Here is a 57,671-nt window from a genome sequence, read left to right as displayed (position 1 = left end):
CTACGCCGTCCGCGACTTTTCGACCTAGCACTCCGATACCGTGAAGAGCTTGAAAAAGTGGGCGAGTTCACGCCAGCTCGCTTGTATTGGGAGGACTGGAAAGACCGCCTGGCACGAAACCGTGACATCCTTGCGGAACCCGATTTCAAGGAAGCACTCCGGCAAGTTGCAAAGGCAATCGATAAGGCATCGCCGAATCCTTCGCGAATAGCGACGGCCGACCTACATCACGCCGTCCGGAACGCAAACCCTTTTGCGGACAATCCAGAGCGCGTCTTGCAAACACTTACGGAACTGGTTGACGGCGGGCTTGCCGAACGGTCCGGGGAAGATACCCGTCTAACATTGTCATTCGCGGCATTTGCACTTGGCTGGGATCTCTGGCGCCGAGCGCTAGAACTTCCTGCGGATTGGACGATTGGACAGATTGTCAGTGAAGTTCGAAGCTGGATAGAGCCGTGGGGCGGGGCCTCATTCGATTGTGAAGTGCTTCGAGTTGCCAGTTGGGCCGCCGCATTAGCGGACGGTAGGAGAGCAGCCCAAGCCGCGATATTCGCCCTTTGGCTCGATAGGCCAAACCTTTCCGACGAACACGAAGACGACATTCTTGCTATTTCACGGCGCATAAACACAGCTCTTGTGGATGTCGCCGAATACGTCTGGTTCGCAGGCGACGCAGAGGCGTCCGAACGCCTTGCTTATATTATTAGACCCCTCACTGGTGCGAGCGAATTGAGGGTAGCACTGATTGAACGTGCTCGTCATTGGGCCGGCTTGATCGGTCTAATGGAGTGGCCATTCTTGGGGCAAACAGACGACCGGTCTGCTTTGCGTGAAAAGCGACTTGAGCGACTGCGCAAACGCCTCGGCGATCGCTTGGTTTTGAATAAACCGTTCAAGGAGGCCGATGAAACTCTCACCATAGCAGATGGCGAAGAGCCTGATGGATCGCACGCCTTTGGCTACGCCGTTAGCGTTCTTGCTTTTCACAGTCGTGATGACCTGATGCCTTTGATAAGGGTTTGGTCCATAGCCGGGTCTGTTCGGTACGGAGACCATGACGATAAATATATCGCAGCGCTGCTGCGCGGTGCCGAACCCTCCGAGATCGCCCTAGTCGATCAAGCGTTGTCACAAGCGCAATCTTTCACCTTGGGCAATGACATTCTGATCGCGCATGCCGCAGGTTCACTTGGATGGGCAATTGGGACGCCTCAGGCCATGACCGTCGTTGCAGACGCCTTTGACAAATCTGGGCTTAGAGACGAACGACAAGAGTTAATCAAAACAATTTCAGTATGGGAAAGACCTGCAACCGTCGAGGAAGCCATTCAGAAGGTCGCCGACCAAACCGAAAAACCTCATGTTCGCTTGTCATATGCGCGGGACTGGCTACTCCATCCTAAGATGAGACTACCGGAAAGCCTTGTTCGCGAGGCCACGGATTTTGCAAGAAATCTCGACGTTACGGCAATCTATCAATCAAGGGGCCACACTTCCGAATCCCTTGCATTAGAGCATTGGATGCCCGTTTTGGCCCGGGCAGCGCGCGATGATAGAGCAGCCATTACGCGCCGACTTTCGGGTCACGTCGCGGCCGGCCAAGTGTCGCCGGAAAGAGCCATGTTTGTTATCATCATGGAAATGTCGGTACTTGATGCAGCCGACCTTGTGCCGCTTATGTCGATACCTGGAGACGATCCGGATAGCGCGAATCTGCGGATGGCGGCCCAATTTTTGTTGGCAAAGGACGGCGACGAGCAGATTAGCCTGCTCCTGAGCTTGGAACCGTCGCAAGTTATCTATCGTGATTTGGCGCTGACGTTCAGCATTCCGAGTGCCACTGGGCTCGATGCATTGGCGAAAGCTATTCATGGCGGCCTCGAACGAAATCGATTGCGAAGTGCGCTCTTTTTGGTGGCTGCCACGGGTGTGGATTTGACCAATGCCCTGCGCACTGCATTGCTGGAGCGCCTGAGACAATCATCTCCGCATTGCCGAGCGCCCGAACTGGAGATTTTGGCTAAATCCGATGCGCCTGCGGCGGCTGCCGAGTTGATCGCCTTGGATTGGACTGTCGGGAATGCCCGAGACGATGATGAAGCCTTCTGGGGAAGTTTGGTTCTCGCAAAGGCGTCGCTTTCCCTCAATGAGGTGGTTCGGCGTCTTCATCCTCGCCATCTTGTGCGCGCCGCCGAGAATACAAAGGATGGGCCAGCGGTGATCAGTGCCATTTTGATCGCCAAACTGCGGTCAGTCTTGGACGCAGAGAAGCGACCATTGCCGGCGACGTCCATTTCCAATTTTGCAACCGATGACACTCAACTGGAAACTCGGAGTGTCACGCTTCAGCACGGTCTCAATAAATCGGCTCTCACGCTGGCCGAACGATTTCGATTGGGGTTCGATGCCGATGCGCGCCAAGAAATCATTGACCAAGCAATTGAGGCTGTTCAGCGTTCGGATCAATCGACCCTTGCAAGCGGCAGGCGGCGTCCCGACTGGACCATTCCGAGCGCTGGCCTTGAAACGCTCTGGACCGCAGAGCCGACCGCCTTTGAGGCTATTGCGGATTTCCTCTCGATTCAGTCTGCTGACAATCTGAATCAACTCGCTGTCCATGAGCCTGGTCTCCTATATCCGATGGTCTCCGTTGGACTCAAATGCGACCCAATTCGTTTTGCCTCGATATGGCGTAACCTCCTGTCTACGAGACATCATACTGTATATCGAACGAACCTCGGCTCGGACTGGCTTCTCACCATGCCTTTCGCGTGCACGAGCCCCAAGGGGTGGGCACTTCAGATTGAAGCGTTTGACTTCTGTGAAAACGACCGCGAGCTACTCGATTGCACCTTGCACGCAGAGACTCCAGACCTCCAGCAGCGATTGATCGGTTGGACTATTTCTGAAGCCCAATCACCCTCCATCTGGAGACGGGGGCGGGCTATGATTGTTCGGGGCTATCTGGGCCTTTCGTCGCCGCGTGTCGAAGACCTAGAGCGCCTGGACATACAGGCGTCTTGGCTCGGAAATGTCTGGCGCTATGCCGAAGGATGGAGGGAGCGCCGCCGCTCAATTGTTCATTGGCTGGAGCAGTTCAGGTCAGCCGACAATGGCATATCCGCGTCAGCGGATTTCGAACTCCTCAAGAGCAGTGCTGACCGTCGCGTCTGGCGGATGCTTGATGGATGTAAACTGAACCATCATTCTCAGATCATATTCGAGCGACAGCGCTCTGAACTTAAGCGAGCGATAGAGAAACGCGAAAAGGATATGGGGGAGAAATTCCTCGACCAAAAGCTTGTCGACGGCCTCTGGCCTCGCAATATGAAGCTGAATTGAAGCATCCGAACGCGGTTCAGATGAACCAAACGAACTCCGTTCGCGCGTTTCGCAAAATGTGTGCGGGTGTACTACGCTTTTTCCGCACCTTCTTGGCAAGGGGGTCGCTGCGCACCCCCGTTGCATCCCCCGAGCCGCAAGGTCTTCGCGAAAGATCCAGTATGACCACGTCGATGACCCGGCGTAGATCGACCGGCATCTGTTCAATAATAGCGTCCTTTAGCTGTGCCGTCGTCGTTATGGATAAGTCTTTACGCCCCGCGATTTTCTCACCTGCCCCGAACCATAGAACGAGATAGATGCCTTGATCCGCCGCATCAGGGTGCACGCTATAGCGGTCGTGAAGCTGCGCCGAGGCGGCTGAAAAGAGCTTTGAATGCCACTGCCCTTTGACCTCGATGACGAGCAGCCGCCGTCGACCGTCAATAATCACTGATGCTGTGATGTCGCATCGGTTCGCATGCGCCATGTGATGTTCGATTGTGACCGAGAGGTTCAAGGCCGACATTTTCACCTGTAGCCGGTCAACGATCCGATCGCGCGAACTATTTTCATCGAGGTGCTCGCCGCCCGGATAGAACATGTTGAGCGGGTCGGTCTCGGCGCCCTGAACCCATCGCTGGTATTCCACCAGTTCTTCAACCAACAATGCACGCAAATCCTCCACGGTGGCGATCTTGCTATGGTCGAGAAAATTGACGATGTCCTTTGCAGAGGGCGTTCGAAAATCCTGTAGCGCCTGTTTCCGGTGCGCCGCAGCTTTCATGCTGCGGGCATCCCTGTGGAAATCAGCAAAGCGATCATCGGACAAAAGCTTGTCCAGGACCGGGAGGCTCTGATCAGGAGAATCGCGTCCTATTAGGTGAACCACATCGCTCAGAAAGCGATAGGCCGTTTCGCCGGGCGGGTCGCCCGTACCCCACGAGCTGGGTAGAAAGACCTTCGGCCATACATCGACGTATGCGTCTAAGATTGCAAATACCTTCTTGGCCGAGAGCACAGGCCACCCCACCGCGTCATCCCGATAAAACCGGCCCGCTCGATGCTCCAAACGGGTTATCGTCTGCGGATCAGCCTTTAGCGCTTCCCAAACAGCTCCCGGCGGATCTTCTAGGAAGAATAGTGCCCGCAGAAACCAGAATTTTTGGTCGGACTTTTCGTCGTCGGTCGTAGCTTCACGCCCGGTCCACGCCGCACATTGTTGTTCGATTAAGTGCCGTAGTCTTGAGCGATCAGCATGCTCCGCACAGATGTCAAAGAGCGTATCTCTGGCCCCCTTGGGCATTTCCGGAAACCGCTCCAGCCATTCCAACGCCAGTGTTTTTTGAAGAGGTTTGAATGCCTGTTTGTGACGAAGCCAGCCGACATCGGTAGGTGGGTCGCCCGGTTGAGTTAGCTGGGGTTCGATAAATTCTCGCGCATAGGCTTCGACATCCGAAAGATCCCCAAACAGCAGTCGATCGATCTCGGCTTCCAAAGCCTTGCCTTCTCCTTCCCCATATCCACCATACCCCCCCAAATCAGTCTTCACGGCGGCAAGGACTTTACGATCGATCCGCTCAAGAGTTCCTGACCCGCGAAAATATGCGAGACATGCGGCGTGCAGCACCCGCGTGACCGCCTTCCGTTGTTGAGAAAGAGCTGATAGAGTCGGAACATGCTCGTCGAGCAAGGGGAAGCTGTTCAGAAGCGCTCTGTCAGCGCTGCGAACGTCATCGAATATCTCACCCATCTTTTCGGGTTGGAGAAGGTAGTAGTCGGCAATCAGTCGGAGTGCACCCCAGTGCGCACCGGCCTCGATTCTTGCCAAATTTTCTCGAAAAAAGGCTAGCCTCGCTAGTTTGGTTTGATCTTCCTTGCGTTGCCATCTACGGTTTGATCTCGGCCAGCGATACCGATCCTTGTCTATCAATGAACGGGTTTCACGCTCACGCTTGGACCAGATTCTGAGCAGCTCTGATCGTTCGCGTCCTTGCCTGCGCATCAAGGCCCGGAAATCGTCTGGACCTTTCTTTTCCGAATAAATGTTATGCATGGAATAAAATCCGCCCCACAATGCGGCATTGCCCGTTTCAAAGGCATGGTCGAGCAGGGCACGATAATCACGTAGGTTCATCTGCAACCCCGAATGACGCTGGCTCATCGAGAGGCGCATCCGAACGTCCCATACGTCCTTGTCGTCGGCACAACCTGCGAAAGCGAGCCGATGTATCGCCTGCCGTAATTCGTCGTTCTCGGTCAGTGCCTGCACTGCGATGCTCTGATCTGACGATTTGGTGCGATCAAACGTCAGAGATTTCGTCCATCCCCAAATTTTGTCTGGCGCATGTGTTTTGGTCGACAGCTTGAAATATTGGTCAAGCAGTGAGCCGGCGATCTTGCTGACCTCGATACGACAATTGCATCGATGTTCGCGTGTTGCACCGCATGTGCAGGTGAGGCCACGGGTAAGCTCGTCGAGAAGCCATTCTGTGCCGGGCAGGTCGAACGTGCTGATAAACTGCCTCACGTAAAAACGAAGCTCCGGCGCCGCTTGATCGCGTCGTTTCCTGACCTTCCCTGTTGCTGCAATTCTTTGGAGCAAGGCGAGTACCTGCTCCCTTCCGATCACCTTCATACCCAATTCGGTGATATCAGTCGCGATACGCAACGAGGCTGTATCGCCCATCGCAATCAGGGTTGTGACATCCGGCCCGCGGTCGCGGTCCGGCAATTCCGTGAGAAGGTGCTGCGCACGCATACGAGACGACAACTGGTTGTCAGCGTCGAGCATGATGCAGCAAAGCTCTTCTTCGAGGTGCGGGATAGCGTCGGATGCTTGAAGAAGTTCGAGAAGAAGATCGCGCAACTCGGGCGCGACTTTGTCGCCAGTCAGCTGCTCTTTCAGGTCATCGACCATATCGACGCTGAAGAGGCCAGCCACGCTAAATCGCCGCCAGGAGTCGCTGCGGCGGAAATACGGATCGATTTTTGAGAGCTCGCGCAGTCGTGTCATGAGAAGATGCTTGGATGACGACGTAAGTTGCGACGGGTCGCCGTTGGCCAGCACCGCATAAGGGTCGACGTCGATACAAGCCCGTTGGATATGGGGACTTCCTACAGCCGCCATCCATCCGAGCATGCCCCGAAGCTCGTCGCGCACTACGCTGTTGGGCGCGATTACCGCGAGACACCGGCCAAGGGAAAGCGGATCGGTAGCATCGTCAATGCGTGTCGCAAGATAGCGTGCGGCACAATATTCTGAAACGATGCGATGCACCGGCTCGTGCCTCGCGGGTGTGGCTGATGGTTTGAAGAGCCGCGTGTCGAGCGTGGATTGCAACAATGACAGGTCAGCGGTGCTGACCGCCCGCAGATACGGGAAATCCATATCGCCTGGCTGCTCTACAGAAGATAAGCCTGTTGATCCCGATAACAGCAGTTTTGCAAAGAGCTCTTCTCCGACGCGGATAATTGCATCAGAGGGCGGCCGTCCGCGCTGTTTTGGCGATGCGCTTCGCTCCGAGGTCAGCCTCTCGACCGCGTCAACGAAAATCCTGCTTTTTGTCACGAACTTCCGACCGCTCTGCACATAGGCGTCAGAGAAGAGCTTGAGAAATTGTGGATTACCTAAAAGCGGCACGAGCTCGAAGCGAGCAGCTTCATTGAGGAACGCTGTGAAATCCTCTCCCGGAAGATAGGCTTCAAAAAGCAGCTTCTGTTCCGCTTCGGAAAACGGCAAAAGCCGTACCACGGCCGGCTCAGAGCCGAAGCACTGTTGCAAAAGCCGGGTTCGTGCCGGGTCCCATTCACTGGAGCGACAGGCCAGCACGACGATACCCGCCTGCGACTCCTTTGCCTTGACGATGATCTGATCAATTGCAGATTGGTCTATACGGGCCACTTCATCGAGAGCATCGATGACCAATGACGGAACCTCGGCTATCACCGAGCGGTGACGGAAGCTGGTTGCTGTGCAGAATTCACCGCCTAAATGGGCGGCCATGCTCGTCAGAAGATCGCTCTTGCCAGCACCTGGTTCTGCTAGCACAACAATGAGTGCCTCTTCGGCGAGCAAAGCCGCCTCTGAAATGATCCTGTCCCCGTGATAGAGCGATCGTGGAATATAATTTTGGTCCATTCATGCAGCATAAGCGCCGCCAATGTCTCACCCAAGCTGCAATTTAAGATTGGTGGAACGCACGTGACTGGCGTGTGCCTGGATTCGTTCAGTAGTTCCCGTCAACGTCGTGCTGACGCGCGGCGCCTATCGGACGAACACGAAAGAACCCGCTGAGCCTCGCGTATTGAGTAGAGTGCTTGTTTGCAAATATTTAAATTTGCGGCGATCATCGCCGCATTTTTGAAAGATTGTAAATTCACTTTAAAAGTGATAGTTTATGAGAGTCGCAAAATACGGCGATGATCGCCGCATCGAAAGTGTTTTTTAAACCTATGCCAACGAACACCGACCGAAGACAATTGCTGCGAAACCTGGTGCCTGAGGGGCTACCGGTGACGAAGCGTTGGCTGTCCGAGCAGAATCCGGACTTCGATCGCCACGCGCTCGATAATCTGGTCAAAAGCAGGCAGCTCACGCTGGTCGCGTCCGGTGTCTATATACGCCCCAGTACACACCTTACCTGGCAGGGCATCGTCACCGCACTGCAGACCATCTTCCGCACGGATCTAAGTGTCGGCGGATTGACAGCGCTCGAATTGCAAGGATTTGCGCACTACCTGCCATTGTCGAGGCAACGCGCGGTCCATCTTTACGGCAAAGACGTTTTGCCGGCCTGGCTAGGGAGTGCGCTGCCTTCAGTCCAGTTCGTTCGCCACAATCGTCTCTCCTCGCTAGGCGGTTCCGGCCTCGTCAACCGCGAGTACGACACAAACGAGCGAACGCTCGTGGATAGCAGCATACCGGGTCAGCGGACAGGCGCTTGGCCGTTCACCATGTCATCGCCCGAGCGGGCTTACCTTGAAGTCCTGATGGACGTGCCGGGCGCCATATCCTTCGAGCACGCCGACCAGCTTCTCCAGGGCATGACCACGCTCTCACCAAGGCGCATGGAGCAACTCTTGCGCAAGTGCACGAGCGTCAAATTGCGCAGGCTGTTCTACTGGATGGCCGAGCGTCATTCCTACGCCTGGCTGAAGAAGCTTCCCAAACCCGAAGCGCTTGATGAGCTTGGCCTTGGTAGCGGTAACAGAATGCTGGTCAGAGGCGGCAGACTCGATCCAAAATACCGCATAACGGTTCCGGAGGAGATGTGGACACAACCAGCCCTTATTACAGACAAGTCCGACTCCTGACGCGTGTCTTGCCGCTGGTCGCGGCGGAGACGTGTTTCGCCCTCAAAGGCGGCACCGCCATCAATCTCTTTGTTCGCGATCTGCCGCGGCTCTCCGTCGACATCGATCTCGTCTATCTGCCCATGGACGAGCGTGACGAAGCGCTTAAGAAGATTGCTGAAGCGCTCTCGCGCATTGCTGATGCGATCTCAAAGGCGATGCCCGATACGGAGATCATCAGATCGTACGAAGATCAGCGGGATGCCTTGCGTCTTTTCGTGACCCAAGGCGGCGATCGGATCAAGATCGAACTCTCCCCTGTGCTGCGCGGCTCAGTATTCCCCGAGGAGCTACGGGAGGTGTCGCCCGCAGTCGAAGAGCAATTCGGTTACGTCGAGATGCAGCTTCTTTCGATCCCCGATCTATATGCCGGAAAAATCTGCGCGGCGCTTGACCGCCAACATCCGCGTGATCTCTTCGATATCAAATTGCTGCTCGAGAATGAAGGGCTGACCGAAGATTTGGTGAAGACTTTTCTCGTCTACCTCATCAGTCACAACCGAACGATGGCTGAACTCCTACAACCAACCCGCAAGGACATTGCCGGCATCTACGAAGGAGAATTTCTGCGCATGTCGCAGATCGAGGTGAGCCTCGATGAATTGCTCGACGTTCGCGAGCGGCTGATCACCGGGCTAAATCAGGCATTGACCGACGATCAGCGAAAATTCCTGCTCTCCTTCAAAGCCCGTCGCCCGCAATGGGATCTGCTCGGCATTGAAGGGGCGGACAAGCTGCCCGCCGTTCGCTGGAAGCTGCACAATCTGGATCGCATGCCAGAAGAACGGCATCGCGGGGTGTATGAGAACTTGGAGCGGGTGTTCGGCCAGAAACGCAAATAAGCGACGCCGCGCAAGAATCAGGTCGATCCCGTCTCACCGACACGACATCAGGATGTCTTCAAGACGTGGAGGGGACTGCTCCATCTGGTGTGTCATCTCCCGCAGATTCCCGTGTCAGTTCGAGACGCGTGATTGTCAGTGTTCCGTCTTTTGCCAGATAGACCGGAAGGATAACGGTGTTATCACTTTCGGTCACCACGTCTTCGATTACTCGGACATACTTGTCCTGCTCGCCGGGAAGGGAATTGGCCTCTCGGTCCCAAGCTGCGATGGCTCCTGCTAGCCAGTCTGCTGCCCGGATATAATGGTCGAACCACATTACTTCCTTGCCGGTGCTGCTATCCGGAATAGCGACTCCAGGTATGATGCCCGATGCATCTATGTCCAGAAGTCCAGCCAACCCAACAAAGTTATTGATTGCGTAGTCCCAAACGAGGCTATCGCAGTAATTGATCATGCTGTCACGGTCGCAGAACCAACTAATCATTTCCGGTTTGCGGTCGCGACACAATATCAACGAGATGATGGCAAGGTACAGGGCTAGCAGAGTGAGATCGGTGAAGAGCCCCACATTGAATGAATTGGCCTTCGTTTTTTGGATCGCAGCCTTGAATCTCCGGATCTGTTCGTCGCCTCGTTCCGCCGAGATGAGCGCCGCCACTGTCAGCGCCAAGCTCTCTTGGATGACGTCTCTCGGCTTCATGTCCCCATTACTATAGAAGGCCCGATCCTGCCTCATCGGTATCAGGATGTGAAAATGGCGCGAGTCCCGCAGCCAAGCCGCTGCATTGGCGCCAAGTGTCTTGCTGTCCTTTAAGTCTCTCGGGAGGTTCTGCCGAACCTCTTCGGCAAAGTCTGCGGGAAACAAATCGTACGGGATGATGCTGAAGGCGAAGCAGTCGCCTGGGCGGCTCTTGTCGCGGAGCGCGAAGTCCCCTGCAATGATCCACTTGGTAGTAGCTGGCTTCTTGGCAAGCCAACTACGGAATATCTTTAGGGCACTCTTGTCGAAAGTTTCGATGAAGCAGCTGGCAAACTCTGAGGGCTCGATCATGAGCGCTATGTAGCGAACGCCCGATGTTCAAGCTAGCTCTGTTTGCCAAGGCTGATCGGCCCGATGGTCGGTCCGTTCGGTGTCGAGGCTTGTCGCAAGAGTGGCCGGTGACCTTCAAGAACGTTCATCTAGTGGCCAGATTTAACTCTTGCTCAATCATTTCCCTCGTTACCACGCGCGCACGATCTCGCTCCCGGTATGCCTTGGCAAATTCCTCGTCGCTCAGGCTCCCATCGCCATGCGCGCCAGGATGTACGTTTGCACAAAGGGTACAGTCCCAAAGGATTTCTTGACGAACTGAGCTCCAGGTGTATCGGCAATGAACCACGGTTGCCGGCCAAAATAGCCGAACTGCTTGGAAATGATCGCGCTAAATAATTGCAGTGACGAAAGAGCGTCTTCGCGCGGCGCCGCATAGGTATCCGCGTTGAAATGGATTGACCGGTTTCGCAGCTTAGCTAACTCCAGGAAATAATCGCCGACACCATCCGCAAAAACACCCCACTCGGAAAGCACGTTGACGGCAAATGGCCAGTCATCGAACGAGATATACGTTTTTGTAGTGAGGCGAGCTCTTGAAACTGCCCCGCAAGTCCAGAACCAAGTGATCGAGGATGCGCACACCCAACGCGCAAGCCGCAACGAGAGCCGGATAGTAGGCACCTACAACGAACGCCTGGCGAGCCTGATGATAGAAGCGATGATGGTACGCAACCAGGGACATTGGCTTTGCGCCGGGATCGACAATGTTTTGAACGATTGCGTCCTGATTCCACGTGCCGTATTCGTCCTTTATGCGCGATATTGTCTTCTCGCGGTTCTCAGCATGCAGCGTCTTTGCTTCATCGTCCCACGTCTCGCCGGGCTCATCGAGGAGCATTGGAGTCGAGTCAAAATCGAATGAGTACGGGTGATACCGGCGCATCGCCGGATCGGCGACTCCCGCGTGATGGGTGTGACTATATACGCCTTGCGCCAAGTCTATGATTGTGATGCGGGTTTGAGGGTGATCTCCCACGGTGCTTCCCGAAATATAGATCATAACATACGCGCGTGGTGGGTAGGTGCGAAAGCACTCTTCAGGATTGCGTAGCAGCGGCCTCAAGCAGCCTTTTCGTCTACGGCGAACATTTCGGCGCTGACTTCATCCGGGTGACGGTGTGTGAACATATGCTCGACGACGTTACGCCAGTTGAGAATGTTCTGAACCTCACCCTTTCCAGGTACCGCATAATACTGGCAGTCGGGCTCAGAGTTCCGATTGTCCAGATGCAGAACGCGAGTCGGACTGAGCGGAAATATGACGCTCGTCTCCGCATCCTTGAGGCCGCGGAAACGCATGCTCGGATGCAGAACCGTCACCGGGCTGTCTGATGTGATGAAAACCGGTCTCTCCGAAGTTATGATGGACCACCTCATATTTAACAGCAACTCGGCCAGCGATGAGGCTTGGGTCAATTATCCAGCCACATGCGCTTTACATCATCTTCGCCTGCGTCCCGATACGCGGGCCATGATGCCTTATCCACGTCGTACTTTCGTCCGCCGATTTCCACCCTGTCAGGCGGTTCGCCGGCTGCCATGTAGAAGGATCGAAGATGCTGATAAATTTCAGCGGTCCGATTGAAGAAGGATGGATTGCGCAGGTACATAAGCGCCGTCAGAAGAGCGATGCCCTCGCGCGTAACCTTGTTACTGAGATCGATATACCCCGTGCTGATTTCTGACCAGAACGGCATGCCAAAAAGCTGCTCAAGATTGCTGAGCTTCTGTTCGAGTTGGTAATTGCGCTGGCCGTTTTCGACGGGGGCATAAAGGTAAAATTTCACGGCGACCTTTGAGATAGATCGCTTGAGGGGATCGCCGCCTGACTTCCCGAAAGTCCAAATTTTTCTCACAGCTACTATCGCAGGCGAACGCCCGCAAGTATGCCTTAGGGACCCAGTGATTGCGTTTATATTTTTGTTGGCTCATGACTTTAGGCTATCGATTCCTAGCCCTTTTATAGCACATCCTGAATGGCTGAATTGGGCTGAATTTGGGGACGGCATCACACATGCCAAAAATCTCGAAGCTAGTTCAGAGAATCCATTTTGAGGATTTCGGCGGACCCGAATTCGAACGATTGGTCTTTGCCTACCATGTCAGGGCCGGATGGACCGATGTCGCATGGTATGGGCAAGCCGGAGGCGATCATGGACGCGATATTGTCGGAGTTGAACGGCTGGACGATGGCCCGCCACGCCGGAGCGTTATCCAGTGCGTCAATCGCAGCAGTCTCACTCAGGCCAAGGCCGAGCATGACATTCAAAGGCTGCTGTCCTCTCCAACGAAATTCGAAGCTCTCAAATTTGTGACGCGGGGCGCCGTATCCGCTAGCCGCCGCGATGCCGTTCAGAAATTTGCCAAGGCGAACGGTATCGATAATTTGTCAATCTGGGGCGGCGCGGAGCTGGAGGAGCATTTGCGCTTGATCGGCGAAGACCTGCTGAAGCGATTTTGCGAGGGAGAGGAATTTCCTGACAAGGCTGCCGAACTGACGCGGTTTGCTGAGGACTTTGCGGGTCTGTCGGATATGGATGCTCTTGCTCAGATGGCCATCGTGTTTGATCGCCCGGCATTTCGCACGCCATTTCAGCAAGAGTGTTCGCTACACGCGTTTAGGCAGGCCATTGACGATACCATCTCCGCGCTGAATACGGGCATTTGGCGAACGCGCGAGGGCGACGAGATAAGGCGTATCCCCTCCCTCCATCATCTGCGGGATCGGCATAAAAAGACGAGCGTGAGTCGTTCCGTGCAACTGGTAGATCAATTGCGACGCGCTTTTGCGTCCGGTCTGCGTGACAAGACCATCAGGCCTTGCGGGTGCGGGAATCCGGATTGCCCCGTATTCACTGTCGACTCAGATGTCGCGGTCAGGTTGAACCAGATCCGATCCGGTGCCCTCGCGGCATTCAGGGATGCCTATCCGAAGTTTCACGTCGAAGTCGGATAAGGGGCGTCCGGTCGGCGCCCCTCTCTTCCGACCATTCAGGCTGCGAGTGCTTGCCCTCGCGTAGGCTCGTAGAGCATAGCGAAGAATTCATCAGCAAGATCGCAAGCTTAATTCCGGCAGTAGTGGATCCACAGAACCCACGAAGCTCGAGCCAGAGAATAACGACTTTCCCGGTATGCGGCGGGCGATTCCTTGATACGTTTTGAACATAGCTTTTGTCAGGGCGCTTCCGCTCTCGCCCATCACGTGGGCCTCGCTACGGCCGTCCAGAGATATGCAATCCCAGTTCAATTTGACGTACTTGGTGCGCTTGGAAATACGCAAGTTGGGAATGTCGCGGTTCCGGCATTCCCGGAACCAGTAATTTTGGCATTGACATTACCGTTGCGGAATTCCACCCATATGTGCTCGGGCATTGAGGGCGACCTGAGGGTAGTCCCTGTGGAAACGACACCAAACATGTTGTTCCCAAGCGCGGCTAGTCGTGCGGCAATCTTTTCATCGTCAACCTTCGCCAGAATAGGACGATGCCGGGTGGAGGTCTTGATCGCCCCCAGCAGAGCTGCGTGCGTGTCATATCCAACGCCAAATGCAAGCGCTTCGGTGAGGTGCGCAGAATTCCCCCCCCGGCATTGCCTTGCGCAACTCGGATTTCACAAAATCGATATTGTCGAGGGTTAGCAGAATAGAGGCCATGTGACCGTTCCTTTTTCATGATCGTCTGTCGCCAATTACGAGACGACCCAAAGGATCGATTCACGTTTGCAGGTAGTCCATGTCCACTTTGACCTGGCGACAGGTCTGGCAGGAATCGCCGCATGAAGGTTATCCATGTCGATCGGATCGCGCAATCTGAAATGGATTAACCGTTCGCACGCCCACCGGCCGATCTGAAGGGACGAACAGCCTCCACTAGCCCAAATACGTTCAGGGTCCGGACGTTTACACAGGCAACGGGACGATTGCGGCCCGTAATCGGCAGGTCGCTCCTTCATCTTTCACGTCCGCATCGCGCTTCTCGCCGGCTTGCTAAAAAATCTCCTGTGAAACAACACAGGAGGCAGCTGATGGAATTCTTTGTGGGCTGGACGTGTTGATGGACGAGACGGCGGTGTGCGTCGTGGACGGGGAGGGCGCGGTGCATCTGCAGGCGGTGGTGACCGATCCCGAGGCGATCCTCGAGATCCTCAAACCGTACCTGGGGCGCCTGCGCCGCGTCGGCCAAGAGGCAGGATCGCTGTCGCCCTGGCTGCATCCCGAGCTCAAGAAACTCGGCCTGCCGGCGATCTGCCTGGAGACGGTGCATGTGCGCGCCGCGATGGCGGCGCAGGGCAACAAAACCGACAAGGCCGATGCGCTGGGGCATCGCCCATCTGATGCGCACCGGCTGGTTCCGCCAGGCCTACATCAAGTCGCAAAGCTGCTACCGGACGAAGCTTCTCTTGACCCACCGGCGCAACCTGAAGGCCAAGTTCCTCGACCTGGAAAACGCCATCCGGCACTCACTGAAGGCGTTCGGCATCCGCCTGAGCAAGGTCGGATGCGGCGCTTTCGAGCAGGCGGTGCGCGCCGCCGTTGCGGACGATCCGCTGTCGGCCGAACTGATCGACGCCATGCTGACGGCGCTCCGCGCTGTGGAAACAGTACTGTCGGCTGCACGATCTCGTCGTCAGGATGGTCGCGAAGAGCGAGCCATGCAGGCGCTTCATGGCGATCCCCGGCGTCGGCCCGGTGATGGCGCTCTCGTTCATGACGGCAATCGACGACCCGTCGCGCTTCCGCCGCTCGCGCGACGTCGCCGCCTACTTCGGGCTGACGTCGCGACGCTGGCAATCCGGCTCAACGATCGACATTCAGGGGCGCATCTCGAAAGTCGGCGATGCGGACGTACGGCGCGCGCTCTACGAGGCGGCGTCAGGCCTGATGACGCGCTTCAAGGGCTCCGACAAGGTCAAGAGCTGGGGCCAGGCGATCGCCAAACGCTGCTACCGCAAGGCCTGCGTCGCGGTGGCGCGCAAGCTGGCGGTGATCATGCACGCGATCTAGACCGACGGGACCTTCTATATCGGCGATCCGGCCGCGGGCAGGCCGACGCCGTAGCGCCCGAATTTCCGCGGGGATGGGTGAACGGAGGCGATCCATTTGCGATTTCCAGTGCGTCGGGCCGCACCCCCACAATCGCTCAACAAGTTGAACACGTCCTGACCCGACTGGGACTTCAAGTTCGGACGTGAAACCTGGCCGGGTACTGCTGGATGGCAGGGTCCGTCAAGCGGGCGGAAGGATGAGGAAATGAAAGAGCTGCAGATCAAAACATAATCGAGCGATGAATATCGCCGGCGCGATCATCCGGACCAGATCTGATTGAAACATCGTCCGGCCCCGAGATCGATGCTCCAATCTTGTATAGCTTCCATGCGACGTTCTCTTGGAGTGTTGCGGGATTGGTCCGCTCAACCGGAGCTCAACCCTTTCATCGCGTTAGAATGAGCGTTCGAAACGCAGGATTCCGCCGACACTGCTCTTCTTGTTGGCGTTGGTCCAGTTCACGTTGGAAGCGTCCACCTTGCCGACGGCGAAGTTGCCGTAGCGGCCATAGTCGAGTTCCGCCGTAACTGTGAAATCTGGAAGAAACGCATAGGCGACGTTTGCAGCGACACCATGGTTCTTGAGCTGATCACCGGAGAGCTGAAGCTTGAACGAAGTTGTCTCGTTGAGCTCGTAAGCGGCGCCAGCCCAGAAAGCCCAGTTCCCGCCCCAAATCTTATAGAAGCCGCGACCATGAGCGTCGATCGCGTTCGTGGAGTCGTCGATGAGCTTGCCATTGGAACCGTAGCCGAACATTCCGAACAGCAACAGTTCGTTGGTGACATTGATGTCGACACGGACCTTGGCGGCCACCGATTCGTAGTTGCTATCATAAGCGGCAACGCCGGTGATCGCGCCCCAGCCATGTGTGTATTTCAAGCCGCCGACTACGTGCGGAGCGTAGCTGTCGATTGTGCCGACCACGCCTGAGCCTTCTTCGAGCGAAACCACGGCCGAAAAGCCGTTCCCGGCGTCGAAGTAGTACTGAACCACGTTGGTATCGAAAGCGCCGTACGGAACCGGCGTCTGGTTGAGTACGTCACCCGCGCCGCCAATAAACATGTCGAAGGCCGACCAGTCCTTACCAACTCGGAGGCCACCAAGCTGAATCCAGGCGAAAGTCAAGGTGCTGTCTCCGTTGAAGGCATGGGACCGAGAACTGTCCGAAACCGAAGTGTGGCGGTTGCCGAAGTTCATGCGGGTTTCGGTGTAGGTCTTCAACGTGCCGAGTTCGGTCTCCTGGCCGGTCCAAGTTTTCAATGTGAAGCGCGTGTTGTTTTGCCATGTGCCCTGATGCTCACCAGTCCTCACATCCGAGGTTCTTGCGTGATCAACCAATCCGACATGGCCCAAGCCGACGTCGTAACGGACATAGCCGCCGATGCGCACGCAGGTCTCAGTGCCTGAAATGTAGACGTAGCCCGAGCCGTAGACGTCGCAGACTTTAACGTACTCAGTCGGGTCAGGCTCGGCAACGGCGGTCACGGCGCGAGCGTCGGAAACGGCAATCAGTGCCGCAGTTGAGCCGAGGAGGAGGCTCCTAATGTTCATTGTTGATCTCCGTTCAAAGAGTAAAAGGAATGGACGTCAGTGATGAACTCTTGCTAAGGAAACAGTCGATGCGCATTGAGTTGAATTTGAGCAGTTTGATGCGCTCGTCACGCCAGATATTCATCAGAAATTGAGAATATGATTGGGCGTTATTGTTACAAATATGCGATTGTTATTACAAATATAATAATCGCCGAAACGACGCCATCCAACATTTCTGTACAAATCATCCCCGTCATCTCCGCTAGTTGTGGGCGGGCCGTCACAAAGGCTTCTACTGCAAATGACGTGCCATCCTGACGACGCAGCTGCGGCTTGAAGCTCAAGTGTGCCGGCGGACCTTGGTTCGCTCTTCCTTCCTTTTTGCCTTGCGGATCAACCCAAGCACGAACGGCAAACGTTTCGGCTACGGTTCGTCTGTTCGCTTCGCGACAGTTTCGTTCAATGGCGACAGCTTTGTTTGCTGTGAGCCCCGACGTCGAGACATCATGCGGGGGCACCGCTCGGTACGACGCCGTCATTTTGGCGAGCGCGATGATCGGTAATCACGCGCTGACGCGCAGCCTTGCCTCCACCACGGAGTCAGTAGGCGCGCCGGCCTTGGCATTGCGGCCGACCTGACGGTCGCGTCGAGCAGCCTCTCGTCCTGATAGACGGCGCGCCACAGCTAATGCTTCTTGCCAGCAATTCACACAACGAGCTCATCGAGATGCCAGAGATCACTATGGGGCTGCGCTAGCTGGCGAGCAAAGTCTGGTCCCAACGCCCTGTTATCTCGTTGGATGCGGCAGCCGCGCTCAGCAGAATGTACTCGACCAGGCGCAGGCTGAAGGGAAGGGATGGTGGAACCAAACGGTGCGCGTGAGGGTCGCGGCGGGAACAGCCATGGCCAGTCGCTGACCGTCCAGCCAAGACTGAACGGCCGCTATTGCTGAGAAATACAAGTTTCGAGCCCAAAGCGGAACGGACTGACATAGCGCAAAGACACAGGCGAGCGCAGCGGTAAGGTTGGCGGTTATCAGCATGGGACGGTAACTGTTGCAGACCACAAAATATCGCGAGGCCGGCCTGCCTTGGTACACTATCTATCCGACTGTGTCAGAGTTCTCTGGGGCGGTCGGCGCCGAGGCTTATGAGGAATGGCTCAGGAACCTGCCGGCTGACGATCCGGTGTCGCTCTATTTCCACGTTCCGTTCTGCCGATCAGCTTGCTGGTATTGTGGCTTCCCCACCACCATCACCCGCCATGATGCGCCGATCCTCAACTATCTGGCGGCCCTGCGTGACGAGATCCGTTTGGTCTCGGAGCGAGCGCCGCAGACGCTGCCCGTGAGCGACATGCATTTCGGCGGCGGAACGCCGTCTCTCATAGGACCAGCCGAGTTCCTGGCTCTGATGGAGTTCCTGCGACGCCGCTTCGCTCTCACGAAAACAGCTACGGTTGCCGTCGAGATTGATCCGCGCACGTTCACGGCCGAGATGGCCGAGGCCTTAGGAGCAGCCGGCGTGAACCGTGTGAGTCTCGGCGTGCAGAGCTTCGATCCCATTGTTCAAAAAGCAATCAACCGGGTTCAGAGTGAGGCGCAGACGTCGGCTGCCGTGGAAATGCTGCGCCGGCATGGAGTAAGCCGCATCAACTTCGACCTCATCTTCGGTCTCCCGCATCAAACGGTGCAGTCCTGCGTCGAGACCGCGAGGGCGGCGGTCGCAATGCGCCCCGACCGGCTTGCGGTGTTCGGCTATGCGCACATCCCGTCGCTTGTAAAGAATCAGCGCCTCATCGAGGAGGCAGTTCTTCCGGGCAGCGCTGCCCGCGCCGAACAGTATGCGGCCGTGGCCGCGACGCTGATTGCCGCCGGCTACCGCGAGATCGGGCTCGACCATTTCGCCTTGCCGGACGACGAGCTCGCGCTGGCACAGAAAACGGGTCGCCTGCGGCGTAACTCGCTGGGCTACTCGGCCACCACCTGCAGAAGCCTGATCGGTTTCGGCGCGTCGGCTATCGGCCGCGTCGGCGAGGGGTACGTCCAAAACGAAGTTACACGGGATTCCTACATCCAGCACATCGCAGCTGGCCGTCTGGCGACGTCAAAGGGCTATCGCCTCACCGACGACGACCGCGTGCGAGCCGCAATTATCGAGCGACTAATGTGCGATCTCGAGGCCGATGTGCAGGCAATCTGTGCCGCCCACGGATCTGATCCGATCCGTCTTCTCGATTCAGCTGAACGCTTGGCGATGCTGGCCGAGGACGGGATAGTGGACTTCGAAAACGGTTTTGTCCGCGTACGGCGGGAGCATCGCTTTGTAATTCGCGCTGTCGCTGCCGCGTTCGATGCTTTTCTCGATCGGGATGGCCGTAAGCATAGCCACAGGTGAGGGCAAGCATCCAACCGGAAGCTAAACTCGACGCCCTTGGCCGAGGCCTGTCATGAAGCGCGCGTCAAGGATGCGAAAAGCAGAGCTGATCCGCCTATTTCATCTCATCTTCAATGACATCGACCTCGTGGCTGCCACCGAGGCGTTTCCATATTGATCGTGGTAGGTGCGGGACATCTGGGTGTTTCGCCGTCAGCGCATGAATATCCCCGCCATGTGATGGGTCAGGAAATCGCGGTGGCTGCAATCAGCCCGTCCATCGATGACAGACCGCGGCCACGCCGCTTCGCGAGGCCCGTCAGGTCGCCCCAGGCCAGGGCAACCAGTTCGTCCACGGGCCGGACTCTCGGCTCGAAGCGCTGCGGCAGGTCCCGGGCGAGCCATCCGGCCAGTGCGTCACGTTTCCGACCTTTGTCTATGAGGGCAGCGCCGCGCCGGATCTCGGCGATTGACACAACCTGATAAATGAGCGGTCTTCATCGAGCCCGTCATCCATTCCAGCACGCGCGCGTCAGGGCTCGGCCTCGTCACCTCGGAGAGGCCATTAGTGTCGAGCAAGAGCCTCACAATGGCAGACCATGCGGTTCATCGCGTAGCCGCTCGATGTCCAGTTCGGCGTTGCGCAGCGGCGATGCGCAGCGAGTGCCCAGAAAACCGCAGCCAGCTCCCCTTCCGGAAGATCGGAGCGGACGCCACGCAAAAAGCGCCAAATCCTTGGCGCCGGCGGTCTGTGTGTTTGCGCGCTGGCGGCTTTGGTGTACTCCTGTGCCGTTTCGACGAGGCTTCCAGCCGGACCGGCAGGGGAGGAGGCTTTGGCGGCGCGGCCGGCACACGGCCCACCTCGAGGACGAGATCGACGATGTCGGGCAGATCCTCGGTCGCCTCACAAATCGGTGAGGTCGTCGGGGCACCGTCTTCCACTTTTGTTGATCAGCCGCCTTCCTGGCCATGTTCCGAGACAATAAGGCGCCCGTGCGCCGCCGCCTCGATTAACCCAAGACGCGCAAGGATCTTTTGCCGGAGACAACGAGGTCACCATCCTGCGGTGCCGCGTTGCGTCACAGTCGGCATGAGATGTGCAAAGTGGACCGTCGTCAAACGTCAAACAGAGGCGTTGGTGACTGGACTGAACGACCAGAACGGGCTGCTTGCGCCCTTTCGGACTTCACAAAGTTCGAAAATGGCGTCGTTTCAGGGCATAATCGCCGCTTGTCAAAATGTTTGCGACAAGTCCGGTGAAAGCCTACCGAGTATCTTGTGCTTGAGGGGCGGTTAGTTCCGATAAACTAAGCGGCATACACATGCTAATCTATTTGATTTACGGGCCGACCTGCAGCGGCAAAACAGACGCGGCAATCCAAATTGCACGAGAGACCGGATGGCCGGTCATTGCGCTGGATCGTGTACAATGCTGTCCTCAAATCGCCACCGGCAGCGGGCGTCCCTCGGATTCCGAACTGCAATCTACCCAGCGGATCTACTTGGATTCGCGCCCGCTAACCGCGGGCATCATCGACGCCGAGACCGCCCATCGTAAGCTGATAATGCAAGTGGATGAGCGTAGTTCCCAGCCGGGGCTCATCCTCGAAGGCGGTTCGATCTCCCTTCTCAATTTAATGGCGCGAAGTCAGCATTGGGATGGCGCTTTTCGGTGGCATGTGAGGCGGTTGCGGCTCGGCAACTCGGACGCCTTTCTGGAGAGAGCCAAGCGTCGGGTCACAGACATGTTTGTCACAAGAGAAGGACAATCTTCATTGCTGCAGGAACTTGCGGATCAGTGGAAGGAAGATGCAGTCCGTCCCACTTTGGAAGAGGTTGACGGATATCGTTGCGCCATTCGTTTTGCGAGAGAGCACAGCTTGGCAATCAGCGAAATGCCGTGCCTTCGCAAAGAGCTCCAACAAGATCTTGTAGAGGCGATTGCGAGAGAATATCTCGAATATGCGCGTTGGCAAGAACGCGACTTTCCAGAATGGCAAACTGAGTGAGCAAGCCTCCCCGGACCTCGCCTGCGGTGCGGGCACGGTAGCTCCTGAGAATTGCGCTAAGTGGTTTGCTGAAGCAAGCTAGTGCCAGGCGACATTAGGTCCGTGTGGCAGCGGAAGGATTGCTTTCGCCACGGTGACTGCGGAGGAGGCGACATGGCTGCACTGCTCATTTCAGGCATGGGACGGAATGTACCGATGACAAAGTGCTGCGCGCTTCGTAGCGACCGCTACCGTGGCTGACTCGCGAACTACTATCCGCCAGCCCAGTCTGTGGCGTCGTCTCGGCTTTCATCGCCACCGCCTTCGCCCAGGAAACCCCGAGGCCGCAAGCGTCGCCGTGGCAGTGCGGCACCCGGCAAGATGGGTGGTCATCGGCCCTATCTGATCGACGGGGAGCACCGTGCTTTCGTCCTGGGCGAGGTTGAGCGAGATGCCAACATGACGCTTCATCAATTGACGGCGGCACTGGCTGAACGTGGTCTCCTGCGAGCGTCGGTCGCTTCCTGCACCGCGAGGGCAAGAGCTTCAAAAAACCGTTCTGCCGGCCGAGCAGCTCAAGCCAAAGCTGATGCGCGGGCGTGCGCAATGGATGCGCTATCAGACCCGCATTGACCCTACGCGCCTGGTCTCCCTGGATGAAACATGGGTCAAGACCAACATGGCGCTGTTGCGCGGCTGGGGTGTGCGCGGCAACCGGCTGATGGCCCACGCATCATATGGCCATTGGAAGACGATAACCTTCATCACCGCGCTGCGGCATGATCGGGTGGAGGCGCCTTGGGTCATTGACGGACCCATCAATACGCAGGCCTTTCGCGTCTATGTCGAAACCGAACTCAATAAAACACTGAAGCCGGGCGACATCGTCATTCTCGACAATCCCGGTTCTCACAAGGGCCAAGCCGTCCGCGACATCGTCAGGGCTGCTGGCGCAAGGCGGGTCAAGCCCGCGAGAGCGGCAATTTTGTTCCGGCTATCACCCTCTCGTCGAGAACGGCGTGACGGAAGCGATAAAGTTGCGCCGGCCGGCCGCCGGTTTCCGCGGTTGTCTCACCGGTCTGCTCGACCAGCTCCTGCTGCTCGATCAGCCGGCGAAAGTTCGGCTTACGCACGAGCCTGCCGGCAAGCGCCTCCACGGTGCGCTGCAGCTGAAAAAGCGTGAAGACCGGCGGCATCAGTTCGAATACGACCGGCCGATATTTGATCTTGGAGCGCAGCCGCGCAATGCCGGTCGCCAGGATGCGACGATGATCGGCGATCATCGATCTGCCCGAGACCCAGGTGGGCGCAGCGGAATGTCCGGCGCGTATTGCTTCCTCCACCAGGGCGGCTTCGTAGAGCAGCTCATAACGTTGAAGCGCGAGTTCCTCGTTCCAATGGCGGTCGTCAAAGCCGAAGGCGATCGCCGCCCGCCGTCGTCGGTCGAGGCGTGTCGTACTGTCGTCAGTGCCATCCGCCCATTCCATCAGGCGCGGCCGCAATTCGTCCAACACGACCGCCGGTGTGCCGGAGCGGTGATCCTCCCACGGGAAATAGTCGTACCAGCTTCCCCAGTGTCGCCCGGCCGGGTCGCCAGCTTCGTCTTGGTGGGTGAGCGCCAGATAGCTGATAGAGACCACGCGGTCGTCAGCGCCAACCCTGTCGCGATCGGCGAAGGTGTAGAGCTGTTCGATATAGCCGAGCGGCTGGCCGGTCTGTTGTTCCACCCATCCCCTGAGGCCCGACTGCAGCGAACGGTGAGCAAGCTCGAACGGGCCCGAGGGCAGGGCGTTTGCCTGCGGGATGGTCAGAACGCAGGGGGCGCTGCTGTCCATGGCGACCACAACGGCGATTAAGTCCGCATTGACGTCGTTGGCCTTGCCTCCAGCTCCGCCTTTCCTAATCCCTTTTGCGCGTTCGTCCATGGTCCCCGAGGTTGTTGAGCAGAGCCCTGCCGCGTAGGCCGCTGAACCGATTGAATTCCGTTTTTGTCTGATAATTGTCGGCGCGTCAACACCACCCGTCGTGGCGATTTTAGCTCTTCGCAGCTGCATAAAAAGTGCCAACGCGACATCCGTGCTTGGGGAAGGAGGCCCATTGAGTGCGCCGATTCAAAGCTCGTCGATCGACATTGCGACGTTGTTCTCGTCGGCGACAGCGCGGCATAGTTCTCCACGGCTTGGCGTCGACGCTGGGCGTGACGCTGGAGATGATGATCATGCACGGTCAGACCTGCGCCGTAGCCTGGAGCCGGCGCAAATGGTCGTCGACCCGCCATTCGGTTCCTTTTGAAGAAACCCGGAGCAGGCTTTCCGGAATGCCTGATAAAGCCCTTCCAGTGCGCCCGCGCCAGCATCATCGCACTCTCGCTCCAACACAACCTATGCGAGTCAGTAAATCGACTCGCCGGCACTATTGTTTCAGTGGAAATGAATCTAGTCTCAAAGGGTTCGGCCGATAGGCCGGGCACAGCTGCGGTCTTCACGGCCTTTTTGACATAAACGCGTCGCCCGATTGAGATTATCTTGACGGTACCGCAGTGCGCCATCCATGCCAGTCGAGATGATCATGGGCAAATATCGAGACCATCGCGAGCCACGCCGGCATCGCTATGACGATGACCCCGTTTCCTTTTCGGAACGGACTTCCGAGCCAAGCTATTTTCAGCGCCCGCCGACCGTGACGGCAGATCCTGTCGATGCGGAGGTATTGTGGTTCACAGTCAGCAAGGGTTTTGGCTTCGTCAAACTGTCGGACGGCACGGAGGCCTATCTGCACGTGCGAGTGTTAGAGGCGGCCGGAAGCCGGGATGTTGCCGCGGGAACGCCTCTCAAGATCACGGTCGAAAAAAGTCCAAAAGGTCATCAAGTCGCGCAGGTGCTGGAGATCGGCGATCAGCGCGCGAAAACTCCGTCACATACGCGCGTCGCTGGAGGGACCTTCGTTGAAACCGGTGCGCAGCTGGAGAGCGGGGGCACGGTCAAGTGGTACAAACCCGAAAAGGGCTTCGGCTTCATTGCTCCTGACAACGGTGAGAAGGACGTCTTCGTTCATGCCAGCGCCCTGACGCGCTCAGGGCTCAGCGTGCTGGTGGCGGGACAGAAGGTGTTTGTCGAATGCGGGCAAGGCAAGAAAGGCTGGGAAGTCCGGAGCATTCGCCTTGCCTAGACGGCGATGCATTGCTCGCCTCGAAGGAGATGCCGGAGAGCGTCGGGCGGCCGCCCGAGCCCGCGTAGCAGAAACCGACATTGTCGAAGCGCAGCACGCCGTCGGTGACGACGAGATCCCTGGCGCCCGCCGCGTCCTCGATGTCAAGTTCGGCGTCGAGCAGCTCGAACAGCCGCGTGCCGCAGGTCGAGGCGCGCGCGAACGAGTTGACCATTAATCCGAGCTAGCGCACCGGCATCTGTAGAATGGTCATGAAGGTGAGCAACAGGGCCAGCGTGCCGACGCTGATTTGACCTGCGATCACTTTCTGGCCACCGAACCAGAGCACCAGGCCCATGGCGGTCAGGAACGAGAAATTCATGGCGCTGGTGTTGCCGACACGGATGTCAACGCGCTCATTGGCGAGATCAAGGCGCGTCCTGCTTGGCGCGGTCGAACTTTTCCAGCTCGTGCGGCTGAGCGGCGAAGGCACGCACGACACGGATGCCGCCGAGATTCTCATCCATCACCCGGATCTTTAACGATCGCTGATGCCCAGATATGGGAAGGTCAGGCTTCAATGACGGGGAAGGTGAAGGATTGACTGGTCGGGTTTCCGGGCCGAGCTTGTCGGCCGCTCAATCGAAAGCGTCATTTGAGGCGCTTTCTCTCCCGCGTGTAACTGGAAGACACGCTCGTCCAGTTCCTTGTCTACTTCCGTGAGACGATGATTGAGGCGAAGGTAGTCGGTCCAGGTCGGCGTTCGGAACGTTTCTGTCCACTGCATAGGCTTCTGAAGGTTGCGCTGGAGCGTCCAGTTCCGAGCACCGACGCGGCTGTGTACATGACGCCGCTGCCGCATGAGGTCGAGGAAGGCCTCGACATTTCTCTCGGCTATCAGATATTCGATCTTGACCACGATCGGGCCGCTTCTCGGCTTCAAACTGAGAGCGACAGCTGGGGCGTCGAATTCCTCCAAAGGATCGGGCTCGGACTCGCGGCGCTCGCGAAGAGGAAACAGAACGCCGGCTGCAGCAACGAGCAGCAGGGCCGCAGCGGAACCCTCTAGCGCCCAGGTCAGCGAATGGTTCTGGGAAACGGTGCCCCACACCCAGCTGCCGGCCGCTATGCCGCCGTCTATCAATGCATAGTAGATGGAGATCGTGCGCCCCACGACCCAGCGCGGGCTTGCCAGCTGCACGCTCACGCCAACCCCGGACCAGGCAGTGACCCAGCCTGCGCCGCCCAAAGCAAGTGCAATTGCCGCCACGCCGATCGAAGAGGTAAGCGCTAGGGAGAGGGAGCACGCCGCGCAGGCGACGCAGGAGAGCCTCATCAGCTTTTCTTGCGACAAGCTCCGTCTGAACAGGCTGTTGGAGAGGCCGGCGAAGACCGCGCCTGTTCCGAAACCTGCCATGAGCGTGCCATAGGCGAGCGGGCCTCCTCCCAACTGGTCGCGGACAATCAGCGGCAGCAGCGCGAGTATGGCGATGCTCGCCAGGCCAAAGAGGGTTCCGCGTGCGATCGCCGCTTTGATTTCCGATGACATCGCCGTGAAGCGCAGCCCGTCATAGATGGCCCTCCTCATCGACTCGCGCGGAAGAGGCGACGAGCGGACCTTCCACTTGCAGCGCCATATGGTGGCCAAGGGTACCAAATAGGTGAGGGTGGTCACGGTAAGAGCGGCCAAAAGCCCGAAGGAGGCAACCACGATGCCGCCGAGCGCCGGGCCCACGGTCCGTACGGTGTTGAAGCCAACGGAAAGCAGGGTAACGGCAGCGGGAACATCGCGCCGGTCCACCATATCGCCAACCGACGCCTGCCAGGCGGGATCGTTGAGAGCGCCGCCGCATGCGATTAAAAAGCTGAAGCCGAGAATCATCCATGGGTCGAGAAAGCCTAGCGCTACAACAGCGGTCAGCATCGCAGATGCTATCACCATAAGGCAGCGGCCCGCGAACATAACCCTGCGACGGCTGAAATTGTCAGCGAGAACCCCGGCGAACACGGACAAAATGAAAGCGGGCAGGTTCGATGAAGCCTGCACCAGCGCAACCATCAGATCGGAAGTCGAGATGGTAGCCATCAGCCAACTGATGGCAACAGTCTGCATTAACCAGCCGAGGCTCGAGACTTGCGTGGCGAGCCAGATCGAACGAAAGGTGGGCTGCAAAAGTGGCGCAAAGGTCGTTGGTACAGCCAAATCATCATTTGATCCAGCCACCCTACTCATTTTGCCAACCTTTGCTTTGCGTTATTGCCGTTTCCCATGTAATCTAGGCTGAACCGTGGCGGCTAGAAGAATAGAGAACTGTTTGCCTTGCGGCACAGGCCCTCGTGATTAAGGGTTGCGGCCGAGACGCATGCCCGAGCCGGCTCACCCCGCCTTCGAAGACATCACGGGGTGGAGCCCGGATTCTTGCTTGTCGTTTGACGCAGCATGCTTCATCAACCGGCACTTTGCCGAGCGATGCCTTTTCGCGAAACGCGACGATGTTCTTTCGTCGGAAACTCTCTCCAACGGCGTTCGATGCGCTGAGTCTGGCTTGGGGCGAGGTGAGGGCTTGCAGATCTTAGACAGGATTGATTGCTGATATACGCAGACGGTTGCCGGGCCGCGATCGAAGAGGCGCGCGCCTTGCTGCTTCAGCTTGAACAAAAGTCTGACGCGCTCACACATGCCATCGACGACTTTCTGCTCGATCTGATGAGGCTGGCTTTCATTGTTGAATGTTATGGACGCGGCTTTGAACTTTTGGCGCGAACGCTTGCCCGTAGAAGACTGGCAAAGGTCAGGCTTTTGTCGGGGGCGGTGGACTCCGCCAGGGGAGAAATGACACCCAAAGCCGGATGGCTGACGCGACGGTCGCCCCGCGTTCCGCACAGTGACGAAGGTAACGGTACGGCTCTTCGGCAGATGGCGCATCCGCATGGTAGCGTCTGGCCGTTCCCTCTGATGCTTCGGCCTCCCACACCTATCCGAACAGGCCCGATCCTGGAGGGTCCTCGAAGTGGGCATGAGGGCGATAGGCCGCGTGGTTCGGGTACCAAGCGTAGGCGCGGTATTGGGCTGGAAATTGGCGACGCGCGACGAAGAAGTCCGAGATCAACTCGTGCAATGGCAATTCCTAACACCGTGGACGTGTTGGAGCAGCCTCATCCTCCTAGTCAGGAACGTCATCAAGGTTATAGGATGCGCGGCGAACCCTCGGAACTCAGGATCATGTTGACATCGCTGTTCGACAGAGCCGACTTCGCGCAAGGAAGCCACATCGTTTCGGAATTGCTTATCTCAGGGTCTATCGTTGGCCCTAGTCAAACCCTTGGCGCGGCGAGGAAGCGGCGGTCGTCGGCGTGATGCATGACGGGAGTCGGCCGCGCCTCACCAGAGGCGAAATGCAGGAACCAAAGGAAAGGACCACCTGCATGGAATTGCGAACCGCGTCCTCGACGTCTGAGCCGCAACCCTTGCCAACGATCACTCAACCCGCGACGTAGAGCTTCAACCCAGCCTTGGACATGCGAACCGCGCTACCATCGTTGCAGAGGAGCCGTCCACCAGATGGTTCCACTTGTAGTCCGCGCCTTTGGTCGACATAGCGGACTGGCTCTGGCCACCGGCAAGGTTGAAGAGTGTTCCGTTGTTGCAGTCGTACTTGGCCTACGTGAACCAGATGCCTGAGCACGCGGTCGCGTTTCAGGGTTGATCTACTCGTAAAAAGGAATTGTCTTAGGCGGAAGGCCGCACTTAATACCACTATCCTATTGGCGCCCCATCGGGTTCCCGGATTGAGCAAGTCCGGATCACTATTTTATGCCGCTGCCAGCGTTGTGTCCGCCATGTGCACGCGCGCTGCCGCTGCCAGCAGGTCGGTCTGGGTGATCAGCCCAATAATGCGTCGCTCGGCATCGACGATGACCACGGCATGGCTGCGGCCGTCGGTGAGCACCGGCAGCAGGCTCATCGCCGGCGTATCGGGAGAGGCGGTGCCAGCGTTCGACATCACAGCCCTCACCGCGTCGGTCGCCTTCGTCAGCTCGCGCAGGCCAACTACACCGACCAGCCCGCCGTCGGCGTCGGTCACCGGCAGCGTCCGGATGTTGTGATCGAGCAGCAAATGACGCGCCTGGTCGGCAGGCGCATGTTCATCGACCGAAATCACATCGCGCGACATGATGTCCTCGCACAGCAGGGTCCGGTGGGAGCGCACCATCGCCTGCAACTCGACCTGCCGTAGCAGCCGCTCAAGATCGTTGCGGTCGATATCGAAGGTTTCCTCCAGCGCGCCGAGCGCGGCATCGACATCCTCGGGCTGGAAGCCGACCCGCTCCCGCGCCGGCTGATCGATGGTTCCATGCGCGCTTTTAAGGGCGGGGGCCGCCAAATGCGGATAGTTGCGCCGCGACAGTTTATGGATGCCGTAGCCGAGTGCGACCAACACGATCGAGTTCAGCGCTACCGGAACGAAGGGAAACAGCAAGCCCGAGCTGAAGACGGCCGGTCCGCCGAACACCGCAGTTAAGGCGGCGGCGCCACCCGGCGGATGCAGGCAGCGCGTGAACGACATGGCGGCGATGGCCAGCGCCACCGCAATGCCGGTAGCAAGGACGGGTTCATGCACGAAATGCGCCACGATCACCCCGACCAGCGCCGAAATCGTATTGCCACCGATAATCGACCAAGGTTGCGCCAGCGGGCTTGAAGGCACGGCAAAGAGCAGCACGGCCGATGCTCCCATTGGAGCAACCAGCAGTGCGACATGTGGGCCAGACCCGTTCGCCAGCGCACTGATCACGCCAGTCAATGCGATGCCGATCATGGCCCCGATGCAGGCGAGCAGCCGCTCGCGCAGCGTTGCACCGGCAAGGATGGGAACAAAGAGACGAAACGCCATGGCATACCCTTGGGCGAGTGGTCGGAACTCCGCGCTCCGCAATGCAGGCAAAGCCACAGATTTGGAAGTTAAGCCAATTCGGAAAGTCGGCTCACGGGGGAATACTTTTGCGCGAAACGGCCATTGCCAAATGGGTGCAGACATTTTGATCGGCTAGAGAAGGCAGACGGCACGCTGATCCGCTCGAGCGCAGCTAGAGGCCAAGGGCTGCCGTGCCGCGGGCAGCCGGAAATGGGGATGGTCGGAGGTCGAGCTGGGATGGACACTAAGGAATTCAGAGGCTTCGAAAAGCGTGCTGACAATGTGGCATGGCAAGACAAATCAGGCCCTTGTCGCTCCACTTCCGAGGCGAACTCCAGCGGAGTACAGCTTCTAGCGGTGCTTGGTCTGCCTGTCCTTGCCACCATCGGATTCGTTGGCGTCATGCTGAAACGTCCACCTGTAGCCGCTGAGAAGACGACTGCCGCCAGTGCCGTCGTGGAACCGCTATATGACGGCGGCTTGGTTACAGAGCCGGCTCGTGTCGATCGGGCGGGGGAGCCTGATGTGACGTACATGGTCCAGAAAGTGGCCTATGAAGGTGCTGGCATCGTCAACGTGATCAGGTCACGTAATAGCGGTAATACAACCGCGACCACGAGCCTCTCAGGCGTTCGATGAGGCGGGAAATCCGATCACCAGACCAAACGCGTTTCCGCCACACTGCCACACACGAAACCGATCAGGTCACGTTCCAGGCTCGCCAGAAGATTGGAGCCAAGGCCACCTCGGCTGAACTCTGCCATGCCGCGGCGGCCACCTCTTCCAGCCGCGGTAGAAAACGTGGGTCAGCAGCGCCGGCATGGGCGAGCAACTCCCAAATCGCGAGCAGCGCCATCGACACCGCAAGCGGCCGCATATGTCGGCCGATGAAGCGGAAGGCCGGCGGTGCGATGGAAGCGCCGTGCGACAGCCTATCCCGACCTGCAATCGTGATCAGGCTGATCGTGGGGTCTCCGGACGCCAGCGTTGCAGATAGTTTTCGGCAATCGTGAGCAGGCCGTGGATCACCAATTCGGTCAGGCCGACCACGATCATGGCCGAAAGAACGAGTTCAAATTGAAAGAGCTGACGACCATAGGCCATCAGGTAATCGGAGCCCATCGAACGATGCGATGAGTTCTACCGCAACCAGGGTCTGCCAGCCGTGGGCAAGGCCTTCTCGCAGCCCTGTAAAGATCCACGGCACGGCGGAAGGCAGCACGATCATCGTGAGTTTCGACCAGCGGCTGAACGAAAGGACACGGCCAGACCCGTCTTACGACGACGCCGTTGCGCTTCGCCGCCATCAGCTGGGTAGAGGACTTGCACCTCCAAGCTGTCGATCATGCTCGGCACACAAAAAAGGGCGGCATTGCTGCCGCCCTTTCCGCTGTAGGTTGATAGGGGGCTGGATTAGAAATCCATACCGCCCATGCCGCCCATGCCACCGCCGGGCATACCAGCCGGCATGCCGCCGCCAGCCGACTCCTTCTTCGGAGCCTCGGCGATCATAGCTTCGGTGGTGACCAGCAGGCCGGCGACCGAGGCCGCGTCCTGCAGAGCCGTGCGCACAACCTTGACCGGATCGACGATACCCATGGCGATCATGTCGCCATATTCGCCGGTCTGGGCGTTGAAGCCGAAGGTCGCGCCCTTGTTCTCAAGGATCTTGCCGGCAACGATCGATGCTTCCGCACCGGCGTTGGCCGCGATCTGGCGGGCCGGAGCCTGCAGCGCGCGACGCACGATGCTGATGCCGGCGGTCTGGTCGGAGTTAGCGCCGGTGACGGTGATGGCCAGCGAAGCGCGCAGCAGGGCGACGCCGCCGCCGGGAACGATGCCTTCTTCGACGGCGGCACGGGTCGCGTTGAGGGCGTCATCGACGCGGTCCTTCTTTTCCTTGACTTCCACTTCGGTCGCACCGCCGACGCGGATGACGGCAACGCCGCCCGCCAGCTTGGCGAGACGTTCCTGCAGCTTCTCCTTGTCGTAGTCCGAGGTGGTCTCCTCGATCTGCTGCTTGATCTGGGCGACGCGGCCCTGGATTTCTTCCTTCTTGCCGGCGCCGTCGACGATGGTGGTGTTCTCCTTGGAGATCGACACCTTCTTGGCGCGGCCGAGCATGTTGAGGCCGACATTCTCGAGCTTGATGCCGAGGTCTTCGGAAATGACCTGGCCACCGGTGAGGATGGCGATGTCTTCCAGCATGGCCTTGCGGCGATCACCGAAGCCCGGCGCCTTGACGGCAGCGATCTTCAGGCCGCCACGCAGCTTGTTGACGACCAGCGTGGCCAGGGCCTCGCCTTCGACGTCTTCCGAGATGATGACCAGCGGCTTCGAGGTCTGCACGACAGCCTCGAGGATCGGCAGCATGGCCTGCAGGTTGGAGAGCTTCTTCTCGTGGAGCAGGATGTAGGCGTCTTCCAGATCCGCAACCATCTTTTCGGCGTTGGTGACGAAGTAGGGCGAGAGATAGCCGCGGTCGAACTGCATGCCTTCAACGACTTCGAGCTCGGTCTCGGCGGTCTTGGCTTCCTCGACCGTGATGACGCCCTCATTGCCGACCTTCTGCATCGCTTCCGCGATCATCGAGCCGACCGAAACGTCGCCATTGCCGGCGATGGTGCCGACCTGGGCAACCTCTTCCGAGGTCTTGATCTTCTTGGCATTCTTGATCAGCGTCGCGACGACGTCGGCGACGGCGAGGTCGATGCCGCGCTTGAGGTCCATCGGGTTCATGCCGGCGGCAACCGACTTGTGGCCTTCCTGGACGATCGACTGTGCCAGAACGGTCGCGGTCGTAGTGCCGTCGCCGGCGATGTCATTGGTCTTCGAAGCAACTTCGCGGACCATCTGCGCGCCCATGTTTTCGAACTTGTCCTCAAGCTCGATTTCCTTGGCGACGGTGACGCCGTCCTTGGTGATGCGCGGTGCGCCGAACGACTTGTCGATGACGACGTTGCGGCCCTTGGGGCCGAGCGTGACCTTCACCGCGTCGGCGAGGATGTTGACGCCGCGCAGCATGCGCTCACGAGCGTCACGGGAGAATTTTACGTCTTTGGCAGCCATTTGTTACTCCTGGGCATTTCGCCCGAAATTCAGATTGGATGGTGCGGATGAAAGGCGGCGGCGTGTCAGCCGATGACGCCCATGATGTCCGCTTCCTTCATGATCAGAAGGTCTTCGCCGTTGAGCTTGACTTCGGTGCCCGACCACTTGCCGAACAGGATGCGGTCGCCGGCCTTGACGTCCAGCGGGACGAGCTTGCCGACCTCGTCACGGGCGCCGGAACCGACGGCGATGATCTCGCCTTCCTGCGGCTTTTCCTTCGCCGTGTCGGGGATGATGATCCCGCCGGCGGTCTTCGCTTCGGACTCGACGCGGCGAACGACCACGCGGTCATGCAGCGGCCGGAAATTCGACTTTGCCATTTTTGGATTTCCCTGGTGCGGATGTTGAACGGTTCTCCGTTGCCGGAGCGTGTTTAGCACTCACCAGAAGCGAGTGCTAACGCGGCAGTGAGATAGGCCGTAGGCTCCTGCTAGTCAAGACGGAAGAGGGACGGGCGAAGAGCAAACGAGCGTGGAAGCACCGAGCGTTTTACGTGAACGACGTCGGAGATCGGACATGGATGGGGCGGCTCACCATTTGCAACTGAAGGCTTTATTCATTTGGCACGATTGGTGCAGCGAATGATCCGCAAACGTTGCGCGCGACCGATATAATGAGAGGTGAGCGCCATCAGGATTCCTGCGTTAACCGTCCACTCGGTCTTTACGGTGTGGCCGCCGCGCGGGCGCCAGGACTCCGGCCATCCCGATAGTCACCAATCCAATCTGCGGAGAACAGGAGGCAAGATGAGAGCGACAGTCAGCACGAACTCGAATTTGAAATGTTTGGCCAAAGCAACTGCCATCGCCTTGCTCTGGACGGTTACGGCTACATCGGCGGACGAAGGTATGTGGATGCCGGGCCAGACTGCGGAAGTGTGCGCGGCCATGCGCGCGGATGGGCTCCAGATCGATCCCGCCCAGCTGGGCCGTCTAGACGCTGACCCGCTCAACGCGATCGTATCACTGGGCGGATGCTCCGCCTCGTTCGTCAGTCCACAAGGGCTGGTCGCAACCAATCATCATTGCGTGTTAGAATCCATCCAATACCACAGCAAGGAGGGCCAGGACTATCTCACAGACGGCTTTCTGGCGAAGAGCCCTGGGTGAAGAATTGCCCGCGGCGCCAGGCAGCCGCAGCTATGTGATCGAGGACATGCGGGATGTGACCGCCGAAATGCTCAAGAGCGTCTCGGACAAGCTGAACGGGTTTGCCCGCTATGAGCGGCTCGCCACGAACAAAAAGGCCCTGATCGCCGCATGTGAAGGACAGCCCATCGCCGTTGCGACGTATGGCGGCGTCTCCTACTATCTCCTCCAGAAGCTCGAAATTGAGGACGTGCGCCTCGTCTATGCGCCCGCGCTCGGCATCGGCAACTTCGGCGGCCAAACGGACAACTGGATGTGGCTGCGCCACACGGGCCACTTCGGCTTTTATCGCGCCTATGTCGCTCCTGATGGTTCCTCCCGGCCATATGCGCGCGACAATGTGCCTTACCGGCCGGAGAGTTGGCTACCCATAGCCTGTGAAGGCGTCAAGGAAGGCGACCTTGTGATGGTCGCCGGCTTTCCCGGCGCAACCCACCAGTTCCTGACCGCGGATGAAGTCCGGTTCAACTTCGCGCAATTCGAACCGCGGTTGCAGCGTTCGCTCTCGGATTATCCCGCCCAGATCAATCAGGCAACGGCAGGCAATCGCGAGGCGCAGATCCATTGACCGCCCGCTTCACAAATTGGCTCGGCCTAAAACGCATGGGAAAAGCAGAAAAGGCAACAGATCGGCACCAGAATGAATATGGCCGCGCGAACTGACAGACGCGCCAACAATCGGCATCTCGCATGGTGGCACTGGACGTGGCTCCCACCCTGCTGGCGCGACTCCCCATCAGGTCGTCGGGGTTTCGCTGGCGAAAAAAACTTCCGCGTGTCTCTGCGCGATCCATCCCGCTTGCGCGTGCCTAGTCAACCAAAAAACTGACCATCTGCAGGATCAGGATCAGCAAAAAAAAGCCAAAGGCAGACGCCAAAACAGCTGCCAGCAGGACGATGCGTTGTTTCTTCACCCACAGTTCCCCCGGGAGAGAGTCTAAGGATAATCCTTAAAAAAGGCGCCATGGAACAGGGCGCCCCACGCTCATTTGTGCGTTTAAAGTTTAGCTTGCCTGATTTATGTAATTAGACGGCTTCTTTTATGCAACACTTTTCCAAGTACTTGCACAAATCTGAACGTATCGCACATTTAGACGAACTGTACATTCGATAGCGACTTTGACGCACGCGTTTACTGGCGGTATACATCCTTCACCGTTGCCGCAAGGCATTGGCCCAGGCGCGCGGCACCTCCTTCACGACAAAGGTTGAAAGCCCGTCCTCGGGCGTTTCATTTCCAAGATCACTTCGATCCACTCATACGGGCTTCCCGAGCGAGACCGTGGGTTCGGACGGTGCGAATGAATTTCTCGTTATAATCGAATTGATTATAAGGGATATTTCTACGTTGAGTATAAAGGATGTCAAGCCCGCGCCAGCGGCAATTTTGTCCGGGCGACCTCCGTTTCGTCGAGGACATGGTGGCGGAAGCGATAAAGCTTCGCCGGCCGACCGCCGGTATCAAATGCACTTTCGCCGGTCTCCGCCACCAGTTCCTGCTGCTCCATCAACCGGCGAAAGTTCTGCTGAAGCGCCCCTGCCGATCTAATCGTCAACGCTGTCCGCGTCAGCGCATTGCCATCGGTCAGAAAGCCGACGACATTGTTGATGACGAATGTAACGATCCGCGGCTTCAGAGAGGAATGCGCGCTTCGTCCAGATGGATGGAGTGGGCTGGCAGGTCCGGGCGGCCGCGCCGTTGAGGATGCAGCATCGAGAGCCGCGCTCGCCGAGGATGACATAGGTCGAGATTCGCGCCGGAAGTCTTGCTCCATGTCTCCCACGAATCCATTGGCAGGATCCCGGCTTCTTCGCAGTGGTCAGGGTCGAGCGTTATCGAACCGTGGTAGTTGAGGTTTGCTTCGGTGACGTGCATGCCGTGCAGATTGCCGGCGACTATTTTTCGCATTGGTCCCGTTGTCCTATTCATCTCACAACGTCAGTCCTGATGTTGAGCAGCTTCGCTGGGCTAAATCCCGACGACGAGCGCCCCGCCGCTGAGTCCCGCACCTGCCGCCGCCAGGAGTATTTTCTTGCCCGGCCGAAACGGCTCCGCTTGATTGGCGAGCGACAGTGAGAGCGGGATCGTCGCGGCGGAAGAGTTGCCATAGTCGGCGATCGTCTTGACGATCAGGTGATCGGCAACGCCGAGGTTTCGCCCGACCGCATCGAAAATGCGAGCATTGGCCTGATGCGGCACGAACCGGTCGACATCCTGTGGTCGCACTCCGGCAGCGGCTAGCGCGCTTATCGAGCAATCGGTCATCATCTCGACGGCCTTTGCGAACACTTCGCGGCCGTCGGTCATCGTCATTCGGGTTTGCGCGAGGTCGAGGTCACCGTGGAACGGGATGTTGCTTCCTCCTGCGGGAATCTGGATCAGGCCGTATCGCGAGCCGTCCGAATCCACGGAGGCACCGAGAATCCCCCGATCAGTATCCTCGCACGGACCGATCACGACGGCGCCGGCGGCATCGGCAAACAGCACGGCGCTGGCGCGCTCAGAGGGATTGATGCGGCGGCTGAGGATATTGGCGGCGATAACAAGGCTCGCTTTGCCGTGCAGGCGGGTAAATCCGTCCGCAAACATCAGCGCATAGATGAAGCCGGCGCAGGCGCCGGTCAGATCGACAGCGCCGGCGCGGCCGAGCCCCAGCCGATGTGCGACCAGCGGCGCGCTGGGCGGCAGGAGGTGATCGGGCGTCGAGGTGGCAAGCAGCAGCAGACCGATGTCATGGCGCGCAATGCCGGCGCTGGCCAGCGCCATGGCGCCGGCCTGGGCAGCAAGACCAGACAGCGTGTCTTCGTCCGTTGCCCAGAAGCGCGATCGGATTCCAGTACGCCGCTCGATCCAGCCCGGTTCGAGGCCGAGATTGTTCTCGATTTCGGCATTCGTCACCTTTCGGCCAGGCGCATGATGGCCAAACCCGAGAAGGCGCGACAACCTGCTCATGGGCTCGAACCGAAGCGTTCGCCGGCCTCCTCGATCGCGTCATGGAGCCGATCGAGCTCGTCGCCGGTGACGCAATAGGGAGGCATGAGATAAAGGACATTGCCGAGCGGGCGCACAAGCAGGCCGAGCTCGAGGAAAAAGGCCCGCAGCTTAGGTCCGATCTCGGCCAGATAGCCGGCAGAGCCGGCGCGCAGGTCGAGAGCCAGGATCGTGCCGATCGCGCGGCTGTCGGTGAAGTTGGCATTGTCGCGAAAGCGTCGAAACCCGGCGGCCTGCCTCGCGCTCAGGGTGGCGATCCGCTCGGCCACCGGCTCGTCACGCCAGATCTCGACATTGGCGAGTGCTGCCGCGCAGGCAATCGGATTGGCCGTGTAGGAACTCGAGTGGAAAAACGTCTTCTTCCGGTCCTCGGAATAGTGAGCCTGGAAGATGGCATCGGTGGCGAGTGTGGCGGCCAGCGGGATTGCGCCACCGGTCAGGCCCTTCGAGGTGCACAGCATGTCCGGAGAGATGTTCGCCTGCTCGCAGGCGAACATGGTTCCGGTACGCCCCCACCCGGTCATCACCTCGTCGGCGATCAGCAGCGTGCCCGAGGCCTCAGTGATCCTCTTCAATTCGGACAGAACCGATGCCGGATACATCAGCATGCCGCCGGCGCCAAGCACCAGCGGCTCGACGATCAGCGCAGCGGCGCGCTGGTCGCGGCTGAGGGCCTCGAATCTATCCAGCGTTTCCTGTTCGCGCCCGGCGGCAGGGAAGGGAATGGTGTCGACCTCGAACAGCAAGGGTTCGTAGGCGGCGTTGAACACACCGCGGGCACCGACGCTCATCGTGCCGATCGTGTCGCCATGATAGCTGTGCTCCATGACGACGATGCGCGAGCGCGGCGCGCCGATGTTGCGGAAATAGCCGAGCGCCATCTTCAGCGCGACTTCGACGGCGGTCGAGCCGCTGTCGGAATAGAACACCCGGTCGAGGCCGGCGGGTGCGAGGTCGACAAGCGCCCTGGCCAGCCGTTCGGCCGGCTCGTGGGTGAAGCCCGCAAAGATGATCTGATCGAGGCTCGACGCGGTCGTCTCGATGGCCTTCATGATGCGGGGATGGCGGTGGCCATGGGTGACGACCCACCAGGAGGAAATGGCGTCCAGAATGCGCGCTCCGTCGGCCTTGTGGAGATAGGCCCCTTCAGTCAGCAGGATTTCAGGGGTCGAAGGCTCGAGCGCGTGCTGGGTGAAGGGATGCCACACACGGGAATGCGACATCACTCGCCTCCGGCAATCAAAGCGAGGTCGAAGCCGGCAATCATCGCTTGTCTCAGCGTTTTGTCCGTCAGCGGATCGAGGTGCGGCAGCCTGCCGAGTTGCGGCACGTCGCCGAATTCCACGATCGTCCGTTGCGTATCGGTGATCTCATCGCCGATGAAGGCGATGCCAGCCAGCGGGATAGCGCGCGCCCGCAGGGCCTCGATCGACAGCAGGGTGTGATTGATTGTTCCGAGCGCGGTGCGGGCGCACAGAATGACCGGCAACTGCCATTGCTCGAATATGTCGATGAACCTTGTCCGGCGGTTCAGCGGCACCATCAGCCCGCCGGCGCCTTCGATGACGAGCGGTGTCGGCAGGACCGGAAACGAAAGATCGGCAGCCTCGATCGAAACGTCGTCGATTTCGGCCGAACGATGCGGCGAAAGCGGGCTCTTCAAGCGGTAGGCTTCCGGCAGCACGCGCCCCGACGGCAGCCCGGCAAGTCGCGCAACCGCCTCGCTGTCGGTCTCGCCGTCGAGGCCCGATTGCACCGGCTTCCAGTAGAAACCGTCAAGCAGGCCGGCAAGCCCGGCCGAAAACACCGTCTTGCCAATTCCGGTGTCTGTTCCGGTGATGACGATGCGCTTGGTCATGTCGCCTCCGGTCATGTCTGGGCCAACACCTCGACGAGCGCCTCGACCATGGCGGAAATGTCGGCTTCGCCGATATTGAGCGTCAGTGAGATGCGCAGCCGTGACGTGCCCTCGGGCACGGTCGGCGGACGAATGCCGCGTATGTCGAAGCCGCGGGCCTGCAGGCGCGCCGACACTGCCATGGTGCGCCTGACATCGCCGATGACAAATGGCTGGATTTGCGAGCCGCTGGGCGTGACGCCGCAGCGATCGACCAATTGGCGGCCTGCGAGGGCAACGCGTTCATGTAGCTGAACACGCCGCATAGGCTCGTCGGCGAGCATTGCGAGCGCTTCGCGCGCCGCGACCGCCATCAGCGGCGATGGCGCTGTGGCGTAGATGAATGGCCGGCAACGGTTGATCAGATACTGGCACAGTGTCCTCGGCCCGGTCACGAGCCCACCAGATGCGCCGAGCGCCTTGCCGCAGGTGTGGAGCGCGACGATGTTGTCGCGGCCCTCGAAAGCGGCGGCCAGCCCCCGGCCGTCCGGTCCCCAGACGCCGGTGGCATGCGCCTCGTCAATGACGATGAATGCGTCGTGCCGATCGGCAAGCGCGACCAGGCTCTCCAAAGGCGCGCAATCGCCATCCATGCTGTAAAGGCTTTCCACCGCGATCCAGACGCATCCCATGCCGCCTTCGGCGCGCCAACGTGTGATCGCATCCTCGACAGCATCGACGTCGTGGTGCGCGGCCAGCACCAACTGTGCGCGCCCGGCCTGCGCACCCTCATGCATGCTGGCATGGGCGAGCTCATCGAGGATCAAAAGGTCGCCCTTCTGCGGCAGCGCCGTCAGCAGAGCGAAGTTGGCGATGTAGCCGCTGCCGAAGAACAGCGCGCGGTCGGCTCCAAAGAATGCCGCCGCGTCTGCCTCGAGCTGCTCGTGTTCCGGCGCATTGCCGCGCAACAGCCGCGACCCGGTGGCGCCAACCGGCGTGCCACGCGCAATCGCCGCCGCAACCGCTTCGCCAAGTCTTTTGGAGGCGGCAAGCCCGAGATAGTCGTTCGACGAGAAGTCGCGCCCGGCGCGCGGCTTCAGCGTCCGCAGCCGGTCCTTGCGCGCCAGTCCCTGCAAGGTCGCCTCATAGCGGGCAAGCGGTGCCCCGTTCATTGCGCCTCGAGTTCCATCGGCTCGATGCCAAGGCGCCGGAACAGCAGGGTATCCTTGTCCTCACCGGGATTGTCCGCCGTCAGCAGCGTGTCGCCGACGAAGATCGAGTTGGCGCCGGCAAAAAAGCACAGCGCCTGCATCTCGTCGGTCATGGCGGTGCGGCCGGCGGAAAGACGGATATGCGATTTCGGCATCATGATGCGCGCCAGCGCGATCACGCGCACGAATTCGATCGGCTCGATGGGCTTGGCGTCGGCAAGCGGGGTGCCGGCGATCGGGATCAGCATGTTGATCGGAACGCTTTGCGGATGTTCCGGCAGGTTGGCCAGCGTCACGAGCATGCCGATCCGGTCCACCGGCTCCTCGCCCATGCCGACAATGCCGCCGCAGCAGACCTTGATGCCGGATTGGCGAACGTGCTCGAGCGTCTCGAGCCGGTCGGCAAAGCTGCGCGTGCTGATGATCTCGCTATAGTAGCGTTCCGACGTATCGATGTTGTGGTTGTAGTAGTCGAGGCCCGCCTGTTTCAGACGAGAGGCTTGCGCAAGATCGAGCATGCCGAGCGTCATGCAGGTCTCCATACCGAGCGCCTTGACGCCTTCGACCATGGCCACTACCGCATCCATGTCGCGCGCCTTGGGGTTTCGCCAGGCCGCACCCATGCAATAGCGGGTGGCGCCGGCGTCACGCGCTTTCTTCGCCTCGGCGATGACGCGCCGGACCTCCATCAGCTTCGACGCCTTCAGACCGGTTTCGTGCTGCGCCGACTGGCTGCAATAGCCACAATCCTCCGGACATCCGCCTGTCTTGATGCTGAGAAGCCGGCTGAGCTGGACCTTGTTGGGATCGAAATTCTGGCGGTGCACGGTTTGCGCGAGGAAGAGGAGATTGTTGAAGGGGGCATCGTGAAGTGCCCGAGCCTTCTCCAGGGTCCACGCTCCAGAGTCAGGGGATTGAGCCTGTGGCGATGTCTGCGTTGGACTGGCTGTTTGCATGTCCATGCTGTTCCTCCGGTTCTGCCTTGCTTTGCTGTCTGATTGATGACGATCGGAAAGGACAGTTGATTCGATCCTGTTCGTTCCTCAGACAATCATGAGCCCCAATAGTCGAGGCCGATATCCAGGATCGGCGCACTGTGGGTCAGTCGGCCGACCGAAATCAGATCGACGCCGGTCGCGGCAATCGCTCGCGCTGTATCGGATGCGATCCCGCCAGAAGCCTCGGTGATAGCACGGCCGCCAACGATTGCGACGGCCCGGCGAAGATCGGCGAGGGACATGTTGTCGAGCAGAATCGCATCGGGAGCGAAGCCAAGTACCTCCTCCAACTGGGCCAGCGTATCGACCTCGACTTCGATCTTGACGAGATGACCGGCCCGTCTTCGTGCTCGCTCGAGCGCCGGGCGAACGCCGCCTGCGATGGCGATGTGGTTGTCCTTGATCAGAATTGCGTCGTCGAGGCCGAAACGGTGATTGGATCCGCCACCCGCGCGCACCGCATACTTTTCGACTGCCCTCAATCCGGGCGTCGTCTTGCGCGTGCAGACGATCTTCGCGCCATATCCACGAACCGCAGCGACGATCGATGCCGTTGCTGTAGCGATGCCGCTCAGATGGCACAAAAAATTGAGTGCCGTCCGTTCGGCTGTGAGAATGCCCCGGGCAGGGCCAACCACTGATGCAATGACCTCTCCATCCATGACATTGCAGCCGTCTGCCCGCTCCACCGAAATTTCGACATCAGGATCAATCAAGCGGAAAGCGAGCATCGCCAGATCGAGGCCGGCGACAACTCCGGACTGGCGCGCCGCCAGCACGGTTCCCGCTTGGTGTGCCTTCGGGATGATGGCCTCCGTGGTCAAGTCGCCGGCTCTGCCAAGGTCTTCAAGAAGAGCTGCCCTTACAAGCGGCTCAAGCATGACCGTGGGAAGCGGTGAGAGCGTCATCATTTTGCCCCTTCGAGGCTTGGCGAGTGTCCGAGTTCCCGCGCAGCGGCCAAGGCGGCTTCGAGGGTGATTTCGGACCGTCGGGCGACAGTCGCATGATGAGGAAAGTCTGTCCGGTAATGAGCGCCGCGGCTTTCTTCGCGCAACAGGGCGGCAACCGCGATCATTAGCCCGACAGCCGCCGGATCCGAGGCCGCGTCCTTGCTTTCGGCGAGCGGCAACAAGGCATATGCGGCTGCTTTCAGACCTTCACCATCCCGGACGATGCCGAGTGCGCGCGACAGGAAAACACGCACGGGTATCGGAGCGGGCGATGGGTGAACGTCCGCAACCGCAGGCCTTGTTCTGCGAGCAGGCGTTCCGGCGACACTTTCAGCGACCCAGCGCGCGCACACGACGGCCTCGGTCAAGGAATTGCTGGCGAGCCTGTTGGCGCCATGCAGTCCTGTCGAAGCGACTTCGCCGCAGGCCCACAGCCCCTTGACGGACGTCCTACCGGAGCCGTCCACGGCAACGCCACCCATGTGGTAGTGTTGGGCCGGACGAATGGGGATGAGATCGCGCGCGGGATTGATGCCGGCTCCACGACAGGCTGATGCAATTGTCGGGAAGTGTCGAGCAAATTCCGGGCCAGGCCGTTGCCGCGCGTCGAGAAAAACACGGTGGCCGTTGGCAAGATGGTTCCAGACGGCGCGCGCCAAGACATCACGAGGCGCAAGTTCCGCCCCTGACACGCTCTGGAGAAAAGCCTGGCCGGTTTCGTCGATCAGGGCAGCACCTTCGCCGCGGACGGCCTCGCTGACCAGCGCCATAGGGCGTTCCGGGCCGTCAAGCGCGGTCGGGTGGAACTGGATGAACTCGAGGTCGGCAAGGACAGCTCCAGCGCGGGCCGCAAGCGCCAGGCCCTGTCCGCAACTGCCCGAAGGATTGGTGGTGTCGAGAAACAGTCCCCCGATCCCACCGGTGGCGAGGACGACCCGCCGTGAGCCGAAGAAGACAGGTCCTATCGAACCGCTCGCCCAGACGCCTCGGATCGCATTCTCTCGCACCGCCAGTCGGCGCGCTTCCACGCCCTCCACGACAACAATCGACGGAGTGGAACGCACAGCCGCGATCAGGGCACGCATGATCTCACGCCCGGTGCCGTCACCATGCGCATGAACGATGCGACGTCGGCTGTGTGCGGCCTCCAATCCGAGGCACAGTGATCCTTTCGACGTACGGTCGAAGGGAACCCCAAAGCCCGCAAGCCCCTCTATCGCCTTGGGCGCGGCTTGGAGGATGCGGCTCGCCACGTCTGTGTCGCAGAGACCATCCCCGGCGGCAAGCGTATCGGCCAGGTGCAGTTCCGGATCGTCGTCTTCGCCGAAACTTGCAGCCAGACCACCCTGTGCCCACGTGCTCGAATTGTCAGCTCCCAGCAGCGTCCTGGACAGAAGCAGCACCGGCTCCGGCGCCAGTTGAAGCGCGGTCATCAGTCCGGCGATGCCGCCGCCGATGATGATCGGCCGCCCGAAGATGCTGCGGACATCGGCGCTCAAATTGCCAGCATCCGTTCGACCGCAAGCCGCGCGCGCCCGGCGATCCCGGGTTCGATGGTTACGATATGGTGGTTCTGCTCGAGCGCCATGCGGATGTTGGCAAGCGTGATCCGCTTCATGTGCGGGCACAAATTGCAGGGCCGGATGAACTCGACCTCTGGGTGCGCTAACGCGACGTTGTCGCTCATCGAACATTCCGTCATCAGCACGACACGTGCCGGCCTTTGCCTTTCGACATAGTCGGACATGGCAGCGGTCGAGCCGGAAAAATCTGCTTCAGCCACGACGTCGGGCGGGCATTCGGGATGCGCGAGCACGATCACGCCGGGATGGCTTTCGCGCAACTCGCGGATGTCGGCCGGTGTAAAGCGCTCATGCACCTCGCAATGCCCTTTCCAGGCGATGATCTGCACATCGGTCTGGGCGGCGATATTCTGGGCCAGATATTCGTCCGGCAACATGATCACCTGGGGAACGCCAAGGGATTGGACGACCGCCTTGGCGTTGCCGGATGTACAGCAGATATCCGACTCGGCTTTCACTTCGGCCGACGTGTTGACATAAGTGATGATCGGCACGCCGGGATAACGCTGGCGCATCAAGCGCACGTCTTCTGCCGTGATCGATTCCGCCAACGAACAGCCTGCCCGCAGGTCGGGAATGAGCACCGTCTTTTGCGGATTGAGCAGCTTGGCCGTTTCGGCCATGAAATGTACGCCGGCCAGCACGATGACTTGCGCCTCGATCGTCGCAGCCGTGCGGGCCAGTGCCAAGCTGTCGCCGACGATGTCGGCCACGCAATGAAAGATCTCGGGGGTCTGATAGTTGTGCGCCAGGATGATGGCGTTGCGCTCGCGCTTCAGTGCAAGGATCGCCTCGATATCCTCGACGAAAGCCGGCCATTCGATCGGCGGGATCACTCGTCGGACGCGCTCGTAGAGAAACGCGGTCGCAGGCAGCACGGCGCTCATCGACCCCTCCAGCTTATACTCTAGTTGAAAATAACCAGCATATACTTGCTGTGAGTATAAGCGATGTCAACCCCGCGCCAGCGGCAATTTTGTCCCGGCGATGACCCTCTCGTCGAGAACGGCGTGGCGGAACCGGTAAAGCTTCGCTGGCCGGCCGCCGGTCTCCGCGGTTGCCTCTCCGGTCTCTTCGACCAGCTCCTGCTGCTCGATCAGCCGGCGAAAGTTCGGCTTACGCACGAGCCTGCCGGCAAGCGCCTCCACGGTTCGCTGCAGCTGCAAAAGCGTGAAGACCGGCGGCATCAGCTCAAAGACGACCGGCCGGTATTTGATCTTGGAGCGCAGCCGCGCAATGCCGGTCGCCACGATGCGGCGATGATCGGCGACCATAGACTTGCTGGGCACCAGCGGAGGCAGCGTCGCGTCCCGTCCGCTTCCGGCCTCTTGGACCAGGCCTGCTTCGTAGACTAACTCATAGCGTTGAAGCGTGAGTTCCTCGTTCCAAAGGCGGTCGTCGAAGCCGAAGGCTATCGTCGCCCGCTGCCAGCGTTCACGTCGCGTGGCCGCGTCGCTGACGCCGTCTGCCCATTCAATCAGGCGCGGTCGCAGAACGTCCAGCACGACCGGAGGCGTGCCGGAGCGGTGGTCCTCCCATGGAAAATATTCATACCAGCTCTGCCAGCCGCACTTGGGCGAGCCAGCTGCCTGTTCCTTGCGGGTCAATGCGAGATAGCTGATGGAGATGACGCGCTGCTGGCGCTCGGCGCCGATGCGATCCCGATCCGCGAAGGTGTAGAGTTGCTCAATATACCCCAGGGGATGGCCGGTCTGCTGCTCGACCCACCCCCTCAAACCGGATTGCAGCGATCGGTGCTCAAGCGCAAATGGTCCGGAGGGAAGGGTGTCCGCCTGGCCGATGGTGAGGACACACGGTTCACTGTCGTTTACGGCGACGACAAAGGCGATCAGGTCCACTTTGACTTCGTCGGCCTTGACGGCGGCTCTGTCTTTCCTGGGTCCTTTTGCCTGATCGTCCATGTTCGCGAAAGTGGTTGGCCAGCTCGGGGGCGCCTGAATCGATTTAAGTGTAAGCGCGCCTGTCCGCACGTCAACACCGCACAGCTGCACGGCCATTTTTAGCTCTTCGCACTTGCACAAAAATGTGGCAAACGCGACACCCGCGGTTGGTAACGTTGGGGAAGGAGGGTCCATTGAGTGCGTTTGGTGACACCAAGGCGATCACACCGCCGGATATTCGTTCGCGCAAAGGTGGGACGCCGCTCGTCTGCCTTACCGCCTACACGACGCCAGTCGCCCGGCTTGTCGATCCCCATTGCGATGTGGTGCTGGTCGGCGACAGCGTCGGCATGGTTCTCCACGGCCTGCCCTCGACGCTCGGTGTGACGCTGGAGATGATGATCACGCACGGCCAGGCCGTGCGCCGTGGCCTCGAGCAGGCGCTGATGGTCGTCGACCTGCCGTTCGGTTCCTTCGAGGAAAGCCCCGAGCAGGCTTTCCGCAATGCCGCGCGCGTCATGGCCGAGACCGGCTGCGCGGCCGTCAAGCTCGAAGGCGGCGAAACGATGGCAGAGACGATCGGCTTCCTCGCCGCGCGCGGCGTGCCGGTCATGGCCCATGTCGGCTTGACGCCGCAGGCGATCAACACCATCGGTGGCTACCGCGTGCAGGGCAGAGGCGGGGATGCCGAGCGCATCAGGCGCGACGCGCTTGCGGTAAGCGAAGCGGGCGCCTTTGCGGTCGTGCTGGAGAAGGTTCCCGAGGCGCTCGCCCGCCGGATCACCGGGGAGGTGGCGACCCCGACCATTGGCATCGGTGCCTCGGCAGCCTGTGACGGCCAGATTCTCGTCGTCGACGACATGCTGGGCCTCTTCGGCGACTTCCGGCCCAAATTCGTCAAGCGCTATGCTGAAATGGGGGAGGCCGCTGCGGCTGCGATCGCGGCCTATGCGCGGGAGGTGAAGGAGCGCCAGTTTCCGGCCGCCGAGCACGTGTTTGCCGATGCGCGCAAGCCCGCCGACGCGGACGCCACCAAGAGCGGAGAAGCAGCGTGAGCGTGCCGATTGTCAGGAGCGTTGCCCAGCTTCGCGAAATTGTCGCCGCATGGCGCCGCGAGAGCGTGAGGATTGCCGTGGTGCCAACGATGGGCGTCCTGCATGAGGGCCATCTCAGCCTGGTGCGCGCGGCACTCGAGAAGGCCGACCGGGTGATCGTGACGCTCTTCGTCAACCCGAAGCAATTCAACAGCCAGGCCGATCTCGCCGCGTATCCGAGCACCGAGGACGAGGATGCCGCCAAGCTGGCACCGCTTGGCGCGCACCTGCTTTATGCGCCGGATGCAGAGGAAATGTATCCGGCGGCCTTCGCCACGACCGTTTCGGTGTCCGGTGTCAGCGAGGGCCTGTGCGGTGCCTTCCGGCCGGGACATTTTGATGGCGTGGCGACCGTCGTCGCCAAGCTCTTCCTGCAGACCAGCGCTGACTTCGGCTTCTTTGGCGAAAAGGACTTTCAGCAGCTTCAGCTAGTCAGGCGTATGGCCCGGGACCTGGATATTCCAATCACCATTGTTCCTTGTCCGACAGTCCGCGAAGCCGACGGTCTTGCACTATCATCGCGCAATGTCCGGCTCTCGCCAGCAGAGCGTGCTGTTGCCCCCGAGCTATCATCGGTCTTGCTCGAGACGGCTGAGCGGCTTGCCCGCGACTCGCCCGTCCTGCCAACGCTTGCCGAAGCGCGCGCAGCAATTCTGGCTGCGGGCTATCGCGAGGTCGAATACCTGGAACTTCGCGACGAGGCAGATCTGCGACCGATGACAAGCCTTGACCGACCTGCACGCTTGCTTGTCGCGGCCTGGCTCGGCGGTACACGTCTCATAGACAACGTCAGAATATCACGGGTTTCAACACGTTAACGGGGTTCTCGGCACGCGCTGTATCCGTCCGGGATCGTTTAAAACAAGGTCTCTGCCTGGCATCGAGCGATCACGGAGGTTACGCAAAGCGCAAATGCATCGCGTGTTTGAGAACTTCGTCGAGCAACTGTCTGCAAGTGTTGATGCTGCCGATCTCCGTGAGGCAATGGCATCCGCTGCAGCCGGCTTCGATTTTCCGCTATTCGCCTATTTCACTTACCCGTCGGCCTCCGGCGACGCCCCGCAATTGATCTCAAACTATCCTTCATCCTGGACATCACGTTATCTGCAACAGCGATACCACAGTCTTGATCCGGTCATCCTGCGCGGGCTGCAAGGCTGGGATACCTTCGATTGGGGGGTGGATCGCGCTCGGCACTGTCTGCCGAATTCGCAGCAACAAATTCTGGAGAGTGCGGCTGAGTTTGGCATCCGCGGCGGCCTGACGATGTCCATGCATGATCATCGCGGCCGGTTTGCTGCCCTGACCTTTGCTTCCGACGAGTCCCGTCCGCCTCTGTTGCGGTCACTGACACGTTACGAAAAAGCATTGCAGCTGGTGGCCATCAACTTTCATATCCATGTCCGGCGCAGGCTCGCCGACGATCGCGTGGTGGATGGTGTAACGCTCACCCCGCGGGAGTTCGAGTGCCTGAAATGGGCGGCGCGCGGCAAGTCGGCTTGGGTTATCAGCCAGCTTCTCGGCGTCTCAAAGCGCACCGTGACCTTTCATCTGGAAAACGCCAAGGCAAAGCTTGGCGTTCGAACGATCAACCAGGCCGTTGCACGACTGGCTGCCTCCGGCCAGGCGAGATCCTGATTCGTCGGCCACGATAGCTGTAAACCTCTACAGGCTGCATCGCTGCCGGCTTTGCCCTTCGATGGCGGGAACACATCCCGCACGGAGGCGACCATGATGCAGCTGATAACACCAGACCTTTACGACGAGTTCGCAAGCGAGCTCAAAGAGATGCACGGGCTCAGGTTTCGGGTGTTCAAGGAAAGGCTCGATTGGGAAGTTGATACCGAAGACCAGATGGAAACAGACCCGTTTGATGGTCTGAAGCCTGTCTATCTGCTCCTCAAGGGATCCGACTGGCGAATTCGCGGTTGCGTGCGTCTTTTGCCCAGCACCGGACCCACAATGTTGCGCGACACGTTCCCGGTGCTGCTGGGTGCTGACGTCGTGCCCTCGACCTCCGACATATGGGAGAGCAGTCGTTTCGCGCTCGATCTTCCTCCGTCGGCGCCCAAGGCAGCGGGCGGACTGGCCCAGGCAACCTACGAGCTCTTCGCGGGCATGATCGAGTTCGGCTTGGCCAAGGATCTGACCCGGATAGTAACGGTGACGGACACGCGCATGGAACGGATCCTTCGCCTCGCGACGTGGCCATTGTCGCGCATCGGACAACCCAAGTCCGTCGGCAAAACGGAGGCGGTGGCCGGGTTTCTCGAGATTTCCCGCGCGAGCCTTTTGCGCATCCGCAGCAGGGGACGTCTGAGCGGACCGGTACTGTGGCAACCGGTTCTAGGCCCGTCGGCATAGCGCCATTGTGGACACCTGAGCCGTGAAGGATGCTGGTCTGCCCAAGGAAGCGACGGTCGGTCTTGTATGCTGGCCGGACTGGCGTCGTCACGAAGCTTACCACTACGCCAGACGATTGCCACGCACTGCCTGGGCCTGGGAGTTTCTTCGGCGCAATCCACAATTTCAGCGCGACCACGCCAAAATGGCACCGTCCGCCTACATTGTCGGAGCCCAGGCCGACATGAAGATAATCGAGTTGACGACAGGATCATCTTTCCTAAGACAATGGAGCCTCCTTTTTCGCGGACGCGCCACAGTCGGACGCTACGTCGGCAAGGGTCTTTTGGGATCCGCGCGACTGCGCCCGTATTCTACGAGCGGCCGCGGAGCCGGTTGGGCTCGACCACGATTTTGAACCGCTTGATCTCCCTTCGCTCTCATGCTGCAAGGACATCCTGCTGACACCTGCCGGCGTGCAGCACGTGCTGCTGAGGGAGGACTGCCGGAGTCTGCAGATCGCCCTTTCCGGTGCATCCGTTCTCCGCCCGTTGCGGCTATATGTCGACGCGATCGTGCAGCCGCAGCACCTGAAGTTCCATGTCGCTGCCCTTCAGTTCCTGAACGACATCAATGGTTGCGGCCGCCTGGCAGCTGCTTGCTTTCCGCCGGAACCCCGCGGAGCGCGTCTGCGTATCGTGCTCCAGGCTTTGGATGGCTCGCTTGCGGGAGCATCTCATCAGGAGATCGCCATTGCCCTGTTCGGGAGACGCCGTGTCGAAGAAGATTGGTCTCATCCAGGTAGCCATCTTCGCGATCAGGTGCGTCGCGCCATCCAACGTGGCCGCTACCTGATGGGCGGCGGCTATAGACAGTTCCTGATGTAATTCGGGTGACAGCTTGGTGATTGTCTTATTCGAAAACGCGCAGGCATCAATCTCCATTTCTCACTGCTATTGTGCCTTGTACAAGACGTGACACGCGCCTCTTCCGCTGCGGGAATCGGGTTTGAGTAATACGGACCAAGCACTGAGAACCAACGTTTTCGTGATAGTGCATTCATGCCCCGAGAATCCTGATGACCGTTACGAACCCCGACAAAGCCGGCGCTGACTGAAACGGTCGCTGAACGTGCTCTGTGGCCTGCGCCGCCTGACTCTCGGTTTCGGCCATGCCGACTAACAGCGTATTGATAGGCCATCGCGGGCTAAGCTCTACCGGCGAAAGCCGCGTCAAAGCGGCAGGCAATCAGAAACTAGATCGGCGGCGACGATGATTATGATCAACGTGACGAACGTGAATCATGCCGACGGCGCCGACGTTGCCGATGATGATGATGCCGACCATGCGTCGCTGATGCTGCCTAACTACAGTGCTGTGTGATCATGCCGATCACCGCGTGACCACGAGCGGCGGCGGTTCGTGGTCAGGTGCGTGGCCGGGATGATCGCGCATGGCCGATTGTTCCTTCGTGCGGCGGGGTGTGGGCTTGCGTTCGGTCATGAGGACGTCAGGCGCAACGAGGAAGTTAGATCAGGGCCCCAAACGCGTCTTATCCATGGGGTGGATGATAGCTATCCCTACAATCAATTATACCAATATTACCCAATACTACTAGAAGATCTCCCAATGAAAGCGGCCGGATGGGTATCCGTCTCGCGTGGGCTGAAGCTGCCGGCAAGAATGGAAGACGAACATGTGCGGGATTGTTGGCATCGTTGGGCAACAGCCGGTGTCGGATCGGTTGGTCGACGCATTGAAGCGTTTGGAATATCGCGGCTATGATTCCGCCGGCGTTGCGACGATCACCGAAGGTGCCTTGCACCGCCGGCGCGCCGAGGGCAAGCTCGTCAATCTCGAGAGGAGACTGAAGGAAGAGCCGCTGAGCGGCAACATCGGCATCGGCCACACGCGTTGGGCAACCCATGGGGCCTCGACGGAACGCAATGCGCACCCGCACTTTACCGACGGTGTCGCCGTCGTCCATAACGGGATCATCGAGAATTTCACCGAGCTGAAGGACGAATTGGCGGCGGCTGGCGCCGAGTTCCAGACCGATACCGACACCGAGGTCGTCGCGCATCTCTTGGCAAGACACCGCCGGGAGGGCATGAGGCGGCAAGAGGCGATGCGTGCCATGCTGAAACGCGTCAGGGGCGCCTATGCGCTTGCCGTCCTCTTCGAAGATGATCCGTCGACCATCATGGCGGCGCGCAACGGACCACCGCTGGCGATCGGTCACGGCGACGGCGAGATGTTCCTGGGCTCCGACGCGATCGCGCTCGCTCCCTTCACCAATGAAATTACCTATCTCATCGAGGGCGACTGGGCCGTTGTCGGCAATTCGGGCGCCCATATCTTCGATTTCGACGGCCATCCCGTCGAGCGTCCGCGCCATACCTCCACGGCCGCGGCCGATCTGGCCAACAAGGGCACTCATCGCCACTTCATGGAGAAGGAAATCTACGAGCAGCCCGAAGTCATCGCCCATGCTCTCCGTCACTATAGCAACATCATAGAGAATCGCGCCGACACGGTTTCTGGCATCGATTTCGCCAGGATCCCGAGCTTGGCGATCTCGGCCTGCGGGACCGCCTATCTCGCCGGACTGATCGGAAAATACTGGTTCGAGCGCTATGCGCGCCTGACAGTTGAAATCGACGTTGCGTCCGAATTCCGTTACCGCGAGATCCCGTTGTCGCCGCAGTCGGCGGCTCTTTTCATTTCGCAGTCCGGCGAAACCGCTGATACGCTCGCATCGTTGAGGTACTGCAAGGAGCGTGGGCTGAAAATTGGCGCTATCGTCAATGCCTGCGAATCGACCATCGCTCGGGAGGCCGATGCGGTCTTCCCGATCCTTGCCGGACCGGAGATCGGCGTCGCCTCCACCAAGGCGTTTACCTGCCAGCTTGCCGTTCTAGCCGCACTCGCCATCGGCGCCGCCAGAGCCCGCGGGACCGTAACCGAAGACGAGCTGCAGGCGCTCGTCAGGAGCCTCGCCGAAGTGCCGCGCGTCATGGGCCAGGTACTCAACAGCATCCAGCCGGAGATCGAGTTCCTGTCGCGCGAACTGTCAAAGTGTCGTGACGTCCTGTATCTCGGCCGTGGCACCAGTTTCCCGCTAGCGATGGAAGGTGCGCTGAAGCTCAAGGAGATTTCCTACATCCATGCCGAGGGCTATGCGGCGGGTGAATTGAAGCACGGTCCGATCGCATTGATAGACGACAACATGCCAGTGATCGTCATCGCGCCCCATGATCGCTTTTTCGACAAGACCGTCTCCAACATGCAGGAAGTGGCTGCCCGTGGAGGGCGGATTATCCTCATCACCGATGAAAAAGGGGCAGCCGCATCGAAACTCGACACCATGCACACGCTCGTGCTGCCGGCTGTCGACGAGATTATCGCGCCGATGATCTTCTCGCTGCCGATACAGCTTCTTGCCTACCACACGGCGCTCTTCATGGGCACAGATGTAGACCAGCCGCGCAATCTCGCAAAATCGGTCACGGTCGAATGATTGTGAACCTTTATAGGTGGCGATGCTTGTCCATCTTCGCTGCATCGGCGGTGGAAATTGGTCGGAGGTATCAGCGTCCGCGAGGCTGGGTGGACGGTGCCGCGAATAGCCACTGGAGGCGTCAGTGAGAGTTCGAGTTGCTGTTCAAGAAAGCCATCGGGGAGAATGAGTCGTGTAAGATCGCAGGTCGAATGCGCTACAGCCGATCAGGCCATCTCATGGCGGGCAGGTTCTTAGAACTTGATCAGAAGCAGGTGAGCCGCCATATTCCGACCCGGCTGCCAATTTCAAGTGGCCCATTCCATGGATGAGGCCGGTCCGGCCGAATGGACGTCCATTTTTTTGATTTGCTGGGTGTGCGCCAGGGTCGGGGAGGAAATCTCCCGATTTGTCAGGCGCTCCCATCTTCTTGGAGATGTTTATGAAGGATTCGCGCATTCCCGAGCCAGTCTTGACGGCTATGTCGCAGGGGACCCACATCATCCGCGCTTATCGTGAGCACCTTGGGTATTCAATCGAGGACCTCGCGGTCGCGTGCGGGCTTGCCGCTCAGGAAATCCAAAACATCGAGCGGGGTCTAAAGTACAATAAGGGCTATCGGAATCGGATAGCGAGATCGCTGTCCATACCTGTGGGAATTCTTGAGGCAGAGTCGGACATATCGGACGCCGCCTGATCAGTCGGATAATCTGCAATGGGTGGAAGACCGCTCTTGTGATGTGACGTTTGCGGCTGATAGTCGTCGCTTGATTCCGTTGGACGCGAATGCCTTCTGGCGCAGTACCGCCAAGAGAATTCTCGTCCACTGTCCGAGTCAGGAACTGCACACGGGCTCGCCGAACAGGAAGTTGGAACGCTTCGTCATGCTGTCTTAGGCGATATAGCCGCCCGGAGTGCTGCGACACGTGCACGATAGCATTGGCTCGCGAGGATGGATTGCTAACGGCGAACCCATGCTGGTTGGCAAGGCGATACTGGCTGGAGCATCAACTCGGCCGACGAGAGTGGCCCCCCATCCTAGGCAGGATCGGCCGACATGGCCGGCATCGCGAGCCGCTCTGAAAAGAGCACAGCGGGCATCCAGACGCTGCCGGGTTGACTATGGGTGTCGGAACCGCAAAAAGGGGCCGCTCTTCATGAGTGGCGTGCGCCGGCAGTCTAACCCCAAGCCCCCCGCCAGGCTGCCGGCGCGCTTCTAGCCGCCTTGATGCACGGCGATAAGCTTTTGACGGCCTGAAGCGACGTTGTGGTCGCCGTTGCGGTGCTTTTCCACGCGCCTCGTCAGGCGCCGGGATTGCTCCGTCGTGATGGCAGGCGGGGGTTTGCAGGTTGCGGTCGACGGGTTCGTTTCGGGGCGTCTGCCCCCATCGTATGTCGCGAGTTGGGGGATGCGATCGAGGACGATGCGCAGGATGCGCTGGTCGGGGCACGATGTCGGCAGGTGCAGGCGGATTTGCGATTTCATCTCGACCACCCGCGCAGCGATTTTGATGAGGCGCAATCGCAGCGTGTCGAATTGGGCGACGGCAAAGCTCGAGCGCCTCGGCATCGCGGCCCGCAAGCCCCACATCAACCAGTAAGCACCGGCATGCAGGAATAGCCGGAACTGGTTGGCCGTCGCTCTGGTGCAGGATGTGCGGTCGGCGGCAAGATGCGTCTTCCACGACTTGATGTGGTTCTCGGCCGCGCCGCGCCGGCAGTAGACATCCTCGTAGAGCGCCTTGGCCTTCCCACCGGCAAGGTTGGTGACGACGAAGCGATATCGCCACCTTGGGCGCCGACCTCGACCCGCGCGATGATGCGCTCGACGCGGCTCCAACTAGCGGCGCCGTCAACGAACTCCTTGAACCTGCGGACCTTGCCTGTCTTGGCCGACGCTTCGAAGCGCGCCGTCGTGCTGGCCTCCAGATCCGCGACATGCTTGCGCAGGGTCGTGGTGGGCGCGAGGCCAAAGATGAAGTCGACGTCGTTGGCGCGGCACCAGTCGGCGGGTTGCAATAATGGCTATCGCCGCGGAGCAGGATTCGAATGTTCGGCCAGTTGATCCGGATCGCCCGCACCAGACGGCGCAGGTGGGGGCGGATCTCAGCCCCACTCGGCCGCTTGGCCGGTCGCAGGATCGCGCTGACGAACCGTCCCGCACCATCGAACACGACGATCGGCTGGAAGCCGTACTCGTCATGGTGGGCATTGAACAGGCGAAGCTGTTGGCCTCCGTGCACAGCGTCGAAGGTGTCGTCAATGTCGAGTACGATCCGCTTCGGCACCTGCCGGAACGAGGCGCAATAGAGATCGACCATCGCCCGTCCCATCGCGACCAGCTCCCGCACGCCGGGTAGGTTCTCCAGCCGGCACAGCGTCGATTGCGACGCCAGATCCCGACCCGACGGCAGCGCATCCTGGGCCATCTTGAAGACCGGATCGCGGCGCAGCCGGTTGGCGTCGTTGCCGTCCTCGTAGCCGGCGGCGATCATCTTCATGCGAAAGCCGATCATGTCCGCCAGGCTGTGGACGACCTGGTCCGGGCAGCGCGGATCGTCGATGCAACGCGCCAGACGCTCGGCCACCCGCAACCGCTTTTCCACCTCGGCCAAGGCCAGAACGCCGCTGTTGGACGACAGCATGCCGCCGTCGAAACGGGCGACGACGGACTTGCCGCCGACTGATGACAAACCGCTCAGCGGCAGCGCAAGATCGTTCATGGTGGGTGTGGTCTCCGGGAAATGGTTCGGATCGGCTTAAGCAACCAAATCCTACGTCATTTCAACGGCTTGCGCCACATCCACCAACCCCCATGAATTTGGTTAGGTTGATGCGGCGTGCCGCCGCCGTGAGGCCGCGCTCGCTCAGCAGCGCGTCGAGAACGACGAGAAGATTCAGATCGAGCCCTTTGAAACGCATGTCTTAGCTATCCATAGCGTGGATGCATTTGATTGAAACAAACGATTTTACCAATTTTCCGGAATGTCGCATGGACTTGGCAGGACCTCACGTGCGCCGATCACTGCCTCTATCGCGTGGCGAGTCCCTTGAGAAGAGCCCGAAAGAGGAAATCTGTCGCATGCGGTGGAGATTGTACTGGGAATGAGAGGCAGCGCTCCGATCATGTCGAACTCTCCGACGAATGGCGGACCGGTACAATAGTTGATCGCAACTGGTCCGGAGCTATGAAACATCTCGATTACATATGAGGTGCCGAGTGAATACGCTGACAGCACCCACCGTCGCAGCGTTTAGCTGACGTTTGACGACGGTTCCTATCCATTTACACGCAGATTCTTGATGTGCTGGCGCAAAAGCGGGAGGCCGGCGACTTTTCTTCGTCATCGGGCTGACGCCGCAGAAGCCGGAACTCGTCCGGTTCCTATGGGCATTGGGCTTGGTCGGTCGCACAGGCTCTATGAGGGGCAATTTTGGCAACGCGACGCGACTCGGGTTTTGAACGACGCCGAAAACGCAAGCTGGAAAGGAACAAGATGGCAGATCAACTCGCCAACGAAATAATCGCCATTATCAAGAAGCGCGCCGCGTCGGAGGGCGGCATAGCGCCTGCCACAGGCGGCGAGATAACGGCTGCCACGGGACTGACTTCGCTCGGTATCGATTCACTGGGATTGGCGGACGTTCTCTGGGACCTGGAGCAGGCCTACGGCATCCAGATCGAGATGAATACGGCCGAGGCATGGTCGGATCTCCAGAATGTTGGGGACATGGTGGAAGCCGTGCGCAGCTTGCTCGCTAAGGGGGTGTGAATGGATAGGCGCGTCGTGATTACTGGGATTGGCGGTATTTGCGGGCTTGGGACCAACGCCGCCGCCATTTGGACAGAGATGCGAGAAGGCCGCTCCGCCATCGGCCCAATCGTCAACTCCGAGCTCCATGAATTGAGGGTCAGGATCGGTGCCGAGATCAAGGCGCTGCCGGAGCATGACATCGACGGCAAGCAACTCATCTCCATGGACCGCTTCAGCCTGCTCGCTGTGCTTGCGGCGCGCGAAGCCATGCGTCAGGCCGGACTTTCCTCCAAAGAGGGAAATAGCTATCGCTTCGGTGCGACGGTGGGCGTTGGCGGCTGCGGGTGGGATGCGATCGAGCAAACCTACCGCGCCATCCTTCTGGGCGGTAAGCGTGCCGCTCTCTTGACTGTACCCAAGGCGATGCCGGGTGCCGCTGCCGGCCAGGTCAGCATGAGTCTTGGTCTGCGCGGGCCGGTCTTCGGCGTCACGTCCGCCTGTTCCTCGGCAAACCATGCGATTGCCTGCGCGGTGGACCAGATCAGGCTCGGCCGGGCCGACGTGATGCTTGCCGGCGGCAGCGAAGCGCCGCTCATATGGGGTGTGCTGAAGGCATGGGAAGCGATCCGCGTGCTTTCGCCCGATACTTGCCGGCCATTCTCGGCCGATCGCCAGGGCCTGTCGCTTGGTGAAGGCGCCGGCATGGCGGTGCTGGAAAGCTACGAGCATGCCCTGGCTCGGGGCGCCACCATCCTTGCCGAAATTGCCGGTGCCGGCCTTTCCGCCGATGCGTCCGACATCGTCGCGCCGACTGTCGAGGGGCCGGAGGCAGCAATGCGGGCCTGCCTTGCCGATGCCAGGCTGGACGCCGAGGATGTCGACTATCTCAACGCGCACGGCACCGGCACCAAGGCCAACGACCAGATCGAGACGGCGGCGATCAAGCGCGTCTTCGGTCAGCACGCCTTCTCAATGTCCATTTCTTCTACCAAGTCCATGCACGCGCATTGCCTCGGCGCGTCCGGCGCGCTCGAGTTGATCGCCTGCGTGATGGCTATCCGCGAGAGCGTCGTGCCGCCGACTGCCAATTATCGTGAGCTGGACCCCGATTGCGATCTCGACGTCACGCCCAATGTGGCACGCGAGCGCAAGGTGCGCGTGGCACTGAGCAACTCCTTCGCCTTTGGCGGCACGAACGCGGTTCTGGCGTTCAGGCAGGTGTAGAAGCCATGAGAGATGCCTCCGGCAACATTATCTCTCGCATCCAGATGCTTGCCGGATAACTATTGTGAAGGGCGGGTCATTGACCGCCTCGGCGAATGCGGGAAGTGGCAGCGGAAGCTCGACGATCCGGGGGTATCGTCTTTGCGAAATTCTTAACTGTTGAAGCGGCTTGGACGTACCGCCGCCCCGTAAAAGGTAAGCGAGGCCCTGCGGGCTCGGCTTGAGGGTCTGAAGCTGTACACGACAATGTCTGGAAGCCGCAGGGTCGGCTCTGCGCCCGTTATAGTCGCCTGAGTGCTGCCGGCCCGGCCGCGCCGCGGGCGCCGTCAACGAACTCCTTGAACCTGCGGACCTTGCCTGTCTTGGCCGACGCTTCGAAGCGCGCCGTCGTGCTGGCCTCCAGA

The 57,671-nt window shown here is 59.6% G+C and carries 45 protein-coding genes and 9 pseudogenes (1 of these 54 running past the window's edge); 23 read left to right on the top strand and 31 right to left on the bottom strand.

The genetic code is table 11. From position 1 onward, the window contains the following. Window positions 1–3,345: the 3' portion of a hypothetical protein gene (locus tag NKH80_RS27330; RefSeq protein ID WP_352994790.1), read on the top strand. 1,281 nt of this gene lie to the left of the window's left edge; only the last 3,345 of its 4,626 coding nucleotides appear in the window; its start codon lies off the left edge, out of view; it ends in the stop codon at window positions 3,343–3,345. Between the two features lie 16 nt (window positions 3,346–3,361). Here the strand turns inward: NKH80_RS27330 and eruA are convergent, their stop codons facing one another. Continuing rightward, window positions 3,362–7,465 carry an NACHT domain-containing antiphage protein EruA gene (eruA, locus tag NKH80_RS27325; RefSeq protein ID WP_352994787.1) on the bottom strand — a complete coding sequence of 1,368 codons (4,104 nt, stop codon included), beginning with the start codon at window positions 7,463–7,465 and terminating at the stop codon, window positions 3,362–3,364. Between the two features lie 281 nt (window positions 7,466–7,746). Between eruA and NKH80_RS27320 the strand changes: the two genes are divergently transcribed. Then, window positions 7,747–8,640 (top strand): type IV toxin-antitoxin system AbiEi family antitoxin domain-containing protein, encoded by an 894-nt coding sequence (locus NKH80_RS27320; protein WP_352458833.1) that lies wholly within the window; start codon window positions 7,747–7,749, stop codon window positions 8,638–8,640. 8 nt (window positions 8,641–8,648) lie between these two features. After that, a complete protein-coding gene (locus NKH80_RS27315) occupies window positions 8,649–9,521 on the top strand; it encodes a nucleotidyl transferase AbiEii/AbiGii toxin family protein (RefSeq protein WP_352994784.1) in 873 nt (290 codons plus the stop codon). A gap of 58 nt (window positions 9,522–9,579) precedes the next feature. Here the strand turns inward: NKH80_RS27315 and NKH80_RS27310 are convergent, their stop codons facing one another. The 5 genes from NKH80_RS27310 to NKH80_RS27290 form a co-directional block, all read right to left on the bottom strand. Further along, window positions 9,580–10,575, bottom strand: coding sequence for a hypothetical protein (locus tag NKH80_RS27310; RefSeq protein ID WP_352509345.1), 996 nt, complete (start codon window positions 10,573–10,575; stop codon window positions 9,580–9,582). Between the two features lie 222 nt (window positions 10,576–10,797). Continuing rightward, on the bottom strand, window positions 10,798–11,091 hold the full coding sequence (locus tag NKH80_RS27305; RefSeq protein ID WP_352458536.1) for a hypothetical protein: 294 nt from the start codon (window positions 11,089–11,091) through the stop codon (window positions 10,798–10,800). 19 nt (window positions 11,092–11,110) lie between these two features. Continuing rightward, window positions 11,111–11,617, bottom strand: a complete 507-nt coding sequence (locus NKH80_RS27300; RefSeq protein ID WP_352994782.1) for a hypothetical protein — start codon at window positions 11,615–11,617, stop codon at window positions 11,111–11,113. A 59-nt stretch (window positions 11,618–11,676) separates the two neighbouring features. Further along, window positions 11,677–12,033, bottom strand: a complete 357-nt coding sequence (locus tag NKH80_RS27295) for a DUF4238 domain-containing protein (protein WP_352458538.1) — start codon at window positions 12,031–12,033, stop codon at window positions 11,677–11,679. Further along, window positions 12,030–12,473, bottom strand: coding sequence for a DUF4238 domain-containing protein (locus NKH80_RS27290; protein ID WP_352994779.1), 444 nt, complete (start codon window positions 12,471–12,473; stop codon window positions 12,030–12,032). Before NKH80_RS27290 ends, NKH80_RS27295 begins: the two co-directional genes overlap by 4 nt. Before the next feature lie 158 nt (window positions 12,474–12,631). On the opposite strand from NKH80_RS27290, the gene NKH80_RS27285 reads away from it, so the two are divergent. Both NKH80_RS27285 and NKH80_RS27280 read left to right on the top strand, forming a co-directional pair. Further along, on the top strand, window positions 12,632–13,573 hold the full coding sequence (locus tag NKH80_RS27285) for a restriction endonuclease (RefSeq protein ID WP_352509341.1): 942 nt from the start codon (window positions 12,632–12,634) through the stop codon (window positions 13,571–13,573). Window positions 13,574–14,669: 1,096 nt separating this feature from the next. Next, a pseudogene (locus NKH80_RS27280) lies at window positions 14,670–15,616 on the top strand (IS110 family RNA-guided transposase); the annotation flags it as partial. A gap of 438 nt (window positions 15,617–16,054) precedes the next feature. On the opposite strand, the gene NKH80_RS27275 reads toward NKH80_RS27280, so the two are convergent. Beyond that, entirely contained in the window at window positions 16,055–17,212 is a 1,158-nt protein-coding gene (locus NKH80_RS27275) for a porin (protein WP_352994776.1), read from the bottom strand. Between the two features lie 1,038 nt (window positions 17,213–18,250). Here NKH80_RS27275 and hemN point away from each other — a divergent pair. After that, window positions 18,251–19,591: an oxygen-independent coproporphyrinogen III oxidase gene (hemN, locus tag NKH80_RS27270; protein WP_352994774.1), complete on the top strand. Its 1,341-nt coding sequence runs from the start codon at window positions 18,251–18,253 to the stop codon at window positions 19,589–19,591. A 227-nt stretch (window positions 19,592–19,818) separates the two neighbouring features. Here hemN and NKH80_RS27265 read toward each other — a convergent pair. Continuing rightward, window positions 19,819–20,158, bottom strand: a pseudogene (locus NKH80_RS27265) (PIN domain-containing protein); the annotation flags it as partial. A gap of 734 nt (window positions 20,159–20,892) precedes the next feature. Here NKH80_RS27265 and NKH80_RS27260 point away from each other — a divergent pair. Beyond that, entirely contained in the window at window positions 20,893–21,579 is a 687-nt protein-coding gene (locus NKH80_RS27260) for an isopentenyl transferase family protein (protein ID WP_352994772.1), read from the top strand. A gap of 568 nt (window positions 21,580–22,147) precedes the next feature. Beyond that, window positions 22,148–22,495: pseudogene (locus tag NKH80_RS27255) on the top strand (transposase); the annotation flags it as partial. A 25-nt stretch (window positions 22,496–22,520) separates the two neighbouring features. On the opposite strand, the gene NKH80_RS27250 reads toward NKH80_RS27255, so the two are convergent. After that, window positions 22,521–23,483, bottom strand: a complete 963-nt coding sequence (locus tag NKH80_RS27250) for an NUDIX hydrolase (protein ID WP_352994770.1) — start codon at window positions 23,481–23,483, stop codon at window positions 22,521–22,523. Between the two features lie 147 nt (window positions 23,484–23,630). Between NKH80_RS27250 and NKH80_RS27245 the strand changes: the two are divergent. Next, window positions 23,631–23,847 (top strand): annotated as a pseudogene (locus NKH80_RS27245) (3-methyl-2-oxobutanoate hydroxymethyltransferase); the annotation flags it as partial. 261 nt (window positions 23,848–24,108) lie between these two features. Continuing rightward, window positions 24,109–24,726, top strand: a complete 618-nt coding sequence (locus NKH80_RS27240) for a cold-shock protein (RefSeq protein ID WP_352917154.1) — start codon at window positions 24,109–24,111, stop codon at window positions 24,724–24,726. On the opposite strand, the pseudogene NKH80_RS27235 reads toward NKH80_RS27240, so the two are convergent. The 3 genes and pseudogenes from NKH80_RS27235 to NKH80_RS27225 all read right to left on the bottom strand — a co-directional run. Further along, window positions 24,701–25,250, bottom strand: a pseudogene (locus NKH80_RS27235) (ABC transporter transmembrane domain-containing protein); the annotation flags it as partial. The gene NKH80_RS27240 and the pseudogene NKH80_RS27235 overlap by 26 nt on opposite strands. A 32-nt stretch (window positions 25,251–25,282) precedes the next feature. Then, on the bottom strand, window positions 25,283–26,938 hold the full coding sequence (locus tag NKH80_RS27230; RefSeq protein WP_352917155.1) for an MFS transporter: 1,656 nt from the start codon (window positions 26,936–26,938) through the stop codon (window positions 25,283–25,285). Window positions 26,939–28,517: 1,579 nt separating this feature from the next. Next, window positions 28,518–29,600 carry an HPP family protein gene (locus NKH80_RS27225; RefSeq protein ID WP_352994767.1) on the bottom strand — a complete coding sequence of 361 codons (1,083 nt, stop codon included), beginning with the start codon at window positions 29,598–29,600 and terminating at the stop codon, window positions 28,518–28,520. 258 nt (window positions 29,601–29,858) lie between these two features. Between NKH80_RS27225 and NKH80_RS27220 the strand changes: the two genes are divergently transcribed. Continuing rightward, entirely contained in the window at window positions 29,859–30,260 is a 402-nt protein-coding gene (locus NKH80_RS27220; RefSeq protein WP_352994764.1) for a hypothetical protein, read from the top strand. A gap of 61 nt (window positions 30,261–30,321) precedes the next feature. On the opposite strand, the gene NKH80_RS27215 is transcribed toward NKH80_RS27220, so the two are convergent. The 5 genes from NKH80_RS27215 to groES form a co-directional block, all read right to left on the bottom strand. Beyond that, on the bottom strand, window positions 30,322–30,477 hold the full coding sequence (locus NKH80_RS27215) for a hypothetical protein (RefSeq protein WP_352452640.1): 156 nt from the start codon (window positions 30,475–30,477) through the stop codon (window positions 30,322–30,324). Window positions 30,478–30,575: 98 nt separating this feature from the next. Next, entirely contained in the window at window positions 30,576–30,743 is a 168-nt protein-coding gene (locus tag NKH80_RS27210; RefSeq protein ID WP_352452641.1) for a hypothetical protein, read from the bottom strand. Further along, entirely contained in the window at window positions 30,694–30,849 is a 156-nt protein-coding gene (locus NKH80_RS27205; protein ID WP_352994761.1) for a hypothetical protein, read from the bottom strand. Before NKH80_RS27205 ends, NKH80_RS27210 begins: the two co-directional genes overlap by 50 nt. A 185-nt stretch (window positions 30,850–31,034) precedes the next feature. After that, on the bottom strand, window positions 31,035–32,690 hold the full coding sequence (groL, locus tag NKH80_RS27200) for a chaperonin GroEL (RefSeq protein WP_352994758.1): 1,656 nt from the start codon (window positions 32,688–32,690) through the stop codon (window positions 31,035–31,037). Window positions 32,691–32,755: 65 nt separating this feature from the next. Beyond that, window positions 32,756–33,052, bottom strand: coding sequence for a co-chaperone GroES (groES, locus tag NKH80_RS27195; protein WP_352458515.1), 297 nt, complete (start codon window positions 33,050–33,052; stop codon window positions 32,756–32,758). Between the two features lie 426 nt (window positions 33,053–33,478). Between groES and NKH80_RS27190 the strand changes: the two genes are divergently transcribed. Further along, window positions 33,479–33,841: a S46 family peptidase gene (locus NKH80_RS27190; RefSeq protein ID WP_352707389.1), complete on the top strand. Its 363-nt coding sequence runs from the start codon at window positions 33,479–33,481 to the stop codon at window positions 33,839–33,841. Between the two features lie 34 nt (window positions 33,842–33,875). Beyond that, entirely contained in the window at window positions 33,876–34,448 is a 573-nt protein-coding gene (locus NKH80_RS27185; protein WP_352503074.1) for a S46 family peptidase, read from the top strand. A gap of 796 nt (window positions 34,449–35,244) precedes the next feature. Here NKH80_RS27185 and NKH80_RS27180 read toward each other — a convergent pair. The 11 genes and pseudogenes from NKH80_RS27180 to NKH80_RS27130 all read right to left on the bottom strand — a co-directional run bounded on the left by NKH80_RS27180 (window position 35,245) and on the right by NKH80_RS27130 (window position 45,373). After that, window positions 35,245–35,436 (bottom strand): NrtR DNA-binding winged helix domain-containing protein, encoded by a 192-nt coding sequence (locus tag NKH80_RS27180; RefSeq protein ID WP_352750776.1) that lies wholly within the window; start codon window positions 35,434–35,436, stop codon window positions 35,245–35,247. Between the two features lie 45 nt (window positions 35,437–35,481). After that, window positions 35,482–35,789, bottom strand: a pseudogene (locus NKH80_RS27175) (aspartate 1-decarboxylase); the annotation flags it as partial. A gap of 60 nt (window positions 35,790–35,849) precedes the next feature. After that, window positions 35,850–36,833, bottom strand: coding sequence for a 3-oxopimeloyl-[acyl-carrier-protein] synthase BioZ (gene bioZ / locus NKH80_RS27170; protein WP_352885142.1), 984 nt, complete (start codon window positions 36,831–36,833; stop codon window positions 35,850–35,852). Then, window positions 36,830–38,095: an adenosylmethionine--8-amino-7-oxononanoate transaminase gene (locus NKH80_RS27165; protein ID WP_352994755.1), complete on the bottom strand. Its 1,266-nt coding sequence runs from the start codon at window positions 38,093–38,095 to the stop codon at window positions 36,830–36,832. Before NKH80_RS27165 ends, bioZ begins: the two co-directional genes overlap by 4 nt. After that, on the bottom strand, window positions 38,095–38,730 hold the full coding sequence (bioD, locus tag NKH80_RS27160; RefSeq protein ID WP_352972410.1) for a dethiobiotin synthase: 636 nt from the start codon (window positions 38,728–38,730) through the stop codon (window positions 38,095–38,097). The genes NKH80_RS27165 and bioD overlap by 1 nt, the downstream gene beginning before the upstream one ends. Before the next feature lie 11 nt (window positions 38,731–38,741). Next, on the bottom strand, window positions 38,742–39,881 hold the full coding sequence (locus NKH80_RS27155) for an 8-amino-7-oxononanoate synthase (protein ID WP_352503071.1): 1,140 nt from the start codon (window positions 39,879–39,881) through the stop codon (window positions 38,742–38,744). Then, complete coding sequence (bioB, locus tag NKH80_RS27150) at window positions 39,878–40,876, bottom strand: biotin synthase BioB (RefSeq protein WP_352972412.1); 999 nt, start codon at window positions 40,874–40,876, stop codon at window positions 39,878–39,880. Before bioB ends, NKH80_RS27155 begins: the two co-directional genes overlap by 4 nt. 95 nt (window positions 40,877–40,971) lie before the next feature. After that, the gene (gene nadC, locus NKH80_RS27145; protein ID WP_352503117.1) at window positions 40,972–41,826 is read right to left on the bottom strand and encodes a carboxylating nicotinate-nucleotide diphosphorylase; all 855 of its coding nucleotides are present in this window, start codon (window positions 41,824–41,826) and stop codon (window positions 40,972–40,974) included. Then, entirely contained in the window at window positions 41,826–43,367 is a 1,542-nt protein-coding gene (locus tag NKH80_RS27140) for an L-aspartate oxidase (RefSeq protein ID WP_352610563.1), read from the bottom strand. Before NKH80_RS27140 ends, nadC begins: the two co-directional genes overlap by 1 nt. Continuing rightward, window positions 43,364–44,338, bottom strand: a complete 975-nt coding sequence (nadA, locus tag NKH80_RS27135; RefSeq protein ID WP_352610560.1) for a quinolinate synthase NadA — start codon at window positions 44,336–44,338, stop codon at window positions 43,364–43,366. The genes NKH80_RS27140 and nadA overlap by 4 nt, the downstream gene beginning before the upstream one ends. 66 nt (window positions 44,339–44,404) lie before the next feature. Next, window positions 44,405–45,373 carry an NUDIX hydrolase gene (locus NKH80_RS27130; RefSeq protein ID WP_023722073.1) on the bottom strand — a complete coding sequence of 323 codons (969 nt, stop codon included), beginning with the start codon at window positions 45,371–45,373 and terminating at the stop codon, window positions 44,405–44,407. Window positions 45,374–45,546: 173 nt separating this feature from the next. On the opposite strand from NKH80_RS27130, the gene panB reads away from it, so the two are divergent. The 8 genes from panB to NKH80_RS27090 all read left to right on the top strand — a co-directional run bounded on the left by panB (window position 45,547) and on the right by NKH80_RS27090 (window position 52,985). Further along, window positions 45,547–46,407: a 3-methyl-2-oxobutanoate hydroxymethyltransferase gene (panB, locus tag NKH80_RS27125; protein WP_352496588.1), complete on the top strand. Its 861-nt coding sequence runs from the start codon at window positions 45,547–45,549 to the stop codon at window positions 46,405–46,407. Further along, window positions 46,404–47,264, top strand: a complete 861-nt coding sequence (panC, locus tag NKH80_RS27120) for a pantoate--beta-alanine ligase (protein WP_352994748.1) — start codon at window positions 46,404–46,406, stop codon at window positions 47,262–47,264. The genes panB and panC overlap by 4 nt, the downstream gene beginning before the upstream one ends. 94 nt (window positions 47,265–47,358) lie before the next feature. Then, on the top strand, window positions 47,359–48,084 hold the full coding sequence (locus tag NKH80_RS27115) for a LuxR family transcriptional regulator (protein WP_352496586.1): 726 nt from the start codon (window positions 47,359–47,361) through the stop codon (window positions 48,082–48,084). 93 nt (window positions 48,085–48,177) lie between these two features. Beyond that, complete coding sequence (locus NKH80_RS27110) at window positions 48,178–48,810, top strand: acyl-homoserine-lactone synthase (RefSeq protein WP_352496585.1); 633 nt, start codon at window positions 48,178–48,180, stop codon at window positions 48,808–48,810. A gap of 22 nt (window positions 48,811–48,832) precedes the next feature. Beyond that, window positions 48,833–49,207 carry a transcriptional regulator domain-containing protein gene (locus NKH80_RS27105; protein ID WP_352496584.1) on the top strand — a complete coding sequence of 125 codons (375 nt, stop codon included), beginning with the start codon at window positions 48,833–48,835 and terminating at the stop codon, window positions 49,205–49,207. A 58-nt stretch (window positions 49,208–49,265) separates the two neighbouring features. Further along, entirely contained in the window at window positions 49,266–49,676 is a 411-nt protein-coding gene (locus NKH80_RS27100; RefSeq protein ID WP_084643024.1) for a DNA -binding domain-containing protein, read from the top strand. An 809-nt stretch (window positions 49,677–50,485) separates the two neighbouring features. Further along, a complete protein-coding gene (gene glmS, locus NKH80_RS27095) occupies window positions 50,486–52,309 on the top strand; it encodes a glutamine--fructose-6-phosphate transaminase (isomerizing) (protein WP_352610861.1) in 1,824 nt (607 codons plus the stop codon). A gap of 415 nt (window positions 52,310–52,724) precedes the next feature. After that, window positions 52,725–52,985 carry a helix-turn-helix domain-containing protein gene (locus tag NKH80_RS27090; RefSeq protein WP_352496595.1) on the top strand — a complete coding sequence of 87 codons (261 nt, stop codon included), beginning with the start codon at window positions 52,725–52,727 and terminating at the stop codon, window positions 52,983–52,985. 702 nt (window positions 52,986–53,687) lie between these two features. Here the strand turns inward: NKH80_RS27090 and NKH80_RS27085 are convergent. Both NKH80_RS27085 and NKH80_RS27080 read right to left on the bottom strand, forming a co-directional pair. Further along, window positions 53,688–55,011 (bottom strand): annotated as a pseudogene (locus tag NKH80_RS27085) (IS1380 family transposase); the annotation flags it as partial. 97 nt (window positions 55,012–55,108) lie between these two features. Next, window positions 55,109–55,210 (bottom strand): annotated as a pseudogene (locus tag NKH80_RS27080) (LysR family transcriptional regulator); the annotation flags it as partial. Window positions 55,211–55,785: 575 nt separating this feature from the next. Here NKH80_RS27080 and NKH80_RS27075 point away from each other — a divergent pair. Both NKH80_RS27075 and NKH80_RS27070 read left to right on the top strand, forming a co-directional pair. After that, on the top strand, window positions 55,786–56,061 hold the full coding sequence (locus tag NKH80_RS27075) for an acyl carrier protein (RefSeq protein WP_352458906.1): 276 nt from the start codon (window positions 55,786–55,788) through the stop codon (window positions 56,059–56,061). Further along, window positions 56,062–57,267, top strand: coding sequence for a beta-ketoacyl-[acyl-carrier-protein] synthase family protein (locus NKH80_RS27070; RefSeq protein WP_352453892.1), 1,206 nt, complete (start codon window positions 56,062–56,064; stop codon window positions 57,265–57,267). On the opposite strand, the pseudogene NKH80_RS27065 reads toward NKH80_RS27070, so the two are convergent. Then, window positions 57,254–57,418: pseudogene (locus NKH80_RS27065) on the bottom strand (LysR family transcriptional regulator); the annotation flags it as partial. The gene NKH80_RS27070 and the pseudogene NKH80_RS27065 sit on opposite strands and share 14 nt — an antisense overlap. Window positions 57,419–57,671 lie beyond the last annotated feature (253 nt).

Origin of the sequence: Mesorhizobium sp. M0904, assembly GCF_040319475.1 — a bacterium.
Lineage (GTDB): Bacteria > Pseudomonadota > Alphaproteobacteria > Rhizobiales > Rhizobiaceae > Mesorhizobium.
This window is presented reverse-complemented; position numbering and strand designations above follow the sequence as displayed.

Bases quoted from the DNA above. Each gene is read 5' to 3' on its own strand.
- NKH80_RS27300 (WP_352994782.1), bottom strand. From the start codon at position 11,617: ATGATCTATATTTCGGGAAGCACCGTGGGAGATCACCCTCAAACCCGC.
- NKH80_RS27215 (WP_352452640.1), bottom strand. From the start codon at position 30,477: ATGGCGCTGCTCGCGATTTGGGAGTTGCTCGCCCATGCCGGCGCTGCT.
- glmS (WP_352610861.1), top strand. From the start codon at position 50,486: ATGTGCGGGATTGTTGGCATCGTTGGGCAACAGCCGGTGTCGGATCGG.
- NKH80_RS27210 (WP_352452641.1), bottom strand. From the start codon at position 30,743: ATGGGCTCCGATTACCTGATGGCCTATGGTCGTCAGCTCTTTCAATTT.
- NKH80_RS27320 (WP_352458833.1), top strand. From the start codon at position 7,747: ATGATCGCCGCATCGAAAGTGTTTTTTAAACCTATGCCAACGAACACC.
- NKH80_RS27155 (WP_352503071.1), bottom strand. From the start codon at position 39,881: ATGAACGGGGCACCGCTTGCCCGCTATGAGGCGACCTTGCAGGGACTG.
- NKH80_RS27165 (WP_352994755.1), bottom strand. From the start codon at position 38,095: ATGTCGCATTCCCGTGTGTGGCATCCCTTCACCCAGCACGCGCTCGAG.
- NKH80_RS27190 (WP_352707389.1), top strand. From the start codon at position 33,479: ATGAGAGCGACAGTCAGCACGAACTCGAATTTGAAATGTTTGGCCAAA.
- bioB (WP_352972412.1), bottom strand. From the start codon at position 40,876: ATGCAAACAGCCAGTCCAACGCAGACATCGCCACAGGCTCAATCCCCT.
- NKH80_RS27130 (WP_023722073.1), bottom strand. From the start codon at position 45,373: ATGGACGATCAGGCAAAAGGACCCAGGAAAGACAGAGCCGCCGTCAAG.
- groES (WP_352458515.1), bottom strand. From the start codon at position 33,052: ATGGCAAAGTCGAATTTCCGGCCGCTGCATGACCGCGTGGTCGTTCGC.
- NKH80_RS27090 (WP_352496595.1), top strand. From the start codon at position 52,725: ATGTTTATGAAGGATTCGCGCATTCCCGAGCCAGTCTTGACGGCTATG.
- NKH80_RS27070 (WP_352453892.1), top strand. From the start codon at position 56,062: ATGGATAGGCGCGTCGTGATTACTGGGATTGGCGGTATTTGCGGGCTT.
- NKH80_RS27260 (WP_352994772.1), top strand. From the start codon at position 20,893: ATGCTAATCTATTTGATTTACGGGCCGACCTGCAGCGGCAAAACAGAC.
- NKH80_RS27205 (WP_352994761.1), bottom strand. From the start codon at position 30,849: ATGATCGTGCTGCCTTCCGCCGTGCCGTGGATCTTTACAGGGCTGCGA.
- nadC (WP_352503117.1), bottom strand. From the start codon at position 41,826: ATGACGCTCTCACCGCTTCCCACGGTCATGCTTGAGCCGCTTGTAAGG.
- NKH80_RS27110 (WP_352496585.1), top strand. From the start codon at position 48,178: ATGATGCAGCTGATAACACCAGACCTTTACGACGAGTTCGCAAGCGAG.
- NKH80_RS27220 (WP_352994764.1), top strand. From the start codon at position 29,859: ATGGACACTAAGGAATTCAGAGGCTTCGAAAAGCGTGCTGACAATGTG.
- bioD (WP_352972410.1), bottom strand. From the start codon at position 38,730: ATGACCAAGCGCATCGTCATCACCGGAACAGACACCGGAATTGGCAAG.
- NKH80_RS27115 (WP_352496586.1), top strand. From the start codon at position 47,359: ATGCATCGCGTGTTTGAGAACTTCGTCGAGCAACTGTCTGCAAGTGTT.
- nadA (WP_352610560.1), bottom strand. From the start codon at position 44,338: ATGAGCGCCGTGCTGCCTGCGACCGCGTTTCTCTACGAGCGCGTCCGA.
- NKH80_RS27250 (WP_352994770.1), bottom strand. From the start codon at position 23,483: ATGGACGAACGCGCAAAAGGGATTAGGAAAGGCGGAGCTGGAGGCAAG.
- eruA (WP_352994787.1), bottom strand. From the start codon at position 7,465: ATGGACCAAAATTATATTCCACGATCGCTCTATCACGGGGACAGGATC.
- NKH80_RS27285 (WP_352509341.1), top strand. From the start codon at position 12,632: ATGCCAAAAATCTCGAAGCTAGTTCAGAGAATCCATTTTGAGGATTTC.
- NKH80_RS27225 (WP_352994767.1), bottom strand. From the start codon at position 29,600: ATGGCGTTTCGTCTCTTTGTTCCCATCCTTGCCGGTGCAACGCTGCGC.
- groL (WP_352994758.1), bottom strand. From the start codon at position 32,690: ATGGCTGCCAAAGACGTAAAATTCTCCCGTGACGCTCGTGAGCGCATG.
- bioZ (WP_352885142.1), bottom strand. From the start codon at position 36,833: ATGAGCAGGTTGTCGCGCCTTCTCGGGTTTGGCCATCATGCGCCTGGC.
- NKH80_RS27310 (WP_352509345.1), bottom strand. From the start codon at position 10,575: ATGATCGAGCCCTCAGAGTTTGCCAGCTGCTTCATCGAAACTTTCGAC.
- NKH80_RS27275 (WP_352994776.1), bottom strand. From the start codon at position 17,212: ATGAACATTAGGAGCCTCCTCCTCGGCTCAACTGCGGCACTGATTGCC.
- NKH80_RS27240 (WP_352917154.1), top strand. From the start codon at position 24,109: ATGCCAGTCGAGATGATCATGGGCAAATATCGAGACCATCGCGAGCCA.
- NKH80_RS27230 (WP_352917155.1), bottom strand. From the start codon at position 26,938: ATGAGTAGGGTGGCTGGATCAAATGATGATTTGGCTGTACCAACGACC.
- NKH80_RS27075 (WP_352458906.1), top strand. From the start codon at position 55,786: ATGGCAGATCAACTCGCCAACGAAATAATCGCCATTATCAAGAAGCGC.